Genomic DNA, 57671 nt, shown 5'->3' with positions numbered 1-57671 from the left:
GCTTCGCCTTGTGCATTGAGTAATTCTGGATAAGCCATCGCTACGTTGGCAATCTGTTGCTGATTGACCTCGCAGGCAGAACGATGGTTCTCGGCCCATCCCAGGCGATAGCCCGACAATACCGCATTCCATGCTTCAGGTCGAATTCGGAACTGAGCGTGTCCGGCAATCGCATTGGTTGGTATCCTGGCAGGCTGCACGTGAGAATAATGTTGAGCCAGTTCTTCGATCAAGGCAGGGTGATTGGTAAATACGAGCCATTGACCAAAGCGTGCCCAAGCAACTCGAAATGAGAAGCCAAGGACTTTGATGCCGTAAACCCGAACCATGTGCTCACCCTGTTTGATCTGATACTGCTCCGTGCGAAGAAAATCGACAATGTGCTTGGGGATTTCGGCCAAACGTTGATCAACCTCTGACAGAAAACGATCAACTGTCTCCACATGATTGACAGGAATCACCATGCACGCTGGGTTGGTTAACGACTGCCCCAGCATTCCGAAAACTATCATCTCAGCGCCAAAAGTCCTTGGCGCCATTTCACCCATCGTCGATAGTGCTCCCAGGAAGCCCGATACTTCTGCATTGATTGGCTGCGATGCATCGAGCACATGATATGTGATCTGATCGCCTATACCCTTGGTCAGAAAATCTCTCAACAACGGCATATTGAGATTAGGTATTTCTGCTAATGGATTGCGCATCCGCTGATTCTGAGCTACTGGATCGCCAAAGGAGACAGGTATCCCATCTCGCCATTGAATCAGGCTGCTCATTGTTGGCACTGGTATGGTGTTCTTCAGCCGATAGATCGAACCATCACACGCTGCCACCAGAAACTCATCGGTGTCTTTTTCAATAATTCCCTCAAGTGGCTTGGTCAGATCAACATTCAAATCGTCTGGTTTCGTCCAAATGACGGCATGTGATGATGCAACTTCCAATAGACCAATTGTGTTGGATGTCCCATCGCCGACCGTAATCTGGCCCAGTGTTAATTTACTTTCTCCCAAGGGAAAAACGGATTTCTCATGGACAGGAACCTGCAGCCTCGTTTTGAATTCCTTGTCTAATTCTGCCTTCCCTGAACTATAGATTTTGGGCATTCGACTGATCAACTTCTTGTTATGTTCGCTGTCCCAGGGTTCATCCAACTTGAATTCCTTGTACAGATTGTCATGTTCCAGATAAGGCAGCAGTTGCACACGCCAGCTCAATAAAGGCTTCTTGTCTTTCTTTGAAAAAATGGCCCGTGATGGCATGTGGTTGTAATCGCCATGGTAGTTATGCATCGCAATCAAAACTTGCCTTAAATTGCTTTCACGAATGATCGATGGAGTCGCAGTTTTGACTTCTTCTCCTGGCAGGAATGGTAAGAGTGCATCTTTGTTGATATGCCCTGCAAAGGAATGAATGGTGCGTGGTGGAACGGAAATCGCATCAAAAGGAACCGGCTTACCGCCCAATGCCTGAGCCATGCCAGTGTAGATGCTGTTATCAATTAAAGGAAGAACCACTGTTTCCAAACGGAATTGTTCAGGCGTGACTTTGATACGCACTGCAATCGGATCGAAGAATGTTCGCCAGTACTGGTTATACTCCTGCAGGAATGACTGATACGCTTGAGCATCCGCCTGGCTGACTTCTTCCAAAGGGATTTCCAGCAAAGGCGTAAGCTGTGTGGGCCTGCCAAAAACTGAACTGATCGCAGACATCTTGTCTTCACTTAACAGGTAATTGCCTCCTGCCGGGCATGCCCATTTGCCTTGACCGAAAATGCCTGGGGCGCAACCCTTCTCGTGCAATTCTTCCAAGGATTGCGGAGATCTCCCCTGTTCCGTTTTGAACATCAGTGCGGCCTTCTCAATCATTTTGAGATGATTGAAGGCACGCAATCGATGCTGTTGAGTCAATTTGACCCGTGGGCCGAGTAGCCGCCGGATGAATGGATCAGACAGATAGACTAAACCGTCTTCTTCCTTGGCCTGTTTTGGCAGAATGGTCCGAATGTATTTGAATTCCTGAGTATCACCGAGACGTGTCACCGTATTGCCTTGATCATCCTTACCCTGAATGGCTGCCAGGACTTTCTTGAAGGCAGGCAACGAGTTGCTTCGCACATGAAGATCGGGAAGTGGGTCAGCGGTATAGACATGCACCTGGCGATCTTGTGTAGCTTTGAATTGATAAGGAACCCCTAAGTATTGGCCTTCCTTTACTTCGATTCCTGGCTTGTTGGCAAGAGCACCGTCTGTCCAGTTCCGCAGTTGAAGAAGTTGTTCACCCTTGACCAGCAAAGTAATATCGCTGCCATCCGCGAGATAGAGATCACTTCCGGCGACCGCGATGCCTTTCAATCCCATGGCATCAATCAAAGCAGGAGGAATACCCTGGATGCCCAGTTGTGTTTTAATCCGTTTTTCAACATCCTGCGATTGTGATGCTCCGAGCATTTGAGCCAGAAGATGGCCTGACCAGAGGTTGGTGGTCTTCAGGGTTTCCATCAGCTTGGCAGCTGAGGGAAATTCGATGAAGTAAAAGTCTTCAGGTACACATAAAGCCAATTCTCCGATCTCTGGCTTGCGACCTGCGAGCATAGTCTCCCACGGATGACTTTTAATAGTGGGGCCTTGCAGGGATGCAACCTTTACCTTCTCGATCTTTTTCAGCTTCTCTGGTGGTTGTTCCTTTTCCAGAGTGTCTGGTATTGCTTCTTTGGTTGGTGCAGGACGAGCAAAGGCGCGCTGATTCTCTGGTTGATCCAGCATCGTATCGAGTTGCAGGCTTTCCTGAACTGCCAGTGCCCCGCTGAAAGTATTGAAGAGATCAACACCTTCTCTTCGTCCCATGCGGTTGAGTCGCCATTGCATGGATTGTAAATGATCAGGCGAGGTCTTTTCCCGTCGTGCGGTTTGCAATGCTACATACTGGAGATAGCTATCTCGAGGTGATCGGTTATACAGTTCCATAGCTTTGGCGTATGTCCATGCCTTGGACGTAGCTGACTTTTCTTGTGCCTGGTTGGCAACGATTACAGTTAGCAACAGTAACGAGAGAATAATCCAACGCCACATGACACAGCCCTCTGGGTGTTGCCCTGATGCTATCACTGAGTGGATGCCTTTGCTATGGCCTAATTATTCGAATCGATAATTCATGCACAGGCTCAATGCAGGAGCAACCTATAGCCTGACAGGTACTCTACGCTCAGCCAGATAACGCTTGGTGGCTGGGATCGGAAATTCACCATAATGAAAGATACTGGCAGCCAGGGCAGCATCCGCTTTTCCCTTGGTCAGAACCTGGAAGAGGTGCTCCGGATGCCCGGCTCCTCCTGATGCTACTACGGGAATATTCACGGCTTCGGCAACCAGTCGAGTCAACTCAACGTTGTACCCGTTTTTGGTGCCATCGTTATCCATGCACGTTAGGACAATTTCACCGGCTCCCCGTTTTTCAACTTCCCTGGCCCAGGCTACTGCTTCCAGACCTGTGGGTTTCCTGCCACCTTGAATGTACACTTCATACCAGTCCGTTGCCTTTCCATTTTGTTCATGGCGTTGTACTCGACGAGGATCAATGTTGACTACGCAGGCATTCGCTCCGAATTTCCTGCTGATCTGAGTGATGAGTTCAGGTGTTTGTACTGCGGAACTATTTAGACTCACCTTTTCGGCACCTGCCTGAATTAGACGTGTGGCATCTTCAAGGGTGCGAATACCTCCTCCGACACAGAACGGCATAAATACTTCTTCTGAAACCCGGCGTACCAAATCAGCAATGATCTCCCGTCCTTCATGACTGGCTGTGATGTCCAGAAAGACCAGTTCGTCAGCCCCCTGCTCTTCATATTGCCGAGCAATTTCGATGGGGTCACCGGCATCACGCAGATTGATAAAGTTGGTGCCCTTGACCACGCGGCCACGGTTCACATCGAGACAGGGAATAATGCGTTTAGCGAGCATGACGTGAATATAAGAAAATACCCCTGAAATGTATTCAGGGGTAATGTTAAACAAAGATGCCAGATAATTGAAGTTAATCGCGAGATGACATCAGCAAGCTGAGGACAATGCGGAACAACGTTGCAATGGATGCAAAAATCGCCAATGCCGCACCAACATACTCACTGGTTCTATAGTGATGCATGACCATGGAGGTTTCATAAAGAATGAAACCGCAGATCAGCAAACCAATTGCAGCCGTAAACCAGAGTCCCAGAGTAAAATCGAATATGATGCCACCAATAATAATGGCCGGCACCAGCAACCCAAGGACCATCAGTCCTGTGCGCATCCACGAGAAATCGGCCTTGGTAACAAAAACACTCACCGTCAGTGCAGCAGCTATGGCCAAAGTAATAATAACCGCTTGTGGCAAAATGCCTTGATAACCCGGAATGGTGGAACAAATGTAAACCGCTGGCCAGGAAATAAAGGCAACCAAGGCGGTATACAGCGATAATCCAGCATATTGAACAGGTTTCGAAAAATGTCCTTGTGCCATATATTGGGCTGCATAGGATCCGCCTAGGAACGCCAACATCAGTATCAGTAGCCCACCTCTACCCTTGAACGCTACCGCCATCCATTCGACTGGTGCAAAGTTGACAAGCACAACCAGCAACAATGCATAAGCCAGTAATGCGCCGCCCACATGCAGATAGGTTTTCTGGATAAAAGTCCTGCGTTCGCTTAACGCAGCGTCCGCAGCCACTCGTTGATCCCACGTCATAGTTTCGTACACGGTATTCCTCCTTCGTTAAGGGATGCCGTTGATTTGTTATGGTTGTGAATTAATCCTAAGCCCGATTCATGCAAAAAGCAATGCACGAATGATCTCGCTATGGATCCATACGGATTATCTTACTTTGGGTTCGAAACGGAAAAGATTATCGAATGCACTTTAGGTCCGGGCAAAAATGGCGTAGGCAACCCCTTTTCCCATGCTGCATGACTATCTCGATAATGGGGGGATAATGGATGCCCACTTTGCCCTCCGGGCATGTGGAACAAGCCTGATTCCTCTTTACCCGGCGATACTGCAAAACGCTCTGAAGCACCGTGCCCCGGCGACGAGATTCGAGGCAGATCTTTTCTTGCTCCAGGCAGTGGTGCATCTGGCATATCCAGCCAGGTACCGAGCATAGGTACTGCCTGGCTAAGCGGATGCCGAACTCGTGCCGCATTTACTGATCCCCAGGTTTGTTTTTCAAACGGAGTACCAGTCAGTTGCATAGCCTGTTCCACTCGATCCACAGCATCCAGCAGCAAGGCTTGCCAGCTTTCATAGCGCGGATGAAGCAGATGTATCGGGCGTTGTGTTAAGATCGTCCAGATTGGACCTTCCAACTGCTGTTGGTTCCAGGCAAGCTGTCCTTCACGGAAAAGTGCTTTTTGAGAAACTAACGACTCAATAGGCTGCATGACGATCGATTTTACTTCATTTCTAAACTTGTTGAGAATGTTGTAACCAACTCCATCCGTTCCTGCATATCCATCCCACGACACAACCAGTTTTCGTAACTCGCTTCTTTTAGGAAACGATGCATCATTTTCCTGCACCGTTTCCATGAACAACGTTTTCCATTTCTGCATCGAGCGAGCTTCACTATCCAGTTGAATGGCAAGCATGTCTTTTTCATCTGCTTTTTCAATTGCCAGTAATCTATCGCGAATCTGTCCTGCTCTTAAACCAATATCCGCACCTGCATTTCCCAGTTTGGCGAACATTTCACCGCCCACGACACGGTTATTGGCTGTCCATATTCTTCCTTTTTCGGGATCAACAACTCGGGGATACTCTGAAGCTTTCAGGAAACCACTCCATTCAATCTGTTTCTGCGCAGCAGGAATAACACGAGTGGGTGTACCAGTTCGCTTTGGAATTCGGCCAGCAATAGTCCAAGCGATTCGTCCAGATCGATCACCACACACAAAATTCTGGTGAGGAATGCCACAGGTATTGGCGACATCTAATGCTGATTCCAAATCTCGCACTTTCAGCAATTGAAGTGTGTTCAGATTGACACCTTGTGGATCATGAGCCACCCAACGCACTGCGTAGTTTCGGGTTAATTGATCGAGATAACAAACTGGCCCCCACTGTGTTTCGAACACTGGGACTGTAACAGGCGATCCGCCTTTGACCTCAACCATTTCCTGATGAACAACCAGGTCCTTCCATCCATCAGCAGTGCGATATGCCAGCTTATTTTCCCTGCTGGTTTCCAGTTGTATCAGATCAAGCCAATCACCTTCTGTATTAGTAAAGCCCCAGGCTACAAAGCCATTGGAACCTGCAACAATAGAAGGACCACCGGGAAGTGTTACACCACAAGCCTGCCGTTGTGTGCCATCGGGATCAGTCCATTTCAGACAGGCTCGATACCAGATATTGGGCATATTAATGGCCAGGTGCATATCATCAGCTATCAGCGCACCGCCATGCTTGCTGAACTTGCCAGAAACAGCCCAGTTATTGCTTCCGAGCATTGGTCTTTCATCTGTGAAGTCAACTCTGCTTTCTGCTTTGAGATTCTTCAGTTCTGGAATGGTTCGAATATTAAACTGCTCTGCAGTGGGTAATGGTTTTACAGAAATCATGCTTCCATCAATCGCTGCATCCCAGGCAGTTCCATCGGGATCGAAGAACTGGGCGACAGCTTCGGGCAATGCTCCATGCAAATTGGTCCTTGCCATTTCCACCGGGGCCTGGGTATTGTGCAGTTCCATATACATGGCACAGACACAGAGCAGACAATCTTCAGGTTGCCACGGCAGAGGTTCTGTTTGAAGAAGGTGATACTCGAATGGTTTTGCACCCTTCTCTGAAAAACCATTCTTCAAACCCCAGGCAACGCCCAGGCAATATCGTTTGACTGGCTCTTGTTCTTCTGGAGTCGAGGCATCCCAAATGGCTTTCATGCGTGCCCGGAAGCGATGTTTTCGAGACTGCACGTCCAATGGAACCGCAGCGCTGCCAACCAGTGCTGCCAATTCACCAGCTGCTTTTCGCCTGAGCAGGTCCATCTGAAAGAAACGATCCTGGGCATGCAGTACACCCAGACCAAAAGCCAGATCATTCAAATCTGCGCCGATCAACGTCGGCACTCCCTGTTGATCTCGTTCTACTGTTAATGCGTTCTTGATTGCATCAGTCGTGAACGAGCCTTGCAAAACAGGCAGGCTGGAATTCAGAACGGATCGCACATACCAGAATGCACTGCCAGATCCCACCAGCAAAAAGGCTAGTAGAACCGTGGCAATTCGCAGCAGCCAACGTCGCCTTTTCCGTGGTTTTGCTGGTGTGCTCGTGGTCTCAGTTCCCATGGAATTCGATCCTTCTTTCAAGTTCTAATAGGCCAACTCGCTGCAATCAGCTTCCCGTTGGTTTGCTTGAATCGCGGCGTTGATTTTCCCCAGTAATCTTGCGGCGACGCTGTTGTACAGGAATGGTCTGCAATTCAGGTACCGGAATTGGCACAAGGATGCCTGGTTCAGATGAAATGCGTGACGCTGCTTCCGCTGCCAGTTCCAGAAAACGACTCTGGCTGCGGACTCGTTTCTGCGGATCGCAGGTGACACGTATCCACGAACCATCGGGGCGCAGTTCCCTTGCCTTCACGTTATCCGCCAATGTTACTGCAAGTATTTCATCAATCATCCGCTTTTTCAAGACGGGATGTTCAATAGGAAAAACCACTTCGACGCGACGACTCAGATTTCTATCCATCCAATCAGCTGAGCCAATATAGACTTCAGGATTATTGTTGTTACCAAAATAAAACACGCGGCTGTGTTCCAGGAATCGATCCACAATGGAACGTACGCGAATGTTATCACTGATACCCTTGATACCCGGCCGCAACGAACAGATACCTCTGCAGATAATATCTATTTGCACACCTGCCTGGCTGGCCTGGTACAGTGCCTTCACCAAAGTGGGCTCGAGCAATCCATTGATCTTGCTGATGATTCGGCCGTTCTTATGTTTCTTCTGGTTATCGATTTCCTTTTCAATTTTTTCGAGAATGAAGTTCAGCAGCCTGCTGGGTGCAAGGATCAGCTTGCGCCAGTTAGGAACATTGCTGTAACCAGTCAGGTAGTTAAACAAGGCAGTTGAGTCTTCACCAAAATCTTCGTTACAGGTAAAGAAACCAAAATCGGTGTAAATACGGGATGTTTGCGGATTGTAATTGCCTGTGCTTAAATGCACATAGCGACGCAATCCATCTTCTTCTTTTCTGACAACCAGACAGACTTTGCAGTGCGTTTTCATGTTGACGAACCCGAAAACCACGTGCACGCCTGCTTTTTCGAGTTCTCGAGCCCACAGGATATTACGCTCTTCATCCATTCGAGCTTTCAGTTCCACCAGCACAGTTACCTGTTTGCCATTATCTGCAGCTTCCTGCAATGCCCTGATAATGGGTGAATCGGCACCCGCACGATAGAGCGTCTGCTTGATGGCAAGCACCTGTTCATCGCGAGCGGCATTCTTGATGAAATCAAGCACGTAGTGAAATGATTCATAGGGATGATGGACCAGGATATCGCGAGATCGGATAGCAGCCCATTGACTGGGAGCCTGCTCAAACTCGGCAACCTGTCTGGGTACATACGCTGCATCACGTAACTGATCGTATCCAGGCAGTGCATAAAGCTGATTAAGTCCGGTCAAATCGAGCATACTTGGCACATGGGTGATGTCCTCTGCTTCCAGATCAAATGAACTGGTCAGGAACTCCACCAGAGGTATGGAAGCGGTGTTTTTCAGATAAACATGAACCGCAGCGCCTCGGCGACGCTTTCGAAGTTCCTCTTCCATCGTTTTCAGAAGGTCTTCTACTTCATCGTCAATTTCATACTCACGGTTGCGGATGACCTGGAACACGGTGGATGCCATTAGATCCATGCCGAGGAAAATCTCGGGCAGGTGCATGCGGATCACACGTTCCAGCGGAACAAAACAGTGTCCACTTCTGGTAGGCAACGGGACAAACCGTTGCAACACCGCGGGTACCTGAACCACGGCAAAGAGCGGCTCGCTCTGATTGCTCCGCTTGAGCATCACCGCGAGGTTAAGTGTTTTGTTGGATAAATGCGGGAAAGGATGCCCGGGATCTATCGCCAGCGGAGTCAGTACCGGAAGGATCTGCTTGTTAAAAAATGAACGCAGATAGCTGGTATCTTCGCTGGTCAGTTCTTCCACCTCCAGAAGCTGAATACCTGCCTTGGCCAGCGGTGGAAGGATCTCGTTGTTGAGCAGGTGATATTGTTGCGCAGTCAGTTCCTGCACGAGCAGATTGATGCGTTGGATCAACTCGCGAGGTGGAATGCGGTCTGCAGCATTGCTGACATTGATTCCCGCCTGCAGTTTCTGATGCAATCCGCCGACACGAACCATGAAGAACTCTTCGAGGTTCGAACTGAAGATGGAAATGAATTTCAGGCGTTCCAGTAGAGGTACGGATGGATCAGCAGCTTCTTCCAGGACTCGTCTATTGAATTCGAGCCAACTCAATTCACGATTGATGTACAGCGAGGGGTCATCCAGTCTCGTCTGCACTTCATTCTGTATTGCCCTGATATTTTCACTCATATGAAGTAATCTCGATAAACAGCATCTCTTATCTTATCATAGCCTTGCCTGGAAGTATTCGCTCAAGGGGAAATCTTCATGGATACCGCAACTCGTGATCGCCTGATTCAGGATTATGTGTCCGGTCCCACAACCTTGCGAAATGCAGTTCGGAATCTTACAAGGGAGCAACTGACATGCCGACCAGTCGCTGGCAAAATGAGCATTCTGGAAGTGGTGTGTCATATTGTTGATTTCGACCCGGTTTACGTCGAGAGAATGAAACGCACCATTACCATGGATCGCCCTGCTCTATTGGGGGCTGATGAAAATGTATTTCTTCAAAAACTGAGCTATCATCACCGTGATCTGAATGAAGAATTGACCATTCTCGAACTGACGCGAAGTTCGATGGCTAAAATCCTCAAACACTTATCACTCGATGCCTGGGATCGAGAAGGCATTCATAACGAACGTGGCCCCATGACGTTGGCCAAGATGGTTGAAAACATGATCAACCATATCCCACATCATGTGAAATTCATCGAAGAAAAACGGAAGGTTTTGGGCGTTTAAGCACGCTTACTTGAACGCTTCATATTCTTTGCCCAGCAGCGACATGGCAATTTTCAGCTTCAGAATTTCATCTGTGCCTTCGTAAATACGACAGACACGAACATCATTGAGGTGGCGGCCTGGTCGATATAGTGTTGACCAGCCTCTGCCACCAAACACCTGGACAGCACGATCAGCGGCTTCCCAAGCTGCATTGGAGGCCTGATACTTTGCCTGAGCAGCCAGAATATCAGCTTTCGCACGCAGTTCCTGATTCTTCGGATCAGCATCACAGGCATCTTTAGCCTGGGCTGCCAACATTACCACGGCATCGGTTGCCAGCCTGCACATTTCAATACGGGCGATATGATCCTGCACTAGTTGATGCTTGGCAATGGGCTTGCCATGCTGATGACGTTCTTTGGCGTAGTTGATAGCTTCTGCCAGGCAATCTTCAATAACTCCCAGGCAACCTGCAGCTACACTTAATCGGCCAGTGACCAGAGACCACATGGCAATGCGGAAGCCATTACCTTCTTCGCCGAGCATGTTTTCAGCAGGCACTTTGAGATTATCCATTTGAAACATGGCAGTATTGGAAGCATACATGCCACATTTGGCGACTAAGTCTTCAGCCTGAAATCCCGGTTGTTTTGTATCGATGATGAAAGCACTGATTTTGCCTCCTTCTTTCGGGTAAGCAAACGTGACGATGGCATCCGCGATGCCACCATTGCTGATAAGGTACTTTACTCCGTTCAGCAGAAAGTTTTTGCCATCACGCGTATACGTGCTGGTCATTTCCAGTGGGTTGGAACCGGCATCAGGTTCGGTCAGACCAAAAGCTAATACCTTGTCGCCTCTGCAGGAGGCAGGCAGGTATCGCTGCTTTTGATCATCATTTCCCCAAGCTAGAATGGGAGCCTGTCCAATGCTGGTCTGGCCGGAAAAGAACGTGCGGACACCGGTGCCTTCACGCCCGATTCGTGCCAGTGCACGGAGATAAGTAACCGCACTGGCACCCCGGCCACCTAATGCCTTCGGTACAGGCATGCCGAGAATGTTGTACTTCTTGGCCAGTGGCAGTACCTGATCGTTGAACTTGTGTTCGAGGTAACACAATTCTTCGTGAGGTCGTATCTCTTCACAGAAAGCATTTACATCATCCAGAAGATGCTGCTGTTCTTTAAGATTCATCTGCCACCTCAGCGTTCGTCGTAATCGATTAGAATCGCAGTTCAATTCTATGATTCATCTGCACAACTGACTTAGATGCGTAAATCTTTCAAAGGCATTTCCATAAAAAGGTACTTGCATTGACTTAATTGGGCTGGCTATGTCAGAACATGCCAAAGCAGTACTTATCAGTGGAGGACTCGATAGCGCGATTCTCGTTGCACATCTCGCTAGACGGTCTCCACGTTCTGAAATCACTCCCATTTTCATTCAATCAGGATTACAGTGGGAGAATATTGAACTCGAATATATGAAGACCTATCTGGAAAAAGTGCAACATTTGTTCAGCAACATCAAAAAACTCGTTGTGCTTTCACAACCAGTAACAGATCTGTATCAGCAGCACTGGAGTACCACAGGAAAAGATGTGCCTGATGCCAGCACACCCGATGAAGCGGTTTATCTTCCAGGCCGAAATCTGCTGCTTACCGCAAAAGCATTGGTGTGGTGTCATCTGCATAAAGTAAATGAGTTGGCATTGGGTATTCTTGGTTCCAATCCGTTCCCTGATGCAACGATAGATTTTTTTGAGACCTACTCACGAGCGGTACAACTCGCATTAGGTGACAAGAAACTGCATATTATTACGCCATTCAGCAACATGCATAAGCCTGAAGTCATGCAACTGGGCAAAGACTTGCCTCTGGAATGGTCTTTCTCCTGTATTCATCCTCAAGGCCAACTTCACTGTGGCCGATGCAATAAATGTGCTGAGCGCAAGCAGGCATTTATTGATGCTGGCATGAACGATCCAACAAAATACGAACGGTGAAATCATGCATAGAGTCACACGTGAAATCCATTTCTGTTACGGTCATCGGCTCCTCAATTACAGCGGAAAATGTCGTCATCTGCATGGACATAACGGCACAGCAGTCATCACCATTGAAAGCCAGCAACTGGATCAATTGGGCATGGTCGTTGATTTCAGTGAAATCAAACGGGTGATGCAGACGTGGATCGATGAAAATCTGGATCACAAAATGATCCTGCATGAATCAGACCCCATTCTTCCACTACTCCAACAACAGAATGAACCTCATTATTTGTTGAAAGTTAATCCCACCGCAGAAAACATCGCAAAACTGATCTATTTGGAGGCTAAAAAGCATGGGTTTCCCGTTGCAGAGGTGAGTTTATGGGAAACAGAGAACAGCTACGCAACCTATCGTGAATAGTGCTTGTCAATTGTCCAGGCTGCTATAAACTGAAGCAAAGATAATAGGAAAAACAAGTTACGGCTCGTCCCTGCGTCTCGTTGACGGGGGTACAGGCTGAACGAGGCCCCAGTCAATGTCCATCTCGAAGGAAAAGAAGCAGGAAATCATCGGAGCCCATCGTCAGAAAGATAAAGATACCGGCTCCCCTGAAGTTCAGGTAGCAATTCTCACCAGCCGCATTGGTGAATTAACCTTGCACCTGAAGACACACGACAAAGATTACGCCAGCCGTCGCGGATTGTTGATGATGGTCAGCAAACGAAACAGTCTGCTCACGTATCTGCGGAATAAGGATCGTAATCGTTATCAATCCCTGATCAGCAAGTTGGGATTGCGAAAGTAACACTGTTCAAGGCGGCCAGGGTGCCGTCTTGTCTTTTTTGAAGGCACTGAGCAAAGCATACTGGTAGCACCTGTTTCGGCGAAGGATTATCCCTTTGAGTGAGATGTAGTGTCCTGCCTTCGACTGCATTGAAGTAATTACTGCTGTCGCTTCATACTATTGCTTTGCCAGATTATCTGGAAACTATTTTAGGACTAAGTCCACGAGAAACACCATGCAAGTCCACCGCGTCGAACGTCAGTTCGGTGGAAAAACCATCAGTCTTGAAACGGGAAAAATCGCTAAGCAGGCACACGGATCAGTAATAGTCACTATGGGGGAAACCATGGTACTGGTTACTGCGGTTGAGGGAAAAGTGATTGAAGGCCGCGACTTTTTCCCCCTTACGGTTGAATACCGCGAAAAAGGTTATTCTGCTGGGAAATTCCCCGGCGGATATATCAAGAGGGAAGGCAGACCTACCCTCAAGGAAACGCTGACATCACGATTGATAGATCGGCCGTTACGTCCGCTCTTCCCAGAACATTACATCAATGAAGTGCAGGTCATTGCATCAGTTATCTCAGCTGATGATCAGAATGATCCTGACGTGCTGGCCATGATTGGCGCCAGTGCAGCTCTGGCCATTTCACAAATGCCCTTTAAAGGACCGACAGGCAGTGTTCGCGTCGGACGAGTCGATGGCCAGTTGGTAGCCTTCCCTACCTACGCTGAAGTCGAAAAAAGCGATCTTGATCTGGTCGTTGCAGGCAAGGAAGACGGCGTTGCCATGATCGAAGGCTTCTCGAAGGAAATTCCTGAAGCTGCCATGGGCGATGCCATCATGTTCGGGCATTCCGTCTGTCTGCAGGTCGCAGAAATGGTCAGGGAACTGGCAGCTAAGGCTGGCAAGCCAAAGTCTGAGTACGTTGAAACAGCCAATCCCTTGACAAAAGAATTCAGGAAAGAATATTACGACGAATTCAAAAAGCAGAAACAGACTCCAGGCAAACAGGAACGTGCCAAAGCCATCTCAGCGCTGAAGGATAAGATCAAAGCCGATTTCCCCGTTTCCGAAGGCTCGCCTTACACGGAATCGCAGGTTGATGCTGCTCTCAGCAAACTGGAAGAAGTCGTGGTTCGTGATCTGGCTCTGGAAGGCACTCGTGCGGATGGCCGCAGTCACAAGCAGATTCGTCCCTTGTACTGTGAGGTAGGTTTGTTACCCAGGACTCACGGCTCCGCACTCTTCCAGCGTGGTGAGACTCAAGCCCTGATGACCATTACCCTGGGCACCTCCAGTGATGAACAGAAAATGGAAGGGCTAATCGGCGAGTTCTCCAAGAAGTTCATGTTGGATTACAACTTCCCGCCATTCAGTGTAGGTGAGTGCAAACCAATACGCACTCCAGGCCGCCGCGAAGTTGGACACGGTGCTTTGGCTGAACGAAGTGTCCGAGCTGTTCTTCCAACCACAGAAAAATTCCCCTACACCATTCGAATTGTCAGCGACATCACTGAATCCAATGGCTCCAGCAGCATGGCAACCGTGTGTGGATCCACTCTGGCACTGATGGATGCCGGTGTGCCTATCACTGATCCAGTCGCTGGCATTTCTATCGGTCTGGTCAAGGAAGGAGACCAGTATGTGCTGCTGACCGATATCATGGGTGATGAAGATCACTATGGCGACATGGATTTCAAAGTTGCAGGCACGGGCCGTGGTGTTACAGGCATTCAGCTCGATCTGAAAATCACTGCCATCAACGAAGAGATCATTCGCAAGGCACTTCAGCAGGCACGGGAAGCCCGTTTGGATATTCTGCGAACCATGCTCGGCACACTACGTGCACCACGTGGCGAAATCAATAAGAACGCACCACGACTAGTGACCATCAAGATCAATCCGGAAAAGATTGGTTTGCTGATCGGTCCTGGTGGCAAGAATATCAAGGCTATTCAGGAAACTACCAAGACCAAGATCGATATCGCTGAAGATGGAACAGTCTTTATTGCTTCGAGCACTGCTGATGGAGCAGAAGCAGCCCGCAATAAAGTGGAAGCAATGATTGAAGAAATCAAAGTTGGCCGAGTCTATGAAGGCAAAGTCAGTTCCATTAAGGACTTTGGAGCATTCATTGAGATTGCACCAGGACGAGATGGCTTGTGTCACATCAGTGAACTGGCTGATGGCTTTGTCAGTCGCGTTGAAGATGTCGTAAAGGTTGGCGACATCGTTAAGGTCAAAGTTATCGCCATCGATAATCAGGATCGCGTCAAACTGAGTCGTAAGATCCTAATGCAGCCTGAAGGTGGTGCACCAGCAACCCCAGTAGCTATTCCTCGCTTTGAGCCTGCCGAGGAAGGAATTGAGTTGCCCGAACCTGGGAATGTCATGCCGCCACCCCGACAGGAATATCAACCTCGACAGGATTATCCTCCCCGCCAGGATTACCGTGGCGGTGGACAGCGTGGTGGCTATCGTGGTGGAGATCGAGGAGGAGACCGTGGTGGCGATCGAGGAGGTGATCGCGGCGGTCAACGTGGTGGTTTCCGCGGAGATCGTGGCGACCGAGGCAATGATCGTGGTCGTGGCCGGGGACACGATGAAGGCTATGGGCAACCACCACAGCGTCCAGACTATTACTAACAGTGGGAGCATGAACCATCTATTGGATCATGCTCCATACTATTTCGTCAGAATCCGCTGAAGCTGCATCAAACTTGATGCAGTTAACCACTATGGGCCTAATCTTCGATGTCCTCTGCACCGGTTCATACTATCAAGCCTCCGCCAGCGACAGCACCAGTTCCAGTTCCTGTCGTTGCAGCATTGCTCAGTGTTGCAGTACCCGGGCTTGGTCATATGGTGCAGGGTTATCTTTCTGGTAATTTCGTGAGGCTCTGCAAAGGCTGCCTGTTCCTGGTGGCGTTGTGGGGAATGTTCTTTTATGGTTTCGCCAAAAGCCAATGGCGCAACGTCTATCTTCCACACGTGCAGGAAGTGTATGTGGAGGAAGATCGTGCCAATGGCAGATTATTCAAGAGCGCCCACTTTATGGGTAAACCATTACCCACATTTCTGGGAAACCTCTGGAATCGACCGCAATATATCATGCAGTTCTGGGTAGGTCTCCCAGCCTGGCCAGCTCTGTGGAATTATCTCTTCCCCGATGCACCTGTTTTCAGCACCTACCAGGAATCACCTGGAACTCTGACAGCGCAGGATAACAACTCCATGTTCGTGCGCAAGAGCCACCTTGAAAGATATGAGGCGGAAGATAACCGAATTCAGAAATTAGAGGGCTTGGGAAGGCTCTGGGATATTTACTGGATCTACACCGTACTAGCCGGTGCACTCAATCTCGTAGTCATATATGATGCCTATGCCGGACCAGTACGATTCAAAGTTGCCACCCTCAAGCCGCCTAAACGCGAGAAGAAGAAATGAACCCACAAGGTGGTATTCCTGGGCCTGCATCATGGGAAGTGTTCATTCATTTTCCGATCATGATAGTTCTGGTAAATCTACTCTTCAGTGCATGCCGGTACGATGACTGGCAACATATCCTTCATCATGCGGGCCGGGGCATTATTTACATCATTACTTTTCTGGGTGGCGTATTCCTGTTCCTTTATGTCGGATTACAGGTGATTATTCCCTGGTTGTTTGGTTAAAAAGCAAAAGACACCTAAGTCTCTATACTGTATGACCTTATCTCCTTAGCTACGCTGGTAGAAATGAAAAATCTGGAACCTTCTACACAACGTGCTCTGCACTCATAAGATGTTAGGTTCCAACGTAAATCGAACAAACGGCCATTTGCCGCTTGCTGGAGTTTCCTGCTATGTCAGTCGGAATGTTAGGTCGAAAGATCGGAATGTCGCAGATTTATGACGACAAAGGGCTAGCCATCCCTGTAACTGTAATGGAAGTTGGGCCCAACACGGTTCTTCAAATTCGTCAACCTGAACTGGATGGTTACCATGCTATTCAGCTTGGGTTTCTGGATAAAAAGCGCAAAAGTGCCATCCGTGCAGAGCGTGGCCATGTAGCCAACCTGGATTCCAAGCGATCCAAAGCTGCCAGTTCATCCGGCAAGCCACTACGCGAAAAGGCCAACTGCGAACCCCAGCGATTCATTCGGGAATTTCGCACTGAAAATGCTCCAGAAGTCAAAGTGGGTGACAAGTTCACCGTCAAGCAGTTTGAAGGCGTTGCCGCCGTCGATGTCATTGGCATCACGAAAGGTCGTGGCACCACAGGTGTCATGAAGCGTTGGAACTTTGGTGGATTGCCTGCGAGCCATGGTGTAAAGCGTCACCACCGTGCAGCTGGTAGCCAGGCCGCACATGCCACTGATCGCGGCAACAGTGGAAAGAAGAAAAAAGGTAAAAAAATGGCTGGCCAATATGGCAATGAACGTGTTACCATTCGCAATCTGAAAGTTGTTCGCATTGATGAGGAGAGCAACCTGCTTCTGATTAAAGGCGCGATTCCCGGAGCCAATAACGGCTTTGTCATGATTCGCCCGACTAACAAGAAACGTAAGGCAGTAACCAAGAAGAAATAATTCCTATTACGTCCAGTCGGCGCAACCACCGGAACTGCCCCTCCGGTGGATTGTTTTTTAGTTATCCTGAATCAACTGTGTCTCCACAGTTTTTCGTATCAACAGACGCGGACTGGAACTCAAGGGCCAACTCCACACCGTAGTTGCTTCCTGGCTCGTTACACCAGCATCTTTCCACATTTGCTTCCGGTTTAAATCTGCATCACGCAAATCAATGATTCCCAACGTGCTGACTGCCTCAGACACTTTATTTCTGCCTTGGAATGTTACACCGGCATAGAAACTCGCCCATTGGTATGGATCGACCAGGTGATCCTGATATTCCATATGGTCTGCAAGCCATAAACCAGCCTGCCGATGCCCTTCCTGAGAACGATGTAACGGCTGCACGCTTCTAGGCAAATTCACTAATCCGAGAACCATGAGTAAAACAACCGTCACCATGCGACTGGAAATCCTTGATATCGACAAAAACCGCTGCATCATGCTGCTTGCATAAGTCAAACCCAACGCAGCGACCTGTGCTGCTAAAACAACCAGCATTAAGGTATGTCGCTCAGAAGTGTATCCCGCAACCGCAGCTAATCGGCAAATCATTACGAGGTGAAGAACTGTGAAACAATTAAAAACAAGAAATGCAGGTTCACTGTGACGTGATCGCATTATCAGTATGAATCCCAGCAAAGCTAAAGGCCACAGCAGATAATGTCCCGCCCGCCCATGGGTGGCAACCACGACAGTTAAAGCATCGATGAACTCAATCGTCTCATTAACACGGCCATTTACACCAGGTTGTAACCTCTGCATCGCCAACAGATGTGATGTTCCGACAGCCATATCATTGCTTTGCTTTGCTGCCAGTAATTGTTTTGCGGCTGGCCTGTTGCTCCAAGTTCCAATCGTCAACATGTAAGGCAACGGAGGCAGGAGAAAGCAGCATATCAGTAAGAGCAGATTTCTGAAACTCGACAGCGTTGGAATCCAGACATGATTCTGCCAGTTGCGGATCACAATCCATAGCAGACAGGTCATAGGCAGGATAAGCGCTTCCACGCGAACCAGATATGCTGAACCAGCAAGTAATCCCGAAACAACAAACCAACTGGAGCGTTGGGATTTGACTCCATGCACCATTGCCCACATCGCACCCAGTGCAAACACGAGATACCAGCTTTCAGTAAGTACATCAGACGTTGTGTGAACAACACTTGGCAAAATCAAGAACAGCAACGAGCCAATCCAAGCTACTCGGATGGGAAGCCATGAACGTGCTAAGCCATACAGAGGAAATATCATCAAAAGACCAGCGAAAGAAGATGAAAGGTGTCCGCACCATTGCCATTGATCTGGCGTGAGTATTCCCGGCTCGAACCATTGAAATATTTGTGAAGTGACCAGCACCGAATAGGCATACCAGGGATGAAAAGGGGATTCTCGAATCACTGAAGTCCAGGGTCGTTCACTCAGCTCAAAAGCGTATTGCAATTGCAGGATGCCATCGCGTGCGAGAATCGGTTTCTGTAACAACACGGTAATTTTCAGCGTGAGTGCCAGGAGCAACAAAATCAACATGGCGGAACGGTCGGTAGAAGGATACCAACCTCGACAAAACCAGCGGTGTACTGCCGATTGATTATGCATGAACGCAACGATAGTCGCAGTTCAAAAAATGCACAAGTCGAGATGACTCTCAGACACTCATACATAATCTCATCCATGTGAATCAAAGGGGCTTTTAATATGACAGGTGCTGATTTGGCACGTATGGCATTGCAGCACGTCAGCAGTCTGCAGGCAGGAGGAGTCTCATTTCTTCCCTCTTCAGATAACATTGTACCAACCGTTGTATCACGTCTGGAGAAGCCAGTTGTTGTCCACTCGCCAGGAAACGCGTCTTCTCCCGCAACTTCAATGCAGAAAGCCACTCACAGCACCACTGAAGCATACTCTACAGATCATAAACGACATCAACTGAATCTCATTGACCAGCAGGAAGTGCAACCCTGTACGCGATGCACTGAATTGGTTCGTAATCGAACACGTACCGTCTTTGGTGTGGGAAACGTTGACACAGAGTTACTGTTCATCGGCGAAGCACCAGGAGCCGATGAAGACAAGGCAGGTGAGCCGTTTGTCGGCGCTGCAGGACAACTGCTGAATAAAATCATAGCAGCATGTAAGTTGAAAAGAGAAGAAATCTACATTGCCAACGTCTTGAAGTGCCGTCCCCCTGGAAATCGCCAACCGCTGGCTGATGAGGTATCACATTGCCGAGGGTTTCTTGATCGACAAATTCAGTTGATTCAGCCAAAGTTTATCTGCTGTCTCGGCCTGGTAGCAGCTCAGACCATTTTGAATACCACGATCAGCATTGGCAAAATGCGGAAGCAGATTCATCAGGTGGATGGCATCAAAGTAGTTGCCACATATCACCCAGCTTATCTGTTACGGAATCCCAACGCGAAGAAAGATGTTTGGGATGACATGAAAATGCTGATGGAAGCAATGGGCCGGCCTGTTGCGTAAACATTCTATTTCGAATGCAGATTATTACGTTTTTATGGCACATTAGGGCTATGTGACGTCTAGTTGCCAATCAACTATCATTCAGACCATACTTTACAGGCAGGTTTTGCCGAGTGATGCGATAGCGGATGCTCTTTCCGCGGGAGTTGCATCATGATTCGCTACTGTTTGACTCTGTTGTTGATCTTTGCATGCAGCTTACAGGCTCAGGATCATCTGCTGTGCCCACCAGTTAACAAAGCTCCACTAGCATGCTGCCGTCCTGCCTGGTCGGGTATTTACCCCACGGTTTTAACTCCCTGGAATTGCACTGGTTGTGGGGTTGATACTGAAGCCCTAGCTCGTCAAATCAAATATCAGCTCTTTGGTCGAGTAAACGGATTGCTGGTACTGGGCACGCTTGGCGAAGGTATGTATGCCAGTCATGAGGAACGTGCACAGGTTATATCGACTGCCGTTGCCGTAGTACAAGGAAAAGTTCCCGTAGTCGTAGGAATACATTCCAGTGATATCTTTTCCGCACTTGATCAATTGAAGCAGGCCAAGAATCTGGGTGCCAGCGCTGTATTGGTCAAGTATACCGGACCTGCTCGAACGCCTTTTTGCGATATCCTGGGCTTCTACCAAATGCTGGCTCAAGCACACGAATTGCCAGTTTTCTATTATCACATGCCTGGAAGTGTCGATCGACCGTTGAAGGCCGATGAAGTCATTCAGATTCTGTCATTAGACAATGTCATCGGTGCCAAGGAATCCACTCTCGATCTGCGGGAAGTACAGAAACATATCAGTGGCACAACGGGCCTTGGAAAAGTATTCCTCAGTGGAACTGCGCTAAACTTAACTCAGTTTCAGGCCATCGGTGGACATGGTGCCATGTGTCCCGAAGCCGCTATTCTGCCTGTCGATACCGTTCTTGCTTTTGAAACTGCATACGAGACTGGCGCACGGCGAGACGCTCGCGCTCAGCAACGTGATCTGTTTATACTGGCGCCGTTGCTGAAGGGTGGCATCATCACAGCAAACAGTGCAAGAATGGTAACCATGACCGCACAGGATTTGAAACTACCACAAAGGCTGGGACGCGACACTTCACAAGCGAGACTCAAGGCAACCCTTCATCGCTTGGGTTTTCCCATGAATTCAATTGTTAAACCTGATCTACCTCAACTTTCTGCCTGGGATCGACATATCGTGAATTCAACCGTAAATAAACTCAGCCAGCAATAACATAGTTGGTTTGGACACAAGTAACTCCTCTGATGAGTATTATTTACTTTTCTGTATGAATTAACTGGACAATCATTTACTCAAAAGTATTTTATTCGACATGCGTTGAGACATTATCTCAATTAGCAATTTATCAGTCACTATGCTTGGAGTTGTGAATGTCCACCATGTTGGTTTCGTTTGTGTGTGCAACACTCTGTATTGTAAGCGATAACGTGAAGAAGCCTGTTGAGCAGCCTGAAGCTTCTGAAATGTTATCAAACGCTCGTGCAACACGAGCAGTCATGGAGAATTTTCCAGGATTTACTGCCGAAATTCAGCTGAATGTGAATCAGAAGCAGTATCGGGGAACAGTTCAAGTAGACAGCAAGGGTGTTGTGACAATAACAGACATTCAGGGACAACCATTAGTCTGGGTCAAAAAAGTTCTTACTTCAACCATTACACATCGTTTGCAACCTGCAATCCCCAGAAAGACTCCCTGTGCCTTTGCTGACGGCATTACCTCTCATCCACTGGGTCGGCTGGTGAACATTCTGAACGATGAGATGCATTCCAGTTACCGCATTCGTGATAACCAGATCATGGAAGTCAATCGCAAGCAGGGTGATGGGAAATTCAGCATCATTGTTCAGGAGAACGGCAGGAATGAGGAAGGTAAGTTTTTGCCAACTTCCTTTGTAGTTCAATATTGGGCCCAAGATGGATCGCTGGAGAGGTCTGAAGCACACAATCAAAACTGGATTCGCCACCAGGGATTGGATTTGCCGAAGGTGATCCGCGTGGTGACGGTCACGAATGAAGTTGATGCTCGAGAACTGCAATTATCCAACTTCAAGATCAGCAGCATCAAGTAATTTGTCTATCGGAAGCGACCGACCAGATAATAAAGTATCTGGTCAGTCGTCTCTGTGTGTATCATTCGTCAGGCAGCAGGCTGCATTCCGAATTTCTGCAGTGCTACGATACCTACCTGCCTGCCACAGTTTAAACCCTCGGTTGAATCAAATCTGAAGTGGATACCTCCAAATATTCTGCTATCACCAGCTTCAGTTGCTGCATCGCGGAAGCTATTCCAATGGCGTACAACGCCAGGCAATCCATCTGAAGATCCGGAAAAGGCCGTTTGAGCACCAAAGAAAGCTGAGAAAACTTCGGCTGCAGCAGCACTAAAAGTACTGTGCCCTGAAGTATAACTCGGGAACGGCGGTGTTCCAATCAGTGATGTCCAGCCCGGATCAGGTTGCGTAAGATCGTTGCCATCAAGGTCTGCCTGGCGAATGGCGGTAACCGGTCGCCAATAATCAAAGACATACTTACTGTCCCAACAGGCAATGCCAGCATCAGCCATGGCTACGTTCAATACTGCTAGAAGCTTTGCTGTCTTTACGGTTGACAAGTTTGCATCACGCGCTTGCTGCTGCGCAAAAACATTCCACATGCCAGGAGGTGTCACAGTGCCCGCCCCAGCTGCCCAGAATCTCGCAATTTGAGTCTGATCGGCTGTTCTTGTAAGACTGTTTACCGATCCCAGTGACTTTACTTCATTCAGATTGTCAGCATAAATCTGACTGTTTAAGGCTGGCGGAACTGGTGCACGGAACTGATCACCGCTGGTTATGGCAAATGGCGTAACTCCCGGCCATTGAGGCAACAGAGGATTCTGAACAAACGCTGGGGGAGTTGGTTGCCAGCGTCCGGGTAGCATCGACGATTGGTAGGTTACTACGTCAGTTGCTCCATCATTTTTTCGTGCAGTCCATACTCGATTAGCCACCACCGCTCCCCAGACTTTTCCTAACTGTACACCTAAGCCTCGTGGTAATTGACCGATGATGTCGCGCAATTCAGTATCAAAGATAGCTTTCTGAGCCGGGAACAATCCAACCAGCATTTTATGTGCTGCATACCCGATAGCTGCATGCATATTGGTACCTCGAGGAGCTCTGCCTTTTACCAGAAAGCTCTGTTCCGACCGTGCTATGCCATTGGCTGCATCAAACATGGCAATCGAAATCATGGCCAGATTTCGAGCTGCCAACGGCGGTGCGGTACGGTTGATCGCAATTGCCTGCAGGGCAAGTGAGTTCCATCGAAGTACCTGCTCAGCACCCAGATTACTTGTTACAGTCGATGTGGTTGAGCTGTAAAGTTCAGGTAGAAGCTGAGGTGCTTGAATCAAACTGGTATCAAAAACCAGCCTTTCCTCTAACGATTCAATGGAAAGCCGAACAGAATTCTTGATTAACATGGCAAATACTCCTGAGGTGTAACTCATGATGATTCTTCAATGCTTCATCAAACAGCATTTGCCAAGCTACTGCAACAAAAATTACTGATTTGGTGTCAGTCGGATTCATCTCGGAAATGTCAACTAGGTATGCGTCGATTTGACCAGCGTTATATCAAAGAACTACCCCCGGTTAGACAATCGGGGGCATGAATTAAAATCAGATTTGTGATGGATTACAAAGTAGGAAACTTATACGGACTTCGATACTCGTATTTCAGCAACTGATTGGCTTCCTTATTGTTGACAAACTGCTCATTCTTGGCATCCCATTCGAGTGTTGCCCGCTTTTTCAAGGCGATGTTACCCAATAATGCTGCCGTCGTAGATCGATGACCAACTTCGATGGGACAATTAGGTTTCTTGTCGTTGGTAATTGAACTGATGAAGTTTCTGGTATGCCAGATAGTATCCGCATTGCCTGATACTTTCTTTCCACCAATTTGAGCTTTTCCAGAACCACGATACTTGGCAATCAAAGTGCGATCAATTGGATTCTGTGCCGGGAATGGAACCCCCATATTGGTCTCGGGAATCACTATGTAGCTTTTACCCAGAACATACAGGGTTCCTTTAGTTCCCCGGAATTCAATATCTGCACCTGGTTGTGAAGTTCCCGGAGCCCCGTTGGCATTAACTTGCGTGAAAGTAACCAGAGTATCGGGGTATTGGTAAACCACTTCGAGTGTGTCAGGAATTTCTCGGTTATCCTTGATGACCAGTTTACCACCCAAAGCTGTTACAAATTGTGGTGCTTCGACTCCCAGTGCCCAGTGGATCATGTCCAGATAATGAGCGCCCATATTGGTCAACTGACCACCTGAATAATCGTAGAACCAACGAAATCGGTAGAAGGTACGATTCTGATTGTAGGATTTCATGGGTGCAGGACCGACCCATTTGTCCCAATCCAGATCGACTGGCGGTTTTTCATCGGTTGGATTGCCAATTCCCATGGGATACTCGTTCTGTGTATGGAATGCCCTCACCATGGTAATATCACCAATTTCCTTGCGCTGTATCAATTGCACTGCCTCATTGCAAAAGTTGGAGGAACGTCGATGGAAACCAACCTGAACCGTTTTCTTTGCCTTATGTGCAGCATCTACCATGGCTCGTCCTTCGGCCACACAGAGCGATAATGGCTTCTCGATATAAACGTGCTTGCCAGCCTGAAGAGAATCGACGGTCTGGAGTGCATGCCAGTGATCCGGGGTTGAAATGACAACCCCATCGATGTCTTTGTTTTCCAATAGTTGCCGATAATCCTTGTATTCAGCGATAATGCCTTGAACCTTGCCTGCAGCATGTTTGATGTACTTTTGATTCAGATCACAAAACGCAATACAACTGGCATTGGTGGTATCAAGAAACGCATCAAGCAATTGATCCCCTCGATTACCGCACCCGATAAAACCAAGTCGAACCTGCTGATTCGCTCCGTACACTCGACTGGCACTGAGTGCCGTCAATGAGGCAACTGCCCCTGTAAAGGTTCGTCGATTCATGGTCGTTTTCATGTATTCTCCTTGCTGGGCGTGAGAATGCCGGTGATAATCGCTAGTAATCATTAGCATAGCATGGAAAAAGCAGATGAAACGGGAAGATTCCTGGGCATTGGTCAAAGAATTCGTTAAAAACCCTTCTCTTCAAAGGCACATGCGAGCTGTGGAAATAGCCATGCGGGCCTACGCTCGTCATTTGAATGACGACGAGGAAACCTGGGGAATTGTGGGGCTTCTGCATGACTTTGACTACGAGCGTTGGCCTGATCCTCCAGATCATCCACTTCAGGGTTCACACATCCTGCAGGAACGAGGATATCCTGAAGAAGTAATTTATGCCATTAAATCTCATGCTGATTATATTTCAGACTGCCCACGAGTCAGACCAATGGAGAAGGCTCTCTATGCCTGCGATGAATTATGCGGTTTCCTCGTCGCGTGCGCCCTGATGAGGCCGGAAGGCTTTGAAGGTATGACGGTCAGCAGTGTGAAAAAGAAAATGAAGAACAAACAATTTGCCGCCAAGGTTAATCGTGATGATATCATACGTGGTGCCGAGGAGTTTCAAGTTCCTCTCGATGACCATATTCAATTCTTAATTACGGCACTACAGCCATTCAATCATGAACTGGTAGTGCGCACCGACAGCGTAACGGGATCAGAGTCCGTAACTGCACCAGCTTAGTGACAAATTAATCCGCTGCTTTGGCAATAACTACTTTAGCCGGCCGGAGCACGCGGTCGTGATAGGTGTATCCAGCTTCTGCTTCGACCAGAATAGTATCTGGCTTCTGATCTGATGGTTGTTGCATGATCGCTTCATGCAGGTTGGGATCGAATAACTGTCCCACGCATTTCATCCGCTTGATCCCCTGCCGTGATAGGCCATCAAGCAGTTGTTTCTGGACCATAACAACTGCGCGGGAAAGATCATTTTCTTCCGTGACCGATGTCAGGAATCGATCCAGGTTATCGATTGCAGGCAGAACTTCCAGGGCCAGTGCTTTTTGTGCATAGCGCCGTTCGGTTTCTGCATCACGCAATGAACGTTTCTGATAGTTCTCGAAATCGGCCTGTGTTCGACGCAGCAGATCGAGATACTTGTCTCGTTCTTCACAGACCTTGTCCAGCTCTGACTTGGTAGTCGATTCGGACTGAACCTCGGGGGCAACAGGTTGTTGTGGCTCGTTCACTGGAATCTTTACCTGCTTGCTCACGCTTTCGCTCCTTCCTGCTTTTCATCACCGGTCAGCCAATCCTTGACGCGATCAAAGAACCCTTTACGTTCTGAAGAAACATGTTTCTGATCGATTTCCGCGAGTTCGCGCAACAGTTCTTCCTGCCGTTTGGTGAGTTTCTTGGGAATATCGATCAGAGTTCTGATGAGGAGATCGCCATTTCCTCTTCCTCGAACATCGGGCATGCCTTTTCCACGGATTCTGAAAATGTCGCCATGATTAGTGCCACGTGGTAAGGTAACGGATGAAGCGCCTGTCAGTGTTGGAACTTCAAGTTCGCCGCCCAGTGCTGCCTGGGAGAACGTAATCGGTACCTCGCACAATAAGTCTGTACCATCACGCTGAAACACGTTGTGCGGTTTGACGCGAACACGGCAATATAGATCACCACGAGGCCCGCCAATTTCAGCTACTTCGCCCTCTCCAGGCAAGCGAATTCTGCTGCCATTATCTACCCCAGCAGGAATGTTTACCTCGAGCTTTCGTTTGCTGAGCACCTGCCCCTGGCCATCGCATTTGCCACACGGATCGGTGATTATTTCACCTCGCCCACCACAACTGGGACATGCCACCTGTATCTGAAAGAATCCCTGTCTCGACACCACTGCCCCCCTGCCGCCGCATCGATTACATTTGGCAGGTCGCGAGCCTTTCTTCATTCTTGATCCATTACACTCGCTGCATACTTCCGCACGGTTAAATTCAATCGGTTTGACGGTGCCTTTAAAAGCATCGACAAGGTCAAGCTCAATATCTATCTGCAGATCCTGTCCCTGGGCGCGGCGTGTTCTCCCGCTTCCGCCCATATTGAATCCGCCAAAAATATCGCCAAACAAATCAAAAATATCATTCAGGTTGGTGAATCCTGCCCCACCGCCACCCATGTTATTTAACCCAGCATGGCCATAGCGATCATATCGTTCTTTCTTCTCTGGATCAGAAAGAACATCGTACGCCTCTGCTGCTTCCTTAAATTTTACTTCTGCTTCTGCATCACCAGGATTGCGATCTGGATGGTATTGCATCGCCAGCTTGCGGTAGGAACGTTTAATTTCCTCAATCGATGAAGTCCTGGTTACAGAAAGAACCTCATAATAGTCGCGTTTGGTCATTGTGTTGGCCATTGCCCGTTGCTCAAATACTCACTGGTTGACTTTCTGCGTTCAGTTCATGATGAACGTATTCTCAAACACAGACAAGCCGAAACGCCAGCGAAAATCGTATCCGCTGGCGTGAAATTCTCATCCATATTATACAACTTCAAACTTTTTCGGGTGGCGTTTCCAGCACATAGGAACTGTAAATCCAGGCAGCCAGAACGGCACCTAACACCGGACCGATAAAATACACGTACCAGTCACCTATTTTTGACCAATCGTTCTGAATTCCAGCTTCCCAAACAGTTGTTCCCAAGTATCTAGCCGGGTTCATGCATGCCCCTGTGAAAGCAGCACCGACTAGTATTATCACTAACACTGCTGCACCAACCCCGAAACCGCCAACTCGAGGCGTACGACGATCAATGGCTGTGCCATAGATTGCGAGCACCAGCAGGAAAGTCATGATCAATTCGATAAGTGTAGCCATCGCTGTCAATTGCAGATCCATATCGCGATTGAACAGTGCTTTCAGTCTTTCAGCGCAATGTGGCGTTCCAAGAGCTACCGTGGAGACAGTATTTCCTGCATAACCAAAAATTACTGTAAGAAAAAAGCCCGCCAGCAAAGCTCCCAGGAATTGTGCGAAAACAAAATAGGTTGTTTGCTTGTATTCCAATCGTCCAGTAAAGAGCAACGCGAAAGAAACTGCCGGGTTACAATATCCACCAGAAACGTTCATGGTAAATGTGATCGCAATGGCCACAGCCAAGGCTTGTGCAACGGCAATGCTCAAAGGGCCAATGGATGGCTGTCCCGAAAACTGAAGGAACGCATCAACACAGACAGCCCCGGCACCAATGAATGTAATAAAAAATGTTCCCAGTAGCTCCGCAATAGATTGCTTGTAGAGTTGATTCATTCTTGTCTCGTTGAAATGAAGTGAACGACGCTTATTTTTTATCAATTCTCTGGCGATAGAGGTCAAAACCAGCCTGCCAGGCAGCCATTTCATTCTCAAACGGACTTTCAGTGTGTGCCAGTGTCTTGCGACATTCACCAGTAATCAAGTCGATGGCAACGCGCCAGCCAACACCCGTCGGCATGGGGAACACCGATAATTCACAAGTAGGAAGTTGAGTTCCCTTAATCTGAATAGTGCGTTCATCAATGGGCGCTAATTCGCCACCACGCTGCTGAAGCCAAAAAGGTAGAGAGATCATCAACCGTCCTCAGTAATGCCACTCACCCCGGTAGTGTGAGTCTCATGATGCTGATTCAAAAAATACCATTCCAAAGGGAAAAGTTCCTGGCTTGCCATTGTATAACGTATCAAGTGTACCTTTCAAATGAATTAAGGATTTCGCGCCGGCCCCAAAACACTGGTAACAGGGAGTTTAGACAATCGCTGTGCACACTCCTCGCACTCCTTCATCACACGTAACGCGTTGTTCCCTAACACTTTGTGGATATCTTCTTTCGAATAACCACGGTTTAATAGTTCCTGTGTGATCAAAGGATAGCTGGAGACATCCTCCATTTGCCGGGGAGTCGTACCAATTCCATCGTAATCGGAACCCAATCCGACATGATCAATTCCAGCCACCTTGATGATATGTTCGATGTGATCTACCACCGTATGAACACTTCCTCGTGGAATGGGATGTTCTTTTTTCCAGGTATCAAAGGCCGCTTTGAAATCATTTTCATTGGGGTATTTTTCTTGCAGCTTGCGGACCGTTTCAAACATGCTCGCCATCTGGCGAGCACCCTCGGGTACCACAAACCCTGAAAAGAAATTGACCATGACCACGCCACGATTTTTGGCAACTAACTTCAAAACATCATCAGGGACATTACGGGGATGTTCAGCAATGCCATAAGCCGAAGAATGCGAAGCAATCACCGGTGCTCGTGTTACCTTAAGAACATGCCGCATGGTGTCTGCAGAAACATGTGAAATATCGACCAGCATGCCCAGACGATTCATCTCAAGAACAACCAACTCTCCAAATGGAGACAGACCATTGTTCTTTGGCTTGTCGGTGGAGGCATCTGCCCAGTCAAGCGTATCGGAGTGAGTTAATGTCATATACCGCACACCGAGCGTATGGTACACACGCAATACGCCGAGAGAATTGTCGATGGAGTGGCCACCCTCGACACCAATCAACGACGCAATCTTGCCCGCTTTACGAATCCTGAGTATGTCTTCGTACGTGAATGCTTGCTCGAAGGTATGCGGGTACTTCTTGATCATGCGCTGAATGATGTCGATTTGCTCCAAGGTTGCCCGAACTGCTGTTAAATCTTTAGATCGGCTGGCATCTACATAGGCAGACCAGAACTGCACGCCGACATTGCCTGCTTTCAGACGTGGAATATCGGTATGGAACTCGGCGACATTCTTAGTAATGTCATAGCGATCCAACCCTCGATCTTTCAGCTGCCTAAAGCGATAAGGCAAGTCGTTATGGCCATCCACCAGAATGGCTTCCTGATGAATACGACGGGCTTTATCGGTGAGTTTGACTTCGCCACGACCACTTTGAACAGAATCATCCGCCCAAACCGCCAGGGAAGCGAAAACGAGTAACGGAATGCAACAAATACGCGACATGAACCACTCCCTGCAGAAGATAGGCATTCTATGATGAAGTGCGTTCACGTTACATGGCGTAATGAAACACTTTCAACACAAAAACCCCTGAATTGCTTCAGGGGTTGATTTGCATTCGACGTTTTACTTACTCACCATTCAGGCTTTCAGCCAATCGTGCCAGTGCTTCACTTTCAATTTGCCTAACGCGTTCACGTGTAAGGCCTAATGCTTCACCAATTTCTTTGAGTGTCTTGGGTTCTTCAGCGTCCAGGCCAAACCGCATGCGGAGAATGGTAGCTTCACGCTTGTCCATCTTTTCCAGCAACTGCAAGACCTGCACCAGATCATCCGACATCACCATTTCTGCATCTGGGGTACGGGTGCGGTCATCAGTCAACATTTCACCCAGCGTCCAGCCAGCTTCAGGCTGATCGGTCTGTGGCGTCGCATTGTAAATCTTGATGGCTTTCTTGATGATGTTCAGCTTTTTCTTAGGCAGTTCCAGTACCCTCGCCACTTCTTCCTGTGTTGGCGGTCTACCTAGTGAATCATTCAGTTGTGCAGTGGCTCGTCGCCATTTGGAAAGCAATTCCACCATGTAAGCTGGAATGCGAATGGTCTTGGCTGAATTAACTAATGCCCGTTTGATGGACTGCTTGATCCAGTAGCTGGCGTAGGTACTGAAACGGGTGTTCATCCCCGGATCGAAACCCTCGACAGCACGAAGGAGCCCAAGATTTCCTTCCTCGATCAGATCCTGTAATGCCAGGCCTTTGCCGGTGTAGCTGCGAGCAATGTTCACGACGAGACGCAGATTGGCCCGGACCATGCGTTCACGAGCAGCGCCACTGCCTGCAATAATCTGATAGGCCAGTTCTTTTTCTTCCCGCGCGGTGAGTAATGCTGTTTCATTTATCTCACGGAGATAGGTCTCCAGGGGAGATTGTGCTGATTCGCTTCTGATGCGACGTGGTCGATTCATAGCGGAATCAGTCCTCAAGGTGCTACGGCGCGTTTTTAACAAAGCCATCGTGGCCTACTCCCGGTTGCAAAATCATGTTGTCCGGAAGCGTGAGGCTGGTATGAGCCAGGTCCTATCCCACCGCGCTTCCAAAACCGCCGCTTTGGGCTGGCACTTACGCTATCGACCCAAAGGCTTGCCGTTCTGGAACATCCTTGCTGTCAAGTGTTTCAGTCAATTCAATCACTGGCCTGAGAAGCGGCTTACCGGCTACAACCCTGCCTGATGCTATGACAGGCGTGAAAAGTAGAGCTCGTGTAATCGCTACATATGGTTAGGTGATTTCCCCTTGAAATACTTGCAACACGCGTATCTGACATCTTACAAACAGTTAGTATAGAGTGAATGTTCGACACAGGTGATTCAATACGGGGTGCCCCCGGGTTACGAACAATTGAACATTATCTATGCAGGTGGGTTTTGACAGCGAAAGGCGACTTACTGGTACTTTGATGCAAACGAAGAAACAGAGAGCGAGACTGTACGAATACCAACCAAACCTCGAGGATTTGGGGATGAACAACATACAACTTATAGATTATCCTAAGATATGGGAGTTATTCAGGCTCCGATAACCGGAAACCGATTGATGAAAAGAAGCACCCCACTTGTTGCCCATATCAGTCGTGATTTTGTTGCCAGTATTACGGTATTTTTAGTGGCCTTACCTTTATGTCTGGGTGTGGCCAAAGCCTCTGATGCTCCTTTCATGGCTGGAATTATTGCGGGCATTGTTGGCGGAATTGTCGTGGGGCTAATTAGCAAATCACATACCAGCGTTGCAGGTCCGGCAGCAGGATTGACAGCAGTGGTATCTGCTCAAATAGCAGGTATTGGTTCATTTGAGGGATTTCTGGCAGCCTTGGTGGTAGCTGGCGTTATTCAGTTTCTGTTCGGTGTGTTTAAGTGTGGATTTATCGCTGAGTTCTTTCCCAGCAGTGTCATTAAGGGATTGCTGACCGCAATAGGCATTATTCTAATCTTAAAACAGTTGCCTCACCTGGTAGGCCATGATCCTGATCCAGATGGTGAAATGAGTTTTTTCCAGCCAGATAATCGCAATACCTTCACCGAACTGATCGATTCTGTTTTTGATCTGCATTCAGGATCACTCTTGGTTGGTATCGTCAGCATGCTGATTCTGATGGGCTGGGATCGAATTAAATCATTGAAATCCTCGTTGATTCCTGCACCTCTGGTAGTTGTGATATGCGGCTGTGCATTGCACAATTTCCTCAAATACTTGGGCGAACCATGGGATATCAGTATCTGTTCAAAACCTGAACTCAGCCATCTCGTTCAAGTCCCGGTAATTACAACCTGGGATGAGCTCTCAAAATTGCTGACCTTTCCAGACTTTTCATTCCTTTCACAATTCAGCATCTATAAAGCGGCAGTCACTATTGCCATTGTTGCATCCTTGGAAACATTGTTGAACCTGGAAGCGGTCGACAAAATTGATCCTCAGAAACGACGTTCACCACCTAGTAGAGAGTTGACCGCGCAGGGAGTTGGCAATTTCCTCAGCGGAATTATCGGTGGCATTCCTGTAACCTCCGTCATAGTTCGCAGCACCGTCAACATCAATTCCGGTGCGCGATCCAAGCTCTCTACCATTCTGCACGGCGTACATATGCTCGTGTTTGTTTTGTTTCTACCAGGATTACTCAACCAGATTCCATTATCCTGCCTGGCTGCTATTCTCATCATGACAGGCTGGAAACTGGCACATCCCCATAATTTCGTAAGTATGTGGAAGCAGGGAAGGTATCAGTTTCTCCCTTTCATTGTCACCATCGTTGCAATCATTTTCACTGATCTGTTGATTGGTATTTTGATTGGCCTGGTTGTCAGTATTGGTTTCATCCTTCGTAGCAATTTGAAACGTCCCATGACGAAAGTCCTTGAAAAACACATTAGTGGCGATGTCTTTCACATCCGGCTGGCGAATCAAGTCAGCTTTCTGAATAAGGCAGTTCTAGGTCGAATCCTGGAAGATGCTCCTGATGTCAAGCATTTACTGATTGACGCACGCGATACTGACTATGTTGATCCCGATATTCTTGAAATGATTCATGAGTTGAAGAATGAGATCGGACCTGCGCGTGGAATACAGGTGAGTCTGATTGGTTTTCAGGAGAAATACCAGATCAAGGATGTAATTCAGTTTGTCGATTACAGCAGCCAGGAACTGCGTGAACAACTGACGCCTGATCAGGTCATTGAAATTCTGAAGGAAGGAAACGAGCGTTTCTACACAGGCAACCGTCTTAGCCGGGATCTGCATCGACAAATCTCACAGACTGCAGAAAAGCAATATCCGATGGCCGTAATTCTGGGGTGTATTGATTCTCGCGCACCTACCGAGATTGTGTTTGATCTGGGTGTGGGAGATATTTTTACCATTCGCATTGCCGGCAACGTTGCACGTGAAAAGGTACTGGGGAGCATGGAGTTCGCCTGCCATGTTGCCGGAGCCAAACTGGTCTTTGTTATGGGGCATACCAGTTGCGGAGCAGTCAGTTCCGCTGTTGATCTTACTCTTTCAGGCAAGACTCCAACCGAATTCACTGGGTGTGAACATCTTGATCTGCTGCTGGGTGAACTGCAGAAATCCGTAGACACGAATGTACATCAGATGGCCAAATCCTGGACTCCTGAAGAAAAACGTAGCTTCATAGACATGGTAGCCCGACGCAATGTCGAACATACCATTGCCTATATCAAACGTGAAAGCAACACGCTGAGTCAATTGGAAAAACAGGGCAAAATCAAGATCATTGGTGGCCTGTACAATATCAGTTCGGGGAAAGTGGATTTCCTCGGCTTGCATTGATGTTCTTGACTACCGCGACCCTTGACTTCTCAAACTGCTACAGTGAATAACTCTGGACAGAAAAATATACAGACAACTGGAACGAACTAACGTACAAAGCGAAAGTACCTTGCTGAGACGTAAACGCCATGTCAACTGCTTCTGTCAGTCTGGATCGTTCCATTCCTTTGGGCGCCGTCTCCACAGTATTTACTATTACACTCAGAAGCCTGATCCAATGGCGACGCGCGTTGCTTCTGATCGTTCTTGCCATGGTCCCGCTAGTTGTCGTGTTCATATTTCGCGGGATTAGCGTGCCGCGTTTCAAGTCCGGTGAGTTACTACCGGCTTTTCTGGAAGTAGAGTTTATTACGGTAATGCTCTACTGTTCGTCAGTGGTGGCGCCGATTACGACGCTGCTTCTTGCATCCGGCATGATACGTGACGAGCAGGAAAACCAGACACTGACCTACCTGCTCCTGTGTCCCATACCACGATGGGTCATTTATCTCAGCAAGATAAGCGCAGCTATTCTGATTGCCTGGCTGATTACCTCGATTTTCACGGGTATTACTCTGGCCGCACTCTGGACTGGCAGCGGACTGGAAAACGAACATCGTTGGGTAACCCGTTGGCTGGCATTACTCGCACCAACAGCACTTCTGATTGCTGCCAATGCCGGACTCTTTGGGTTGATCAGTGTGTTGCTCCGACCCTCGTTGATTATCGGTGTTGTCTATATTGCTGTATTTGAGATATTCCTGGCAAACTATCCGTTTGTCTTACGAAAATTTACCAGTGTTCACTATTACCAGTGTCTGGTTTGCAACTGGATTGGTGAACAATTTCAACTGCCTAACACTACCAATAAAAGTGCAATCAAATGGGCAGTTGCTCAAGAAGTGTTGCCTGACAGCCAGGAATGCATCATCACGTTGCTGAGCATTTTTCTGGTCAGTACCCTTGCGGCCATGTATGTATTTACAACAAGGGAATTTCGGATGAAAACGCCAGAAGGAAATTGATCACATACTGGCAATTCACTTCAGCCATTTCATGGAATCAAGCAGTTTCTGCTGAGTCTGCTTTTCGCGAGTTGAGAATAACAACGCAGGTGGGTTCTCGATGGTGCCATCGAGGATAATCTGATATTTGTTGGGAGTTTCAAATCCCTTTTCGTTTGGAATATGTCCCGAAATGAGCAGTTCCGAATTCACAATATCCAGGAAAGTTGACACGGTAAATTCACTGGTATCTCTACCCCAGACGATTCCGTGCACTGCACCGCCTATTTTAAAATCTTCATCCGTATGTTGTGCCTTTTTCAGATCGTCTACTTCCCAATCAAGCAGACGACTGGCAGCAGGCATACTGTGACTGATAAACACAGCATTAGGAAGTCGAATAGCAGCTGGCAAAGCCGAGAACAGTTGATCATAGGCTGTTAAAAAAGCTTCGGTATGATGGGGGTAAGCAGTACTGACACCTTTACTAAATAGCTCGTTGAGGCTTTCATTGTTCTTGCCAATTTCCCGACGTGTCCATTGAGATAGTTCATGGTTTCCCAAGAGGTAGTGCACACGAAATGGGAACTGACATATATAGGCACAGACAATGTCAACAAGTCGATGTGAGGTTTCCCCACCGTCGTTGGTGTAAGAAAAAGGTCCGTGAACGAGTTCCTGCACTACTAGATGTCTTTTAGGGTGTTTATCCAACTTGGCTAACTCATGGAGTTTTTTGAAATTGGTCAGGTTGCCATGCAGATCACCTAAGATGATGATTTCGTCAGCATCCTGCAGTTCCACGTATTTCCCAACCCTGCCAGGCTGCTGCTTCAGTATCTGAATAGCTTTCTGGATGGTCGCTAACATTTTCTGTGGATCGGGCACGGCACAGGCTCATTCTGGTTTCGAGTCAGGTTAGTATAGCTTGTCATTTACTTTCAGGCTTTGGCGCAGTCAATCTCGCAGGAATTTCGACGGTCGATTTGGCTGAATTTGGAGCCGGATTCATGGTACCTGGTGCAGAAGCCATAACAGGAGCGGGAGGGAAAATGGGCATAGAAGCATCTGTTACGGATCTTTCTGGAATAGACAGTGTTTTCAACGGATCAGCAGGTTTGGTAGACATGGAAGCGGATGACTTCTGACTGGCCACTGCGCCTGATTGTGATGGTTTGGATGTATTTCTCAACTTGGGTCCAGGAACATAATTTGGTTCATCTTTCGGCTTGTATCGAAAGACGGATAACCGGGCAACCTGCCTGACCGACCATGCCTTATCCGACTTTACTGCTTGATCGAGAGCGTCTTTAATCTCGTAGGACTCTGGCTTAATGCCAGCAAGGCTTTTTATCACCGTTTTACGTACCGACGTTGATTCATCGCGAACCAGTGAATCCATCAGCCCAGCGACAATTTCGGGATAATCATTACTTGCCAGTTTACCCAGTTCTTCAGCTGCTTGAACTCGGCGATCTTCCTTGCGGTCATTTTTCAGAATTTCAAGCAATGACTCGATCCGTTCGGCTGGTGTTTTGGTTTCCTTCTTTGCCTTCTTGCCCGACTCTTGAGCATGCGTTGTTACCGGAAATAAACAAATCAGCAGGATACAGATCGATCTGGTGATGTTGGAATACATGACAGACTTTCTCTGGAAGCATTACCCTGAAGAGTCTCTTCAATACTCTTCGATCAAATGGGGGCTAAGCATTCATCATTTACGGATAGGAAAATGCAGACTTGCTATCTGAACATGTCAGTGCTGTAATCACCACTCTCGCTTGACTGCTTGTAACAATCGTTATTATCTGCATGAATTACTGCGAAGTGCTGACAGAATTATTTTCTCTTATTACTCACTCTGCCTCGCGATTCGAGCACATGCAATGGCAGTGAATCATGAGCCTTCCGGTTGGTATCCCGATCTACCACATAAAGATGCAATTGATACATGCCTGGCATTAACTGTTTAGGCAAGGTGAAACTGGCTGCAACATGATAATCGTTCCGTGAACTGATACTGCCTGTTTTTTCAAACGGCTTGGTATCTGTCCAGTAGATTTTGTCCCTGGGACCATGTAATTCGAGCGTGACTTCCAGACGAACCTGACGTTTACCATCTCCTCCAGTATGGTCGATGAGGTTGACCAGTTCTGCATAAGCATGAACCCAGTCTTCTGGATAATAGTTCGAATTGGTGCGAGGCTTTACCTCACCAAATCGCTGAGGCTGATCCTCTACCAGTGAAACATTCTGCAGCACCAGAGGTGCAGACATGCTTAATCGTCGAATTAGTGAGCGAAACGATTCGAGGAGAGCCAGTTTTTGTGCTCCGTTGAGCGTGTTCCAATTTTCGCCCTGTTCCATACGCGCTAGGTATGGCAGCATTACCAAAGCTGCTTCTCTGTCATCCCGAGGATATTGTTGTAAGGCGGCGACTGCTGCATCGTGATGTTGATCAAGATAGTGCTCCAAAGCAACCAGCAGTCCACTTCGCGAATGTGTCAGACTCGTTGGAATTTCCACAGCAGCCGTCTGCACGGCAGGTGAGAGTTGGACAGATGTCAGTGCAAGTTGCCCACCACTTCGTTGTTTTTCGATTTCCGGTGCGACATGGGGGGACTGAACCGGAATAGGCGGTATCTGGTTTACGACCAATTCTTGATGTAACGGCATTGGCCGAGATTGTTCTATGGAGATTTGAGGATGTAATTGTTCCGATTCAGCATAAGTTTCCTTGTGCTGACAGGCATTGACATGTAAACACAACAGAAGCAGGAACCCTGCTCGAAACACGGTCGCCCAGTTGTGAATTTTCCATGCCAGATTCATGGGGCGAGGATATAGCTTGTCCAGCTACTTTCGTCAATCGCGAGAACGTCTCAGACTCTTCAACCACATTTAATTCATGCGACCATCAGGAAAGGTTAATCTGCCAGCTCATCAGGTATCGATTCAACCGGATCGTCAGAGTCAGCCAAGTGATATGCTTCATCCAACCAGTTGCCTAAATCGATGATCTTGCATCGTTCTCCACAAAAGGGAAAATATGGCCATGTTTTAATGGATTCAATCCGTTCCGATTTATGACAAGTAGGACAAGAGATTACCAGCATTGCTTCGTTTACCTGTTTTTAAATACCTAATCCGATTTCCCTTTGCCTTCTGATTTGCCCGAACTGCCTGACTTATCAGTGCCACCTGAATCAGACTTTCCAGAATCTGCCTTAGCTGCTGATTTGTAAGAATCACTTCGATAATCGGTGATGTAAAAACCGGAGCCTTTGAATAGTAAACCTGCTCCAGTGCCGAGAAGTCGTTGCAGCTTTTTCTTTTTGCATTTCGGGCATTTGGTCAATGCATCTTCCTTGATGGACTGGAGTTCCTCGAAGGAATAGTGACAAGCTGCACATTCATACTGATAGGTTGGCATAATATCTCTGACTACCTTGTTATGGGAACCAATGAAGAATTATATCGGGATTGAACTGGGTGAGAAATGCAGTCTCGATAGTTAATTGACATTCATCGAAACGGGCTGTTCAAATCACTCGACAGACATTTGATGTCCCCTATCATCCCCTCATCAATCAATGAATGGAAGCAACATGAAACAACCTGCCACCAACAGTTCCGCAAATCCATTTGTTCATCTTCACTGCCACACACATTACAGCCTGCTCGATGGCGCCAATCGTATTCCGGAACTCTGTTCCCATGTGAAATCCCTGGGGATGAATGCCGTCGCGGTAACCGACCATGGCAACTTGTATGGGGCAATCGAGTTGTTTCGTGAAGCTGAAGCTGCGGGGATTCGACCCATTGTTGGCTATGAAGCCTATGTTGCCCCCGGTAAACGAACCGAGAAAGAGAACAAAGGCACTGGTGGCGAATACAGCTATCACCTCACCATGCTGGCTCACAATACACAGGGGTTTAAGAATCTTATCAAGTTATCGTCGCTGGCTTACCTCGAGGGGTTTTATTACAAGCCACGCATCGACAAGGAAATCCTCGAAGCACACAGTGAAGGCATCACCGTGCTTTCCGGCTGTATGTCGAGTGAGTTCAGCAGTTTCCTCTTAAAGGAACAACTAAAGGAGGCTAAAAAACTTGCGGAATGGTTCGTCAAAGTATTCAAAGATCGGTTTTACGTCGAGATTCAGAATAACGGCATAGAAGCCCAGGCTGAGTTGAATGTGCGAGCCATCGACCTCGCTGACAAAATGGGCCTGCCTCTGGTTGCAACGTGCGATGCACATTATCTGAAATCAGGCGATGACATTTCGCATGATGTTTTGCTCTGCATTAATACAGGTAGACTGAAAAGTGACGAGAACCGCATGCGATACGGTTCAAATCAGTTTTACATTCGTACGCCATCGGAAATGTATAATCTCTTTCCTGGTCACGAGGAAGCTGTCAAACGCACACAGGAGATTGCCAACTCCTGCGAAATAGAATTCGATTTCAATAAGCGACATTTTCCCGTCTTCCATTTGCCTAAAGAACAGAAGCCTGAAAGTTATCTGAGTGAACTTGCCGAGCAAGGATTGCAATTTCGATATGATGGCAAGCCGAGTAAAGCTGCCAAAGACCGACTGAAGCTAGAATTGGAAGTGGTCATCCGGCTGGGTTTCGCCAGTTACTTCCTGATTGTCTGGGATTTTGTAAGGTTTGCCCGCGAGAAAGGAATTCCCGCTGGAGCACGTGGCTCAGCCTGTGGCTCGTTGCTGAGTTATGTACTGCAGATCAGCCAGGTTGATCCACTCAAATATGACCTTCTCTTTGAGCGATTTCTTGATCCCAATCGTGCAGAAGCGCCAGATATCGATATTGATTTCTGCCAGGAACGCAGGGAAGAAGTCATCCAGTACGTTAAGCAGAAGTATGGCGAACAGAGTGTTGCTCAGATCGCAACTTTTGGAACGATGGCAGCTCGTGCTGCGATTAAAGATGTTGGGCGTGTTCTGGGTGTGCCGTTGGATCGTGTTAATGCATTATCGAACCTGATTCCGAAAGCTCCGCTGGGCATCTCAATCGAAGAATCGATGGAAAAAGTAGCAGATTTACGAAAGGAATATCAGCAGGATCTGCACATTAAGGAAATGCTCGACATTGCGATGAAACTGGAAGGCACCAATCGCAATGTAGGAACACACGCTGCCGGCGTGGTGATCGCCAATGGCCCGATTACTGACTTCGTTCCTGTTCAACGTGTCCTGATAAAAGGCAACAAGGGAGATCAAGTTCCTGAAAAGGAATATCAGGTTACTACACAGTGGACCATGAACGACCTGGAAAAGGTCGGCATGTTGAAGATGGATTTTCTGGGGCTGCGCACTCTTACCCTGCTGGATAAAGCGGTCAAGCTGATTCAACAGCATCGTAACAAATCCATAGACCTGGATGCATTGCCACTGGACGATGAACCCACTTACAAACTGTTACAATCGGGCCATACACAGGGTGTCTTTCAATTTGAGTCGGAAGGAATCCGTAATCTGCTCCGGTCACTCAAGCCCGATAACATTCGCGATATCATCGCATCCACAGCGCTATACCGCCCTGGCCCGCTCCAGGGAGGCATGGTTGATTCATACGTCAATCGTAAACACGGCAGAGAACAGCCTGTCTATGAAAACGACATCATGAAGGATGTTCTGGAAGAAACGCATGGTGTGATGGTCTACCAGGAACAGGTCATGCGGATTCTCAACAGGCTGGGCGGTATTGAATTATCTTCCGCCTATGCCTGCATCAAAGCCATCAGCAAGAAGAAGATGGATATCATTGATGAACGCAGAGCAGAATTCATCAAAGGTGCAGTCAAGAGAGGAGTAAAGAAAGACGTCGCGGAGAAAGTCTTCGAACAAATCGTGGTCTTCGGCGGTTACGGATTCAATAAAAGCCATTCGGCAGCATACGCCATCGTGAGTTATCAAACCGCCTATCTCAAAGCCCATTTCCCAGCAGAATTCATGGCTGCGGTATTAACCAGTGAATTAGGTGATACAGACAAGATTGCGGAACACATTCGCAATACGAAGGAAATGGGTCTAACTGTACTGCCTCCCGATGTGAATCAGAGCGATGCCGATTTCAGTGTGGCTGGTGAAAAGAGCATTCGCTTTGGGCTGGTAGCAATCCGAGGCCTGGGGCGAAAAGCAGCGCAAGCTATCGTTGAAGAGCGATCACATCGAGGGCATTTTGTTGATCTTTACAATTTATGCGAGCGGGTAGACTCTCGCCTGGTGCCTCGTTCTGCTATCGAAACGCTGATCAAGGCTGGCGCGATGGACTCCATGGCGCCGGATGCTAACCGAGCGGCTATGATGATTGCATTGCCTGGTGCAGTTCAGGAAGCCAGTAACAAGCAGGAAGACAAGAAACGAGGCCAAGGCAGCATCTTTGATATTCTCAATGACGATACAGAAACGACGGATTCAAAACAACAAGCCAATCCCAGACAACTGCCATCCGTTGATCCCTGGTCTGCCAAAGAAAAACTGACGTATGAACGTGATTCTCTCGGTTTTTACCTGTCCAGCCATCCACTGGCACAGCACGAAGCGGAGCTGACCTATGCCAGTCATCGACTGGTCGACATTGACAAGCTGGCTGCAGGCGCTGAGGTCATGATCGGCGGTATGCTGACTCAAGTACGTTACACTAACGCCAAACGCAGTCGCACCGGCGACACACGGATGGCACGATTTCATCTGGAAGATTTGACCGGAACCATGGAATGCGTCATGTTCCCGGAGAGTTTCGGCAACCACAAAGATGATGTTGTGAATGACAAAGTCTGTTTTGTAAAAGCAACTGTAGATCGAAGCAGGGAAAAACCTGGGCTCATCGTGAACAAAATTATTGCACTGGATAAGGGAAGGCTCTATTCCCGTAACGGTGGCAGCCTGCGAATTATTCTGGAAGAAGGCATGCATGACACTCAGTTGATCAGTCAACTGGGTACGATGCTGAAACGAACCCAAGGCACCACGCCTGTCATGATTGAAGTGCAATCATTGGTCGGAAATCGTGCTGTGTTTCAATTAGGTGCTGACTACCGTATCGATCTTGACCGCCTCGCCATGGATGACCTCAAACTGCTGGTGGGCGAACGAAGCGTGCACATTTCTGCTGGTTGAAAAAACTTTCCAGCTTACAAGATCAATCTAAATTACGAGCCTGAAGATGAAATCAAACAAAGCCTCAGCCATTGCACTGAAACAACCTCCTGTGTTGTTCCCCAAGACTCAGAATGTCATCAAGCAGATCAGCAAGATCATTGATGGCGTATTCGTCAGCTACTGGAATGGCAATAACGGCTCCATCTGTGGCAATGATGTCATTGCTATTTATGAAATGCTTCAGAAAGTCAAAAAGACAGAAACTCTTTACCTTTTCATCAAGTCGGATGGTGGTAATGGCAAATCATCTTTGCGTATTGTCAACATGCTCCGGCAATACTGCAAAAAGATCATAGCACTGGTGCCGCTGGAATGTGCCTCAGCAGCGACCATGCTGGCTATCGGCGCTGATGAAATTCGCATGGGTCCGATGGCCTATCTCACTGCAGTCGACACATCCTTAACTCATGCACTTTCACCCATTGATCGTGATAACAGCCTGGTGAGTGTCAGCCTGGATGAGTTGACACGAGTCATTCGATCCTGGCGAGAACAAAAGGACAAGGAAGGGAGCAATCCTTACCAGTATCTGTATCAGTATGTTCACCCGCTAGTCATTGGAGCAGTTGATCGTGCCGAATCGCTTTCCATCATGTTGTGTGAAGAAATTCTTGCTTACCATTTGAAAGACAAAATAAAGATATCCACCATTGCTCAGAAACTCAATTCGGGCTACCCAAGTCATTCATATCCCATCATTTTGAAAACAGCACAAGAAATTGGACTTCATGCAACAGAGTTGGATAACTCACTCCACCATTTGCTACTCATGTTAAACGAGTTCTATTCGGAAATGGGGCAGCGAGCATTAACCGATTATGACCAGACACGTTACCATACCAATGAAATCCTAAACATAATCGAAGTGGATGGACTGCAACTCTACTACCAGCAGGATAAAGACATGTTCTTTCGTGAACAGGATCGTCGCTGGTTGCCACTCAACGATAACAGCAGCTGGCGCAAGTGTGAAATGACGGGTGGGAAAATGAAGAGTTCTGTATTTCATATTTCCTAATTCTTGCCGTACCTGAATTCAAGTAAACCCTTACTGAATCTACCTACTTAGCCTAATTCACTGTATCTACGCAGCCTTATTGATCGTTATTCAGGGTAATATTTAAAGTCTTTATTTCCCTTTTAGTTGAATCTGAACTATTTTTACAGAATAACGGTTAGACATGGATAGTCACCTCGTCAGCGAAGAGGCTGAGAGGAAAGCACAAGGCGTGAAGAGATGATTGAATTGGCGACTCCGAGTTTTATTCCTTTTGCTCAATTGGAATCCTCAGCAGGATTGTCTCTCGACAAATCCCCAGCACCGGCTTTGGCTTCAAACTTACAGAAGAACAGCCATCTTGATGATCTCAGTATCGTAGTCGTAAGTGAAAACAGTGCTGAACGTTCTCTGATTAACAATTCACTGCATCGATCTTCCCTGTTTCGTTGCCAGGTCTATGAGGCAAATGATCTGGATTCAGCCAGTGAACTGTCCAGACGCTGTAGGCCGGATGTTGTCATCCTCGAAAGCATTATTCCGTATGGTCATGTACGCCAGGAAGCTGTCATGAGTATGCGTCACCTGCAGCGATTTCAGACAGAACAGGCTTTTATCATCCTGGCACGCGAGGAAGACCAATCAGCAGCGGTATATGCATTACAGGAAGGCGCATCAGATTATCTGCTGTTTGATCAAGTTCAGCATGATCCCAATTGTCTTCATCGTTCCATCAAGAATGCAGTACAGCGGAAACAACTGGAACGTGAATTTTCACGCACCGTGGAGTTGCTCAGACAACGAAACCAGGAACTGGAGATGCTCAATCAGCAACTCTGGAAACTCTCTCACACCGACGAACTCACTGGCTATTTCAATCGCCGGCACATTGTTTCCCGCATGGAAGAAGAGATATCGCGTGGCTTGCGTTATGACATGTCACTTTCCATCGTGCTGGCTGACATTGATCATTTCAAACGCATTAACGATACCTTCGGACACCTGGCCGGTGACCGTGCATTACAAACTATTGCCGATCTGTTCCGCTCCAAATTGCGTGAAAGCGATTTGATCGGGCGCTTTGGCGGAGAAGAATTCCTGCTGATTCTTCCCCATACCGATCTGGCAGGCGCGGAAGCATTCTGCCATAGATTGAGAGATCACGTTGAACGACATCCACTACAATTGGGCGATCAGTCTATCACAATGACAGCCAGTTTTGGGGTATCGACACTTTGTCCGGATATGGACACAGCTCAAAAACTGTTACGCATTGCAGATCGCAATCTCTACCAGGCCAAGTACCTGGGCCGCAATAGAGTCGTGGCGGATTGCGGTGTCAACGAAACCATCATGCTCGATTCCATGGATGAATCTGAGAAGGCAACCAGTGAAACCAAAATCATGCCTTCAATAAAATCACCGATGAATGGCTTGATGTAATCACATCTGTTCGATGGTTTCGATCCCCAGTAGCTGCAATCCCTGCTGGAGAACTCTGGCAGTCACATCGCATAATGCCAACCGCGATTGCCTCAATGCTTCCGTTTCGGCTTTTACCACACTGCATTTGTCAAAAAACACACTGAATGCACTCGCCAGATCCCACAGATAACTGGTGATGGCATTCGGTTTGTATTCTGCTACCGCAGCCTCCAGGGCTTCTGGAAATCTCAATACTGTTAATGCCAGATTCCGTTCTGCAGGTGTATCAAGTACTATGGAAACATCGCTTCCTTGAATATTTTCAGAAGTAACCCCTGCTTTGCGGAAAATCGAACGAATACGGGCATATGCATACTGCATGTAAGCCCCGGTGTTGCCCTGCATGGCCAACATCTTTTCCCAACTGAAGATGTAATCGGTGCCTCGATTCTGGGACAAATCGGCATACTTCACTGCACCGATGCCCACTGCTTCAGCAATTTGCTCTCTTTCTGTTTCTGCAAGATTCGGACTGTTTTCATCCACAATTTTCCTTGCCCGCTGCACTGCTTCTTCCAGCAATGCACCCAGTTCAATTGCACCACCTTCTCGAGTTTTGATCGGTTTACCATCTTGTCCCAGAACTGAGCCGAACGAGATATGCTCTAATTCGATTGAAGTATAACCCCACTGTCGAGCAATCTCGAACAGGTGCTGGAAGTGCAGCGACTGACGAAAATCAACGACATACAAAATCACATTGGCATGAAAGTGATTCACTCGATGGCGAATGGTTGCCAGGTCTGTCGTGGTGTAGGTGAATGCTCCATCGCCCTTCTGCACTATGCTGGGTGGTTCATTCTCTCCATGAAAGATAACCTGTGCGCCCTTGCTCTCCTGAACCAGTCCTTTCTTTCTTAAATCGCTAACCACTTCAGCCAGTACAGAGTTGTAGTAGCTTTCTCCCAGTATGTGATCAAAAGGCATAATGCCCAATCGTCGATAAACTCGATCCAACTCTGCAATACACCAAGGCATCATGCGATTCCACAGGGCGACATTTTCTGCATCGCCTTGATGCAATTTTGCCGTCTCTAGTCGACAGGCCTGTGCTACGTTTGAACCCCCTTTCTCTTCGTCTTCATCGTCAGCACCCTCTGCACTGATCAACTGCCTAACCTTGACATAGAGCCTGACCATCTCATCCACGGGGTCTTTTTTGAGAGACTCTTCATCCAGGAAATGCTTCCAGCCATAAATTAACATGCCAAACTGGGTGCCCCAGTCACCCAGATGGTTATCGGTAATTACAGTGTGCCCCATGAACCGGAGCAAGCGAGCCAGACTGTCACCAATGATCGAACTGCGCAAATGCCCGACATGCATGGGCTTGGCAACATTAGGCGAACTGTAATCCACTACAAAAGTCTGGGGATGTATCGCAGATTCCACTCCAACCCGTTTATCCTTCACAAGCAACCGAATCTGGCTGGCAAGGAACTCGTTGGAAAATCGAATGTTGATGAAGCCAGGCCCAGCTACTTCTAATGATTCCAACCCTGAAGCATCGGTTTTCGCAATAATTTCACGCGCCATTTCCTGCGGTTTTTTTCCAAGCTGTTTAGCCAGGATCATGGCTACATTGGCCTGATAGTCGCCAAACTTGGGATCCTTGGTGGGCTTAATGGTCGCGGAGGCAACATTCTGTTCCTTCCAATTGGAGGTAGCTGCTTGAAATCGATCCTGAAGTAACTTGGCCAGATTCATGATACTTACAACGTGTTTTGAAATCGGTTGAGACTATCAGCATATGCCAGACAACCTGATTGGCATGATGGTTCCCTGAATTGAACATCTCGACCTTTCCGTCTTTTTCAACCTGTGCTAAAGTCATGCAACTCATGGAGGAGCCAGGGTGCCAAGCCGGGCCACGGGACTGAATGAACAGATTGATGAACTGGATCAGCTGCTGGACAAGTTGCTGAAACTGCCCATTGATTCAGCCCGTAGTGCACCATCGGTAATACCCATCAATAGTTCACTATCAACCGAGAAAAGCCAATCAGATCAACGTGTCATTCTCAAAATCACAGAAGATGATCCAGAGGAACTCCAGACTGATCTACCCACTAATAATAGTGGTTCTCCTTCGCTGGATGTCATACAAACGCTTTCTGCACATCAGGATCCGAAACCGGAAGCAGCGTTGTCCATTGAGATACCACCAGTAACTCCTACGTTGCGAACAGAAGAAATCCCCTGGCTGGAAGACGAACCCTTGCCTTCAAATCCAGGCAATGGACCAAAGATCGAAATTATCCAAGGTAGTTATTCACAAGAGGTTGTTCCCGAACCAACTGTTTCAGCAATCTCATCGATAAAACCGAATCGATCCTGGCTGTTTTATCTCTTGTGGAACATCACCTGGCTCTTTGACAGTACCTTTGGATACTGGATGCCTATACTGCGTCGGCCGGGAATAAAATTCCTACTCGGACTGATCGGCGTATCACTTTGTGTAGTCAGTGCCTATCTAGCCTGGATCAATTGGTTACGATGAAGTCCATCTCTGCACAACAAGTGATTGACTATCTGGGAATGAAGCCCCTTCCAGGTGAAGGTGGGTTTTACATTGAAACATACCGTGCCGCTGAGCTGACAGGTCAACGCAATATCTGCACTGCCATTTACTATTTGCTGACCGCTAACACATTCTCGCGCTTTCATCGGCTCAAGAGCGATGAAATCTGGCATTTCTACTCAGGCGATAGTGTTGAGCTGGTGTTGTTGCATCCTGATGCAACCAGCACTATTAACATCCTGGGACACAATCTGCTGGATAATGAAGTATGTCAGGTTGTTATTCCCGGGCAAACCTGGCAAGGTGCACGACTGGAGCCTGGTGGAAGCTGGGCCTTGATGGGCTGCACGGTTGCACCCGGTTTCGAGTTTGCTGATTGCGAATTGGCAGAGAAAGCCTCGTTGATTCAGAAATATCCTGCAATGCAGCCTTGGATCGAGTGCTTGACTTAATCCCATCACTGCAGAGCTTTGACTTGTTCTACATTGATCTGCGGCTTCATTTGACCATCAATGCTTGCCTGAATCACAATTCCTGTCACTTCGATGTTTTTTCCAACGTAACTTTGCAATTGTTGGCTGATGCTACCTGTTCCACGCACATAATGAGTCAGAAAGCCCTGACTGTTGGTCAGGTAATAGAGTTGATTCGGTCCGTAATATTGGATGGCACGATGCAGTTTGCCTACCTGTCGAATCCGCTGTGAATTGACTGGTTGAGCAGTTTGCTTTGGTTGTATTGGTGGCGTGTTAGCAGCAGGCGTTGCAGCTGTTGGTTTCACCACCTGTGTGGCTGGTTGTCGAGTTGCTGACTGATCCTGATAGGTTGGAATTTGTATTGGCTGGTATGCTGGCTGCTTTGCCGGTACGGTTTGTTGTACCGGGACTGCAGGCTGTGTGGACCGAATAGTCACATCTTTAACAGGTGCAGGCTGAGCAGTAGCTACTGCAGGCATACGAGTTGGTGCCGGTGCGGCGCCAGGTATCCAAGGTTCTTTACTGCTCATCTGATAGGGAACACTTCCCTGCCGAGGTGAATGCGATACGGTAAACATGGCGGGATTGATCTGTCCCTGACGGATAAACTCCAGTCGATTCTTCGCCAGAATTCGGACACTTAATACATCCGCGTTCAACAACCTCTGATATCTTGTTCGGGCATCCTCCCATGTACCGGTACGCATGCCCTGATGATACGCCTGGTCTGCAGCCTGCACTTCACCTGCCAGAACGGGAGATAACTGTTCAGATACCAGATTGGCTGATACCACGGGTTGGTTGCCAGGCCACATGTTTTGCGAGTTCTGTTGAGGTGGTGGCTGATGCAGTGGACTGTCAGGCAAACTGAATTTCACGGGTGGTGCTGCGGGTGTTACCCCCTCCAAATCTGCTGTCTTTACATAACGTTTTTCCTTGCCACCAGTGCGGATGACACAGTGTTTGACAGCTTGGCCATGAACTTTGATCGTTTTCTCATTGAGAACTGTCACAATGCTGCCCTTGGGCAAGGTGTAGCCCGATGAGATGTAATTACCATCAACTGGTTCACCATCAATCAATGTTTCTGCAGGCTTTTTGGTATGCTGCGGTTTTGTGAGCAAGTCTTTTGGCTTGAACCAGTCATGAAATATAGTGCTGGATGGAATAAGTGAGTAACAATTGTCCGGAGCAGCAATAGGTGTGTATTCCGTTCCATTTCTGGGAATTTCGAGGATCTCAACCCACATATCTGCTGTTAGTGTACCACAACTGTAAAGGAGATCATTCGGGCCGCTACGTATGCTGGTTTGTCTGATCACCCTCACCTTGGAACCTGAAGCCACTGCTTCCTGGCTGCCTGAAACTACCTGTACTGGAGCAGGCTGAGTATCAAAAGAAATGGCAGGTGGCGGGGTCTGAGGAGGCAACGCCAGTTCAAGATTGGGAGCACTTTGCGCATACGAGTTCTGTAGCAACAACAGTATGAACAGAATGGAACTTACAGTGCGCATTGCAACCCTTTCGCTTGCTTCCGGGGCTGCCTGCCTTATAAAACATTCCCAGATTGACACAAGGTCAGTCCGTTAAATCATCAAATCATATTCTCGCCGAACAATGCCCAGAACCATTTCGCCTTCAGAATTGGCTGAACTACTGAAAGATCCAAAGAAGGTATTTCTTCTGGATGTTCGATTGCCCGTTGAACACGAATTTGTTGCTTTATCTCAGAGTATGTTGATTCCACTGCACGAACTGCCACGTCGATTCAATGAAGTAGTTGCTGAAGGTGATCAAGAAATAGTGGTCTACTGTCATCACGGCGTACGAAGCTGGCAAGCAGCTTTATTCCTCGAACAACAAGGCTTTCAGAACCTCTTTTCGCTTGATGGAGGGATTGATGCCTGGTCTATCGAAATTGATCCATCCATTGCCCGTTATCGTTAACTGATCAATCGTTACTGCAAAACGAATCTCATCAAAGTCTCACCATTCTGTTACTTGATCTTGCGGCTTCATCTGCACACAATCTTCAAAAGGCCTATTGAACCTGTTTGTTTGGGAATATCTCCATGCTTCGATTCATGCTGCTTGGTTTCACCTTTGCATTAACTTTACTGGCTTCAACAACACCTCAGGCAGCTGAACCAGGAATCAATCTGCGACTGGTGAATAACCCAGCACTTTCTCCTGATGGGCAGTGGCTCGCGTTTGATTGGAATGGCGATATCTGGTTAGCCGATTCAAAGGGCGGCAATGTCAAGCAGATTACGACTCACCCCGCACGTGATCGTGACCCCAAGTTTTCTCCTGATGGGAAAACCATTGCATTCGTCAGTGACCGGGACAATGGCAATCAGGTCTACACTGTTTCCGTGAATGGTGGCATTCCCAAACAAGTGACCTTTCATACTGCAGGATACAACCTCCTGGGCTGGCACCCCGATGGCAAACAGGTTATCACTTCGGGCTCACGCGACCACTATTGGTCAGGCAGGGGGGCTGAACGCTTCTTCCTGATCAACACTACCAAGCGTGAACCGGAAAAACTACTTTTTGATGATTACGGCAGCAACGGCTCCTTGTCACCCGATGGCAGCAAGCTGCTGTTCACACGCGAAGGACACCAGTGGTGGCGAAAAGGTTATCACGGCACACAAGCCAGCCAGATTTGGATGTACGATCTTAACAAGAAATCCTTCACCCCCGTGATTGTCAATGAATGGGATGCCCGCTGGCCGATGTGGAAGCCCGATGGCAATGGCTTTTATTTTGTCGGTGTCCCTGAAGGCAAGGCTGGCCAGGGTGCTGCTCCTAATCTGTGGGAGATGAGCGCTGATGGAAAGAAAGCGCAACTGACAAGATTCGAACAGGATGCCATCGTTTATCCGTGCATCAGTAAGGATGGAAAGACTATCGTCTTCCGCCATCTCTTTGATCTGTACCGGTACACTCCAGGTGCAGAAAAAACACCCGAAAAAATTCAGTTGACCTATGCTGGAGACAGGCCCATCGAAACGACTCAACGGCGTACTTTGACAAGTGCAACTTCCACTGCATTTTCACAGGACGGGTTGGAAGTTGCTTTCACAGCCGGTGGCGACTTATGGGTCATGGATACTGAACTGCGTGAACCTGTCCAAATCACCAAAAGCGCTGAAGAAGAAACTAATCCCGTCTTCTCACCCGACAATGATCGGATTCTGGTAGTCAGCGATACGGGTGGACAATGCGACATCTGGCAGGTGGAACGAACAGATAAAACCAAATTCTGGTTCCAGAATACTTCGTTTAAAATGTCGAAGTTAACCAATGATCCCGAAACAGAATCCAATATCCGATTCAGCCCCGATGGAACCAAAATCGCGTATGGTAAAGGCCGAGGTAATCTCGTTATTGCCGATGCCGACGGCAAGAACCCCAAAGTCTTCGTCTCCGGTTTCAGCGGTGTTCAGTACGACTGGTCGCCTGACAGCAAGTGGCTGGTATACGCTCATGAAGATAATGATTTTAACAGTGACATCTACATCAAACCAGTTGATGAATCCAGACCTGCATTTAATGTTTCCCGACATCCATTTGAAGACCGCAATCCGACCTGGTCGCCCGACGGCAAGATGATTGCATTTACTGGTCGAAGAAATATAGATGAAACCGATGTGTATTATGTCCCTCTCACCAAGGAGACTGAAGAAACGGGAACACGCGACCGAACTATGGAAAAAGCACTGGAGAAACTCAACCGGGCAAGAAGAGCACCCGGCGGAACTTCAGGTGCTCCACAAAAGACCACAGAACCAGCAAAGGATCCAGGCAAAGAACCACCAGCCAAGACTCAACCAGACCCTGCGAATAAGAAAGAATCTTCTGAACAACCTCCCCGCCGACGTCCAGGCGGAGGTGGACCACCTACAGGTGCTCCTGCATCAGGTGCAACGGAAGGTAGCACCCCTGCTACTGACGATTCACCGATTCGCCCATTACGAATCACCAAAGTTGAAATTGATTTCGATGGCTTGCAGGATCGCCTGCATCGAATATCCATTCCGAATTCAACTGAAGGGAATCTGTTCTGGTCACCGGATGGTAAAAAGCTGGCATTCAGTGCAACTACGGCAGGTACTACCAGTATTCATACGGTTGAATTCCCAGACAGCCTGACTCCCAAATCCATCAATCTGCCCAGTATCAGCCAGCCTCGCTGGATACGAAGTTCTCAGATCGTTGGTAACATCGCCGGTGTGCCTTCGGTTGCTGTCATTGGTATGACGGGAGCTACACCCACTAATTATCGTTTTACAGCGATGCAGACGGTCAACCTGCCTGAGAAATATGCAGCTGCTTTCGATCTCGCCTGGCGAACGATGCGCGACAATTTCTACGACGGTAACCTCGGCGGTAATGACTGGAATGCCATAAGGCAGAAATACATCGGCATGGCCAAGGAAGTGGTCGATGTTGAAACTCTGGGAACTGTTATCAATTTGATGCTGGGTGAACTGAATGGGTCTCACCTTGGATTCATGGCAGGACGCACGACTCCACCAGCACCCGGAACGCCTCCGGGCAATGAGCCAACCGAACAGGCTGGCAACTGGCGGATGCAGACGGTTCATTTAGGCGTTCGCTTTGATCAGAACTATCCGGGGCCTGGTTTGAAAGTCCGTGATGTACTTCCGAAGGGACCTGCTGATCTGAAGAAAAGCAGAATCCAGAAAGATGAGATCATACTCTCTATCAATGGAACCAAAGTTGATCCTTCTACCGATCTGTCGGAAGTCTTGACATTGGCTCCCAATACTGATGTTCAGTTGCAGGTAAAGAATACAAACGGCGAGGAACGATCCGTCAAGATTCGTCCCATCGGTGTTGCTGCAACCCGCAACCTGCTTTACGAAAAATGGCTGCAGGATAACCGTGCCATGGTGGAGAAAGCATCCCATGGCAAGCTTGGGTACCTGCACATCAGCGGTATGAGCATGCCTACTTTCTGGAAATTCCAGGAAGAGTTATACTCCGCTGGTCATGGCAAGGATGGCTTGATTATTGACGTGCGCGATAATGGTGGTGGTTCGACCGCTGATCATTTGCTGACGGCATTAACACAGCCTGTTCATGCTCTGACAGTACCGCGAGGTGGTAATCAAGTTGGTTATCCAATAGATCGCAAAATCTATGCATCCTGGAACAAACCGATCGTAGTCATGTGCAACCAGAACAGTTTCTCCAACGCAGAGATTTTCAGCCACGCAATCAAGACCTTAAAGAGGGGGCAAATCGTAGGAGTGACAACTGCTGGAGGCGTGATCAGCACCGGTGGTACCAGCATCATGGATGTTGGCTTTCTGCGATTGCCTTTCCGAGGCTGGTATCTGGTGAATGATGGCCAGGATATGGAACTCAATGGCTGTGTTCCGGATCATCAACTCTGGCCTAACCCTGGTGAAATGCCATCGGGCAAGGATATCCAACTGATGAAAGCGGTTGAGGTTCTGAGCAAGGATGTTGCAGAATGGCAGTCTCGCCCCAGACCCAAGCTGATGAAAGCTACTGAACGAAAGTAATCTCAATTCTCTATTCAATGATGCCATGTTGTTTCGCAGCATGGCATCTTTTTTTGTGATGAGTAAGAACCAATACCACCACGCCCCAGGATGCCAGTAACGGTCCTTCCACCAGAGTCCACCACCAGGGCATACCAGAAGCAATATCAACATAGACCAGAATGAGACCTTGCAAAACTGAGATAATTGCCAGGACACGAATCAACTCGAACCAACGCTGAGTATCAAAAGAAACGTAAATCAGTAATACACCATGAGCAACATACATCAGTGATACAGACCGTGCCATATAGTATGAAATTACGGTCTGAGGAAACGGGTCTTGTCCCATCAAACTATGTAACTTGGTAATGGTTTCTGGCGATAGAAATACCACAAAAATAGCCAGACAATCGACCAGTCCACATATTCGCAGTAGCCAGCGCAGCAAGACCCATCGCCACGCAGCTAAGGAACTTTCAGTGTTGAAGCTTGAATAATTCATGCAAAAACAGAAAAGTGTAGCAGTAAAATGATTCGGGTTTTTCTACAATTCAGACATTAGCACATGCCTGTCTGAGTAGTTGTAAAAGCTATTACCGTCAGGATATGTAAAAACGTTAAAAAAATAGCGTTCTGGCATGGAGCAAAACCGAATCTGGTACGTCTAAGCTTGCACCCACGCCGATTCTAATGCGTGGATGGATATGCACCTTTTGCGCACGGAGTCGCTCCATGGGTCTGGGCCGTTTCTTCACCCGTCGATATTCCAAATCAATTCCCAATTCAATAACCAAACGACCTTTGAGTCTGGAAACGCTCGAAGATCGCCTGGCTTTGACAGTAACTCTGGGCACGATCACTGCCCCACCAGTCCTGGTTGGCAAGCACACATATATACCATTGGAAGCTATTGACTCTAATGGATTGCCTTTAACCTATAGTGTCACCAGCGCCAATAACAGCATTAATGCGAACATCATCTCCACTGGCAGACTCATCGTCATGAATGTCAGCGGCAAGGACAGTACTGGTGCCAATTTCAGTGGCAACCTGGTGCTCAAGTTATTTGAAGATAAAGCACCGATAACCACTGCTCGAATCATCGAGTTAGTCAACACTGGGTTTTATAACGGCCTGATCTTCCATCGAGTTATCTCGGGGTTTATGGCACAGGGTGGCGATCCACTCGGCAATGGAACAGGCGGTTCAGGAACCGAGTTTGTAGATGAATTCAACAGCAGTCTGACATTCAACAGTTTTGGCCTCTTTGCCATGGCTAATGCCGGCGATGATGATAACGATTCCCAGTTCTTCATTACCGACACTTCCAGTACAGCATCTTTTCCACAACATTTGAACTTCAACCATACCATTTTTGGTCAAATCGTTGATGGTCTTGATATCTTTCAAAAGGTCATCACAACACCCGTCACGAACAGTAAGCCCAACACAGATGTCGTTATTAATCATGCCTCGGTGATCAACTCTAATAAGTATGCGATTCTAGATCTTTCTTCGTTGGGCAGTTTCATCGGAACGGGTTCTGTCACCGTTACCGCAAAAAATTCTCGCAATGAAACCGCGACGCGAAATGTCAACGTGACTGTGCAGGCGGATAGCGTCAATGGCGTCATCACTAATGATCGTCCCTTCCTTAACGCTACTCCTGATCGCCAGACGAATACCAATACGCCGATAACATTTGATATCAGTGCGGTTGACCTGGAAAACGATGACCTGACATTCGTCGTACGAAACGCAAACTTCTCTGTCATAGGCAACAATGCTGATGTCAGCGTGTCGATCGTCAAGCTGACCAATACTACCGCTCGTGTTACTTTGACGCCTGCACAGGATTTCACTGGCCTGCTCAATCTCAAGATTGGAGTTACCAGCAATTCCAACAACCCTGTACAGGATGATTTTGACACACAGAACTTCAATCTGCTGGTAACGGACAATCCGATCAGTCCTGTAGATCTCTCCATCGTTAATAGCACAGAGGTCAACCCAGGCAACACTGTCACCAATGACACACCTACTATTCAATTGACAGCCCCTGCCGGTCAGACTGTGAAGATCTATCGCAATGGTACCCAGATTGGAACTGCTACCCAGACCAGCGTTAATGGCGATTCTGCAACCTACCGTTACACCTTTACATCCAACACCTTGATGCTCGGTGAAAATGCCATAACGGCAGTGGTATCCAGTAATGGGTTTGATTCACTGCCCAGTGCAGCCCTCAAGATCAATTTTGCACCATTGATGCAGCAGATTTACGTCGTACCTGGTAACGCAGGTGAAGAGGTTGAATTGCGATTTGATTTCATCATCTCTACCGCAGGCTACAAGAACGAGTTGGGACTTTACGTTGTGGATGATCTCTCCGGCAGCGTAGATGGTGTTGCCCCATCAGCTAGCAACTATTGGTCAAAGGTTGCTGCCAGCAGTGACAGGCAAGTACTCTTCTCATTCCAGTCTGGTGGTACTCGCGTTTCGAAAACTCTCACCTTCCCCGCTGGTACGAAACTGGCTTTCTACCTGTCAGCCGATTCTACTATCACCAAAGCAGTTGCTAATTCCAGCAGCCAGATATACTCGTCAATCCGTGCTGCCAACAAAGATGGTATTTACCATGCTGAACATTTTACGCAACGCACTGGTAATCGTGCTATCTACGGATTTGAGGACACCTGGAAAGGTGGTGACCGGGATTACAATGACCTGGTCTTCTCGATTCGTAAAAATCCAGCCATTAAACCAGTTGGAGCCCTGGCTGTCGATCTGGCTGGAAACGGCCTACCGGTAACAACCAAGTTTGCCATGCTGCCAACACTAAATAGCCGATATCGACCCATGGGTGGGGAGATTGGCATCTTCCAGGTTCTCGATGCCGAGGGTACGATCCCTGCTCCGATTGCAAGTGACCCGGACCGAACTCTGAAACCCGGTGATGTTGGCTACGCACAAGCTGCGTTGAGTTTACTCAGCAGGCAAGCCCTGTTTACCAAAGGTGATAAACCAGGCGAAAAGACTCGCTCCCTGACCATGGCAAGCGGCTCATTCTTCGGCGTGTATTACATTCCACGAGGAACTGCTGATTCCTTCCTGACGAACAATCCATCCAATGTCATCGCGTCAAACAAGCCTATCGCCTACTTCTCCTTTGCTGCAGCTAATCCGGATGGTGGCAAAGAACATATGCGGACATACGGAAGGAATGCTGTCTCAAGAACACATACCGGATTTGTACCTGGAGACAATGATCCTCAGCGAATTCATATGATGGGGGTTGCTAATGGCAGCCATATGAATTACTCGGACTTTATTCTGACGTATTCACAATCGGTCTAACCTTTGCCCCTTTCACATTTTCTTTGACGGCCCAAGATTATCCTGGGCCGTTTCATTTACGGCCATGTCTGATACTGCAGGCTTCAGCAGTACCTTTCCCAGGACCGGATCACGTGCGGTAAACGGCCCCGTTGACTGATCTCGTGAGAGACATCGCAGGTACATTTCGAGTTTGGCATCGAGATCATCGGCATGATGGAGAATGAGTACTTCAGGAATCATGGGAAGTCGTGGCGAGCCCCATTCGGGGTGTACCAGATGGCTGAGGATGACGTGTTCGAGCCTCTCCAGAAACGCAGGATGCACATCGCCTTGCTCAAGTGCTGCCTGATGTACCAGATCCCTACCCAGAGTCACATGACCGAACAGCTTGCCTTGAACTGTTGGCTGGATCAGTATTCCCAGGGGATCGGTGCTGAATTCTGCTACTCTTCCCAAATCGTGCAGGAATGCACCTGCCAGAACCAGATCTCGGTCGATTGATGGCTCAACACCCTCATATTGTCGTCGATAATGCTGACACAACACAATACAGGATTTGACCAGTGACAGAGTATGCTCCAGCCAACCGCCTCGAAAAGGATAAAACTTGCCATCACTGGCTGGTAGAGATTGCAAAACTCCAGAGTGCTTTTGATAGAGCGAATGTATCAACAATCTCAATGCCGGTTGACTAATCTCCGTTTCGACCAGTTGATTGATCTCTTCCCACATTTGCGGTATGGAAAACCGGGAACTGTCCACCAGGTTGGCCAGATCGAAACCACTGTATTTGTCATCTGCATGAATCGGCCGCCATTTCAGAATTTCGATTTGTGGGCCATATTTTTCATGGTGCGTGTACTGAACAGTCAAGCGGTATGCCTGTCCCAATTCCCAGGTCTTTTCACAGTCAACTATCCAAGGGCTTTCGGACCAGATCATGCAGGTAACTGCCCGAAACCTGTCCTTAAATTTGCAACTAAAGTACGGCCTCCCCTCACGTGTCCTGCCGGGTTGCCTTTCGCAAAACAAGGCAAAGGTTTCTGCAGGCTGACCAGGCAACAATTCATGCAAAGCAAGTAGAGGCAGTAGTACCCTGGTGTTAGACATTTTGGAACTACAAGAAGAACGGAGTGTGATGTCAAACCCAGGATATTCTAAGAGCATCTAACAAAATGAGCTAGTGCTTCTCGTCCAGTCAGGCTATAAGTTTGGCGAGCAAGGAGCACTGCTATGGCCAAACCGATTTTGGATGATCAACTCTGGGCATTGATTGAACCATTGTTACCGGTTCCCA

Annotated in this window: 47 protein-coding genes (1 of these 47 running past the window's edge); 23 read left to right on the top strand and 24 right to left on the bottom strand. The window is 48.0% G+C overall.

Going from position 1 to position 57671, the window contains the following annotated elements; all coding sequences use genetic code 11:
- The 5 genes from JNJ77_22105 to ppk1 form a co-directional block, all read right to left on the bottom strand.
- A protein-coding gene (locus JNJ77_22105; protein ID MBL8825298.1) for a DUF1559 domain-containing protein crosses the window boundary here: on the bottom strand, window positions 1-3074 show its 5' portion. Its footprint begins 265 nt before the window's first position; 3074 of the gene's 3339 nt are visible here — the first part of the coding sequence; its start codon is at window positions 3072-3074; its stop codon lies beyond the left edge, outside the window.
- A 108-nt stretch (window positions 3075-3182) separates the two neighbouring features.
- Window positions 3183-3965: an imidazole glycerol phosphate synthase subunit HisF gene (gene hisF, locus JNJ77_22100; GenBank protein MBL8825297.1), complete on the bottom strand. Its 783-nt coding sequence runs from the start codon at window positions 3963-3965 to the stop codon at window positions 3183-3185.
- A 73-nt stretch (window positions 3966-4038) separates the two neighbouring features.
- Entirely contained in the window at window positions 4039-4746 is a 708-nt protein-coding gene (locus JNJ77_22095; GenBank protein ID MBL8825296.1) for a Bax inhibitor-1/YccA family protein, read from the bottom strand.
- 119 nt (window positions 4747-4865) lie between these two features.
- Window positions 4866-7331 carry a penicillin acylase family protein gene (locus tag JNJ77_22090; protein MBL8825295.1) on the bottom strand — a complete coding sequence of 822 codons (2466 nt, stop codon included), beginning with the start codon at window positions 7329-7331 and terminating at the stop codon, window positions 4866-4868.
- Between the two features lie 46 nt (window positions 7332-7377).
- On the bottom strand, window positions 7378-9603 hold the full coding sequence (ppk1, locus tag JNJ77_22085) for a polyphosphate kinase 1 (protein ID MBL8825294.1): 2226 nt from the start codon (window positions 9601-9603) through the stop codon (window positions 7378-7380).
- Window positions 9604-9681: 78 nt separating this feature from the next.
- Between ppk1 and JNJ77_22080 the strand changes: the two genes are divergently transcribed.
- Window positions 9682-10158, top strand: a complete 477-nt coding sequence (locus JNJ77_22080; protein MBL8825293.1) for a DinB family protein — start codon at window positions 9682-9684, stop codon at window positions 10156-10158.
- Between the two features lie 6 nt (window positions 10159-10164).
- Here JNJ77_22080 and JNJ77_22075 read toward each other — a convergent pair whose 3' ends face one another.
- Window positions 10165-11334: an acyl-CoA dehydrogenase family protein gene (locus JNJ77_22075; protein MBL8825292.1), complete on the bottom strand. Its 1170-nt coding sequence runs from the start codon at window positions 11332-11334 to the stop codon at window positions 10165-10167.
- A 139-nt stretch (window positions 11335-11473) separates the two neighbouring features.
- On the opposite strand from JNJ77_22075, the gene JNJ77_22070 reads away from it, so the two are divergent.
- From JNJ77_22070 to rplC, 7 genes are all read left to right on the top strand, one after another.
- Window positions 11474-12145: a 7-cyano-7-deazaguanine synthase gene (locus JNJ77_22070; GenBank protein ID MBL8825291.1), complete on the top strand. Its 672-nt coding sequence runs from the start codon at window positions 11474-11476 to the stop codon at window positions 12143-12145.
- Between the two features lie 4 nt (window positions 12146-12149).
- Window positions 12150-12551 (top strand): 6-carboxytetrahydropterin synthase, encoded by a 402-nt coding sequence (locus JNJ77_22065; GenBank protein ID MBL8825290.1) that lies wholly within the window; start codon window positions 12150-12152, stop codon window positions 12549-12551.
- A gap of 115 nt (window positions 12552-12666) precedes the next feature.
- Window positions 12667-12936 (top strand): 30S ribosomal protein S15, encoded by a 270-nt coding sequence (gene rpsO / locus JNJ77_22060; protein ID MBL8825289.1) that lies wholly within the window; start codon window positions 12667-12669, stop codon window positions 12934-12936.
- A gap of 214 nt (window positions 12937-13150) precedes the next feature.
- Window positions 13151-15565, top strand: coding sequence for a polyribonucleotide nucleotidyltransferase (gene pnp, locus JNJ77_22055; GenBank protein ID MBL8825288.1), 2415 nt, complete (start codon window positions 13151-13153; stop codon window positions 15563-15565).
- A 108-nt stretch (window positions 15566-15673) separates the two neighbouring features.
- A complete protein-coding gene (locus tag JNJ77_22050; GenBank protein ID MBL8825287.1) occupies window positions 15674-16366 on the top strand; it encodes a hypothetical protein in 693 nt (230 codons plus the stop codon).
- Window positions 16363-16593 carry a hypothetical protein gene (locus JNJ77_22045; GenBank protein MBL8825286.1) on the top strand — a complete coding sequence of 77 codons (231 nt, stop codon included), beginning with the start codon at window positions 16363-16365 and terminating at the stop codon, window positions 16591-16593. The genes JNJ77_22050 and JNJ77_22045 overlap by 4 nt, the downstream gene beginning before the upstream one ends.
- A gap of 170 nt (window positions 16594-16763) precedes the next feature.
- The gene (gene rplC, locus JNJ77_22040; GenBank protein MBL8825285.1) at window positions 16764-17489 is read left to right on the top strand and encodes a 50S ribosomal protein L3; all 726 of its coding nucleotides are present in this window, start codon (window positions 16764-16766) and stop codon (window positions 17487-17489) included.
- A 57-nt stretch (window positions 17490-17546) separates the two neighbouring features.
- Here the strand turns inward: rplC and JNJ77_22035 are convergent, their stop codons facing one another.
- The gene (locus JNJ77_22035; GenBank protein MBL8825284.1) at window positions 17547-19130 is read right to left on the bottom strand and encodes a glycosyltransferase family 39 protein; all 1584 of its coding nucleotides are present in this window, start codon (window positions 19128-19130) and stop codon (window positions 17547-17549) included.
- A gap of 99 nt (window positions 19131-19229) precedes the next feature.
- Here JNJ77_22035 and JNJ77_22030 point away from each other — a divergent pair, with 99 nt between their 5' ends.
- The 3 genes from JNJ77_22030 (at window position 19230) to JNJ77_22020 (ending at window position 22102) form a co-directional block, all read left to right on the top strand.
- Window positions 19230-20015, top strand: coding sequence for a uracil-DNA glycosylase (locus tag JNJ77_22030; protein ID MBL8825283.1), 786 nt, complete (start codon window positions 19230-19232; stop codon window positions 20013-20015).
- A 153-nt stretch (window positions 20016-20168) separates the two neighbouring features.
- Complete coding sequence (locus JNJ77_22025) at window positions 20169-21245, top strand: dihydrodipicolinate synthase family protein (GenBank protein ID MBL8825282.1); 1077 nt, start codon at window positions 20169-20171, stop codon at window positions 21243-21245.
- A gap of 158 nt (window positions 21246-21403) precedes the next feature.
- On the top strand, window positions 21404-22102 hold the full coding sequence (locus JNJ77_22020; protein ID MBL8825281.1) for a DUF3386 family protein: 699 nt from the start codon (window positions 21404-21406) through the stop codon (window positions 22100-22102).
- A 68-nt stretch (window positions 22103-22170) separates the two neighbouring features.
- Here the strand turns inward: JNJ77_22020 and JNJ77_22015 are convergent, their stop codons facing one another.
- Both JNJ77_22015 and JNJ77_22010 read right to left on the bottom strand, forming a co-directional pair.
- The gene (locus tag JNJ77_22015; protein ID MBL8825280.1) at window positions 22171-23496 is read right to left on the bottom strand and encodes a vanadium-dependent haloperoxidase; all 1326 of its coding nucleotides are present in this window, start codon (window positions 23494-23496) and stop codon (window positions 22171-22173) included.
- 215 nt (window positions 23497-23711) lie between these two features.
- Window positions 23712-25055, bottom strand: a complete 1344-nt coding sequence (locus JNJ77_22010) for a Gfo/Idh/MocA family oxidoreductase (GenBank protein MBL8825279.1) — start codon at window positions 25053-25055, stop codon at window positions 23712-23714.
- A 73-nt stretch (window positions 25056-25128) separates the two neighbouring features.
- Here JNJ77_22010 and JNJ77_22005 point away from each other — a divergent pair, with 73 nt between their 5' ends.
- The gene (locus JNJ77_22005; GenBank protein MBL8825278.1) at window positions 25129-25725 is read left to right on the top strand and encodes an HDIG domain-containing protein; all 597 of its coding nucleotides are present in this window, start codon (window positions 25129-25131) and stop codon (window positions 25723-25725) included.
- A gap of 7 nt (window positions 25726-25732) precedes the next feature.
- Here the strand turns inward: JNJ77_22005 and JNJ77_22000 are convergent, their stop codons facing one another.
- From JNJ77_22000 to JNJ77_21975, 6 genes are all read right to left on the bottom strand, one after another.
- Window positions 25733-26257 (bottom strand): nucleotide exchange factor GrpE, encoded by a 525-nt coding sequence (locus tag JNJ77_22000; protein MBL8825277.1) that lies wholly within the window; start codon window positions 26255-26257, stop codon window positions 25733-25735.
- Window positions 26254-27390, bottom strand: a complete 1137-nt coding sequence (gene dnaJ / locus JNJ77_21995; protein MBL8825276.1) for a molecular chaperone DnaJ — start codon at window positions 27388-27390, stop codon at window positions 26254-26256. Before dnaJ ends, JNJ77_22000 begins: the two co-directional genes overlap by 4 nt.
- Before the next feature lie 148 nt (window positions 27391-27538).
- Window positions 27539-28297, bottom strand: coding sequence for an aquaporin (locus JNJ77_21990; protein MBL8825275.1), 759 nt, complete (start codon window positions 28295-28297; stop codon window positions 27539-27541).
- 31 nt (window positions 28298-28328) lie between these two features.
- A complete protein-coding gene (locus JNJ77_21985) occupies window positions 28329-28598 on the bottom strand; it encodes a hypothetical protein (GenBank protein ID MBL8825274.1) in 270 nt (89 codons plus the stop codon).
- Between the two features lie 131 nt (window positions 28599-28729).
- Entirely contained in the window at window positions 28730-29995 is a 1266-nt protein-coding gene (locus JNJ77_21980) for a dipeptidase (protein MBL8825273.1), read from the bottom strand.
- Between the two features lie 127 nt (window positions 29996-30122).
- Window positions 30123-30959 carry a sigma-70 family RNA polymerase sigma factor gene (locus JNJ77_21975; protein ID MBL8825272.1) on the bottom strand — a complete coding sequence of 279 codons (837 nt, stop codon included), beginning with the start codon at window positions 30957-30959 and terminating at the stop codon, window positions 30123-30125.
- A gap of 100 nt (window positions 30960-31059) precedes the next feature.
- On the opposite strand from JNJ77_21975, the gene JNJ77_21970 reads away from it, so the two are divergent.
- The 3 genes from JNJ77_21970 to JNJ77_21960 all read left to right on the top strand — a co-directional run bounded on the left by JNJ77_21970 (window position 31060) and on the right by JNJ77_21960 (window position 34838).
- Window positions 31060-31224, top strand: coding sequence for a hypothetical protein (locus JNJ77_21970; GenBank protein MBL8825271.1), 165 nt, complete (start codon window positions 31060-31062; stop codon window positions 31222-31224).
- Between the two features lie 363 nt (window positions 31225-31587).
- Window positions 31588-33834: a bifunctional SulP family inorganic anion transporter/carbonic anhydrase gene (locus JNJ77_21965; protein ID MBL8825270.1), complete on the top strand. Its 2247-nt coding sequence runs from the start codon at window positions 31588-31590 to the stop codon at window positions 33832-33834.
- A gap of 128 nt (window positions 33835-33962) precedes the next feature.
- Window positions 33963-34838, top strand: a complete 876-nt coding sequence (locus JNJ77_21960) for an ABC transporter permease subunit (protein MBL8825269.1) — start codon at window positions 33963-33965, stop codon at window positions 34836-34838.
- A gap of 15 nt (window positions 34839-34853) precedes the next feature.
- Here the strand turns inward: JNJ77_21960 and JNJ77_21955 are convergent, their stop codons facing one another.
- From JNJ77_21955 to JNJ77_21935, 5 genes are all read right to left on the bottom strand, one after another.
- Complete coding sequence (locus tag JNJ77_21955; GenBank protein MBL8825268.1) at window positions 34854-35705, bottom strand: metallophosphoesterase; 852 nt, start codon at window positions 35703-35705, stop codon at window positions 34854-34856.
- A 43-nt stretch (window positions 35706-35748) separates the two neighbouring features.
- Window positions 35749-36456, bottom strand: a complete 708-nt coding sequence (locus JNJ77_21950; protein ID MBL8825267.1) for a HEAT repeat domain-containing protein — start codon at window positions 36454-36456, stop codon at window positions 35749-35751.
- Between the two features lie 200 nt (window positions 36457-36656).
- Window positions 36657-37493 carry a hypothetical protein gene (locus tag JNJ77_21945; GenBank protein ID MBL8825266.1) on the bottom strand — a complete coding sequence of 279 codons (837 nt, stop codon included), beginning with the start codon at window positions 37491-37493 and terminating at the stop codon, window positions 36657-36659.
- Between the two features lie 251 nt (window positions 37494-37744).
- Window positions 37745-37933, bottom strand: a complete 189-nt coding sequence (gene yacG / locus JNJ77_21940; GenBank protein MBL8825265.1) for a DNA gyrase inhibitor YacG — start codon at window positions 37931-37933, stop codon at window positions 37745-37747.
- Between the two features lie 26 nt (window positions 37934-37959).
- A complete protein-coding gene (locus tag JNJ77_21935) occupies window positions 37960-38250 on the bottom strand; it encodes a zinc ribbon domain-containing protein (protein ID MBL8825264.1) in 291 nt (96 codons plus the stop codon).
- 175 nt (window positions 38251-38425) lie between these two features.
- On the opposite strand from JNJ77_21935, the gene JNJ77_21930 reads away from it, so the two are divergent.
- The 3 genes from JNJ77_21930 (at window position 38426) to JNJ77_21920 (ending at window position 44450) form a co-directional block, all read left to right on the top strand.
- Complete coding sequence (locus JNJ77_21930) at window positions 38426-41968, top strand: DNA polymerase III subunit alpha (GenBank protein MBL8825263.1); 3543 nt, start codon at window positions 38426-38428, stop codon at window positions 41966-41968.
- Between the two features lie 46 nt (window positions 41969-42014).
- A complete protein-coding gene (locus JNJ77_21925) occupies window positions 42015-43028 on the top strand; it encodes an ATP-dependent Clp protease proteolytic subunit (GenBank protein ID MBL8825262.1) in 1014 nt (337 codons plus the stop codon).
- A gap of 549 nt (window positions 43029-43577) precedes the next feature.
- A complete protein-coding gene (locus tag JNJ77_21920) occupies window positions 43578-44450 on the top strand; it encodes a GGDEF domain-containing protein (protein ID MBL8825261.1) in 873 nt (290 codons plus the stop codon).
- On the opposite strand, the gene argS is transcribed toward JNJ77_21920, so the two are convergent.
- Window positions 44451-46199 (bottom strand): arginine--tRNA ligase, encoded by a 1749-nt coding sequence (argS, locus tag JNJ77_21915; GenBank protein ID MBL8825260.1) that lies wholly within the window; start codon window positions 46197-46199, stop codon window positions 44451-44453.
- A 148-nt stretch (window positions 46200-46347) separates the two neighbouring features.
- On the opposite strand from argS, the gene JNJ77_21910 reads away from it, so the two are divergent.
- Entirely contained in the window at window positions 46348-46992 is a 645-nt protein-coding gene (locus JNJ77_21910) for a hypothetical protein (protein ID MBL8825259.1), read from the top strand.
- Window positions 46989-47465 carry a cupin domain-containing protein gene (locus JNJ77_21905; protein ID MBL8825258.1) on the top strand — a complete coding sequence of 159 codons (477 nt, stop codon included), beginning with the start codon at window positions 46989-46991 and terminating at the stop codon, window positions 47463-47465. The genes JNJ77_21910 and JNJ77_21905 overlap by 4 nt, the downstream gene beginning before the upstream one ends.
- A 5-nt stretch (window positions 47466-47470) precedes the next feature.
- Here the strand turns inward: JNJ77_21905 and JNJ77_21900 are convergent, their stop codons facing one another.
- A complete protein-coding gene (locus tag JNJ77_21900) occupies window positions 47471-49003 on the bottom strand; it encodes a hypothetical protein (protein ID MBL8825257.1) in 1533 nt (510 codons plus the stop codon).
- 103 nt (window positions 49004-49106) lie between these two features.
- On the opposite strand from JNJ77_21900, the gene JNJ77_21895 reads away from it, so the two are divergent.
- Both JNJ77_21895 and JNJ77_21890 read left to right on the top strand, forming a co-directional pair.
- Window positions 49107-49436 carry a hypothetical protein gene (locus JNJ77_21895; GenBank protein MBL8825256.1) on the top strand — a complete coding sequence of 110 codons (330 nt, stop codon included), beginning with the start codon at window positions 49107-49109 and terminating at the stop codon, window positions 49434-49436.
- A 125-nt stretch (window positions 49437-49561) separates the two neighbouring features.
- The gene (locus JNJ77_21890; protein ID MBL8825255.1) at window positions 49562-53053 is read left to right on the top strand and encodes a PD40 domain-containing protein; all 3492 of its coding nucleotides are present in this window, start codon (window positions 49562-49564) and stop codon (window positions 53051-53053) included.
- Window positions 53054-53063: 10 nt separating this feature from the next.
- Here the strand turns inward: JNJ77_21890 and JNJ77_21885 are convergent, their stop codons facing one another.
- A complete protein-coding gene (locus JNJ77_21885) occupies window positions 53064-53483 on the bottom strand; it encodes a hypothetical protein (GenBank protein ID MBL8825254.1) in 420 nt (139 codons plus the stop codon).
- A 284-nt stretch (window positions 53484-53767) separates the two neighbouring features.
- Here JNJ77_21885 and JNJ77_21880 point away from each other — a divergent pair, with 284 nt between their 5' ends.
- The gene (locus JNJ77_21880; GenBank protein ID MBL8825253.1) at window positions 53768-56392 is read left to right on the top strand and encodes a peptidylprolyl isomerase; all 2625 of its coding nucleotides are present in this window, start codon (window positions 53768-53770) and stop codon (window positions 56390-56392) included.
- Between the two features lie 12 nt (window positions 56393-56404).
- On the opposite strand, the gene JNJ77_21875 is transcribed toward JNJ77_21880, so the two are convergent.
- Window positions 56405-57316 carry an HD domain-containing protein gene (locus JNJ77_21875; protein ID MBL8825252.1) on the bottom strand — a complete coding sequence of 304 codons (912 nt, stop codon included), beginning with the start codon at window positions 57314-57316 and terminating at the stop codon, window positions 56405-56407.
- Window positions 57317-57671 lie beyond the last annotated feature (355 nt).

The sequence above is a fragment of the Planctomycetia bacterium genome (genome assembly GCA_016795155.1).
Classification (GTDB): domain Bacteria; phylum Planctomycetota; class Planctomycetia; order Gemmatales; family HRBIN36; genus JAEUIE01.
The sequence above is the reverse complement of the archived record's forward strand: the minus strand, read 5'-3'. Positions and strand labels throughout refer to the sequence as shown.

Bases quoted from the DNA above. Each gene is read 5' to 3' on its own strand.
- hisF (MBL8825297.1), bottom strand. From the start codon at position 3,965: ATGCTCGCTAAACGCATTATTCCCTGTCTCGATGTGAACCGTGGCCGC.
- JNJ77_22020 (MBL8825281.1), top strand. From the start codon at position 21,404: ATGTCCACCATGTTGGTTTCGTTTGTGTGTGCAACACTCTGTATTGTA.
- JNJ77_22015 (MBL8825280.1), bottom strand. From the start codon at position 23,496: ATGTTAATCAAGAATTCTGTTCGGCTTTCCATTGAATCGTTAGAGGAA.
- JNJ77_22010 (MBL8825279.1), bottom strand. From the start codon at position 25,055: ATGAAAACGACCATGAATCGACGAACCTTTACAGGGGCAGTTGCCTCA.
- JNJ77_21920 (MBL8825261.1), top strand. From the start codon at position 43,578: ATGAGTATGCGTCACCTGCAGCGATTTCAGACAGAACAGGCTTTTATC.
- rpsO (MBL8825289.1), top strand. From the start codon at position 12,667: ATGTCCATCTCGAAGGAAAAGAAGCAGGAAATCATCGGAGCCCATCGT.
- JNJ77_22030 (MBL8825283.1), top strand. From the start codon at position 19,230: ATGACAGGTGCTGATTTGGCACGTATGGCATTGCAGCACGTCAGCAGT.
- rplC (MBL8825285.1), top strand. From the start codon at position 16,764: ATGTCAGTCGGAATGTTAGGTCGAAAGATCGGAATGTCGCAGATTTAT.
- JNJ77_22065 (MBL8825290.1), top strand. From the start codon at position 12,150: ATGCATAGAGTCACACGTGAAATCCATTTCTGTTACGGTCATCGGCTC.
- JNJ77_22075 (MBL8825292.1), bottom strand. From the start codon at position 11,334: ATGAATCTTAAAGAACAGCAGCATCTTCTGGATGATGTAAATGCTTTC.
- JNJ77_21880 (MBL8825253.1), top strand. From the start codon at position 53,768: ATGGGTCTGGGCCGTTTCTTCACCCGTCGATATTCCAAATCAATTCCC.
- pnp (MBL8825288.1), top strand. From the start codon at position 13,151: ATGCAAGTCCACCGCGTCGAACGTCAGTTCGGTGGAAAAACCATCAGT.
- JNJ77_21925 (MBL8825262.1), top strand. From the start codon at position 42,015: ATGAAATCAAACAAAGCCTCAGCCATTGCACTGAAACAACCTCCTGTG.
- JNJ77_22035 (MBL8825284.1), bottom strand. From the start codon at position 19,130: ATGCATAATCAATCGGCAGTACACCGCTGGTTTTGTCGAGGTTGGTAT.
- dnaJ (MBL8825276.1), bottom strand. From the start codon at position 27,390: ATGACCAAACGCGACTATTATGAGGTTCTTTCTGTAACCAGGACTTCA.
- JNJ77_21930 (MBL8825263.1), top strand. From the start codon at position 38,426: ATGAAACAACCTGCCACCAACAGTTCCGCAAATCCATTTGTTCATCTT.
- JNJ77_21895 (MBL8825256.1), top strand. From the start codon at position 49,107: ATGCCCAGAACCATTTCGCCTTCAGAATTGGCTGAACTACTGAAAGAT.
- JNJ77_21875 (MBL8825252.1), bottom strand. From the start codon at position 57,316: ATGATCTGGTCCGAAAGCCCTTGGATAGTTGACTGTGAAAAGACCTGG.
- argS (MBL8825260.1), bottom strand. From the start codon at position 46,199: ATGAATCTGGCCAAGTTACTTCAGGATCGATTTCAAGCAGCTACCTCC.
- JNJ77_22045 (MBL8825286.1), top strand. From the start codon at position 16,363: ATGAACCCACAAGGTGGTATTCCTGGGCCTGCATCATGGGAAGTGTTC.
- JNJ77_21985 (MBL8825274.1), bottom strand. From the start codon at position 28,598: ATGATCTCTCTACCTTTTTGGCTTCAGCAGCGTGGTGGCGAATTAGCG.
- JNJ77_21945 (MBL8825266.1), bottom strand. From the start codon at position 37,493: ATGCCGTTACATCAAGAATTGGTCGTAAACCAGATACCGCCTATTCCG.
- JNJ77_22050 (MBL8825287.1), top strand. From the start codon at position 15,674: ATGTCCTCTGCACCGGTTCATACTATCAAGCCTCCGCCAGCGACAGCA.
- JNJ77_21990 (MBL8825275.1), bottom strand. From the start codon at position 28,297: ATGAATCAACTCTACAAGCAATCTATTGCGGAGCTACTGGGAACATTT.
- JNJ77_21980 (MBL8825273.1), bottom strand. From the start codon at position 29,995: ATGTCGCGTATTTGTTGCATTCCGTTACTCGTTTTCGCTTCCCTGGCG.
- JNJ77_22025 (MBL8825282.1), top strand. From the start codon at position 20,169: ATGATTCGCTACTGTTTGACTCTGTTGTTGATCTTTGCATGCAGCTTA.
- JNJ77_21900 (MBL8825257.1), bottom strand. From the start codon at position 49,003: ATGCGCACTGTAAGTTCCATTCTGTTCATACTGTTGTTGCTACAGAAC.
- JNJ77_21970 (MBL8825271.1), top strand. From the start codon at position 31,060: ATGAGCCAGGTCCTATCCCACCGCGCTTCCAAAACCGCCGCTTTGGGC.
- JNJ77_22080 (MBL8825293.1), top strand. From the start codon at position 9,682: ATGGATACCGCAACTCGTGATCGCCTGATTCAGGATTATGTGTCCGGT.
- JNJ77_22070 (MBL8825291.1), top strand. From the start codon at position 11,474: ATGTCAGAACATGCCAAAGCAGTACTTATCAGTGGAGGACTCGATAGC.
- JNJ77_21960 (MBL8825269.1), top strand. From the start codon at position 33,963: ATGTCAACTGCTTCTGTCAGTCTGGATCGTTCCATTCCTTTGGGCGCC.
- yacG (MBL8825265.1), bottom strand. From the start codon at position 37,933: ATGCTGGTAATCTCTTGTCCTACTTGTCATAAATCGGAACGGATTGAA.
- JNJ77_22090 (MBL8825295.1), bottom strand. From the start codon at position 7,331: ATGGGAACTGAGACCACGAGCACACCAGCAAAACCACGGAAAAGGCGA.
- JNJ77_21965 (MBL8825270.1), top strand. From the start codon at position 31,588: ATGAAAAGAAGCACCCCACTTGTTGCCCATATCAGTCGTGATTTTGTT.
- JNJ77_21950 (MBL8825267.1), bottom strand. From the start codon at position 36,456: ATGTATTCCAACATCACCAGATCGATCTGTATCCTGCTGATTTGTTTA.
- JNJ77_21975 (MBL8825272.1), bottom strand. From the start codon at position 30,959: ATGAATCGACCACGTCGCATCAGAAGCGAATCAGCACAATCTCCCCTG.
- JNJ77_21890 (MBL8825255.1), top strand. From the start codon at position 49,562: ATGCTTCGATTCATGCTGCTTGGTTTCACCTTTGCATTAACTTTACTG.
- JNJ77_22005 (MBL8825278.1), top strand. From the start codon at position 25,129: ATGAAACGGGAAGATTCCTGGGCATTGGTCAAAGAATTCGTTAAAAAC.
- JNJ77_21935 (MBL8825264.1), bottom strand. From the start codon at position 38,250: ATGCCAACCTATCAGTATGAATGTGCAGCTTGTCACTATTCCTTCGAG.
- JNJ77_21905 (MBL8825258.1), top strand. From the start codon at position 46,989: ATGAAGTCCATCTCTGCACAACAAGTGATTGACTATCTGGGAATGAAG.
- ppk1 (MBL8825294.1), bottom strand. From the start codon at position 9,603: ATGAGTGAAAATATCAGGGCAATACAGAATGAAGTGCAGACGAGACTG.